The organism is uncultured Roseovarius sp., assembly GCF_913057115.1.
GTDB lineage: Bacteria > Pseudomonadota > Alphaproteobacteria > Rhodobacterales > Rhodobacteraceae > Roseovarius.
In genome coordinates this window covers 1-57,671 of the sequence record NZ_CAJXNN010000013.1, presented here as the reverse complement: position 1 = coordinate 57,671, position 57,671 = coordinate 1, and the positions used below count along the sequence as shown (strand labels likewise).

Annotated in this window: 50 protein-coding genes, 1 tRNA gene and 1 pseudogene (1 of these 52 running past the window's edge); 29 read left to right on the top strand and 23 right to left on the bottom strand. The window is 61.0% G+C overall.

Annotated elements, in window-relative coordinates; genetic code table 11:
- Positions 1 to 305 carry the 3' portion of an ABC transporter ATP-binding protein gene (locus QZ498_RS07670; protein ID WP_294621250.1) on the top strand. Its footprint begins 385 nt before the window's first position, so the window shows 305 of its 690 coding nt (coding positions 386–690); its start codon lies off the left edge, out of view; its stop codon occupies positions 303 to 305.
- Here QZ498_RS07670 and yghU read toward each other — a convergent pair.
- Both yghU and QZ498_RS07660 read right to left on the bottom strand, forming a co-directional pair.
- Entirely contained in the window at positions 302 to 1,171 is an 870-nt protein-coding gene (yghU, locus tag QZ498_RS07665; protein WP_294621249.1) for a glutathione-dependent disulfide-bond oxidoreductase, read from the bottom strand. The genes QZ498_RS07670 and yghU overlap by 4 nt on opposite strands.
- A gap of 148 nt (positions 1,172 to 1,319) precedes the next feature.
- Complete coding sequence (locus tag QZ498_RS07660) at positions 1,320 to 2,432, bottom strand: S-(hydroxymethyl)glutathione dehydrogenase/class III alcohol dehydrogenase (RefSeq protein ID WP_294621248.1); 1,113 nt, start codon at positions 2,430 to 2,432, stop codon at positions 1,320 to 1,322.
- Between the two features lie 138 nt (positions 2,433 to 2,570).
- Between QZ498_RS07660 and QZ498_RS07655 the strand changes: the two genes are divergently transcribed.
- The 4 genes from QZ498_RS07655 (at position 2,571) to QZ498_RS07640 (ending at position 5,542) form a co-directional block, all read left to right on the top strand.
- Positions 2,571 to 2,843 (top strand): I78 family peptidase inhibitor, encoded by a 273-nt coding sequence (locus QZ498_RS07655; RefSeq protein WP_294621247.1) that lies wholly within the window; start codon positions 2,571 to 2,573, stop codon positions 2,841 to 2,843.
- Between the two features lie 75 nt (positions 2,844 to 2,918).
- Positions 2,919 to 4,550, top strand: a complete 1,632-nt coding sequence (locus tag QZ498_RS07650) for a DNA polymerase Y family protein (RefSeq protein WP_294621246.1) — start codon at positions 2,919 to 2,921, stop codon at positions 4,548 to 4,550.
- 173 nt (positions 4,551 to 4,723) lie between these two features.
- Positions 4,724 to 5,068, top strand: a complete 345-nt coding sequence (locus QZ498_RS07645; RefSeq protein WP_294621280.1) for a DUF2794 domain-containing protein — start codon at positions 4,724 to 4,726, stop codon at positions 5,066 to 5,068.
- Positions 5,069 to 5,140: 72 nt separating this feature from the next.
- Positions 5,141 to 5,542, top strand: a complete 402-nt coding sequence (locus QZ498_RS07640) for a DUF4149 domain-containing protein (RefSeq protein WP_294621245.1) — start codon at positions 5,141 to 5,143, stop codon at positions 5,540 to 5,542.
- Here the strand turns inward: QZ498_RS07640 and speB are convergent.
- From speB to QZ498_RS07620, 4 genes are all read right to left on the bottom strand, one after another.
- Positions 5,539 to 6,495: an agmatinase gene (gene speB / locus QZ498_RS07635; protein ID WP_294621244.1), complete on the bottom strand. Its 957-nt coding sequence runs from the start codon at positions 6,493 to 6,495 to the stop codon at positions 5,539 to 5,541. The two genes, QZ498_RS07640 and speB, sit on opposite strands and share 4 nt — an antisense overlap.
- The gene (locus QZ498_RS07630; RefSeq protein ID WP_294621243.1) at positions 6,492 to 7,289 is read right to left on the bottom strand and encodes an NlpC/P60 family protein; all 798 of its coding nucleotides are present in this window, start codon (positions 7,287 to 7,289) and stop codon (positions 6,492 to 6,494) included. The genes speB and QZ498_RS07630 overlap by 4 nt, the downstream gene beginning before the upstream one ends.
- A complete protein-coding gene (locus QZ498_RS07625; RefSeq protein ID WP_294621241.1) occupies positions 7,286 to 8,671 on the bottom strand; it encodes a M17 family metallopeptidase in 1,386 nt (461 codons plus the stop codon). Before QZ498_RS07625 ends, QZ498_RS07630 begins: the two co-directional genes overlap by 4 nt.
- 64 nt (positions 8,672 to 8,735) lie before the next feature.
- Positions 8,736 to 9,116, bottom strand: coding sequence for a hypothetical protein (locus tag QZ498_RS07620; RefSeq protein WP_294621240.1), 381 nt, complete (start codon positions 9,114 to 9,116; stop codon positions 8,736 to 8,738).
- A 160-nt stretch (positions 9,117 to 9,276) separates the two neighbouring features.
- Here QZ498_RS07620 and QZ498_RS07615 point away from each other — a divergent pair, with 160 nt between their 5' ends.
- Complete coding sequence (locus QZ498_RS07615; protein WP_294621239.1) at positions 9,277 to 9,927, top strand: carbonic anhydrase; 651 nt, start codon at positions 9,277 to 9,279, stop codon at positions 9,925 to 9,927.
- Positions 9,928 to 10,012: 85 nt separating this feature from the next.
- Here the strand turns inward: QZ498_RS07615 and QZ498_RS07610 are convergent, their stop codons facing one another.
- The 5 genes from QZ498_RS07610 to QZ498_RS07590 form a co-directional block, all read right to left on the bottom strand.
- Positions 10,013 to 11,638: a DUF4139 domain-containing protein gene (locus QZ498_RS07610; RefSeq protein WP_294621238.1), complete on the bottom strand. Its 1,626-nt coding sequence runs from the start codon at positions 11,636 to 11,638 to the stop codon at positions 10,013 to 10,015.
- Between the two features lie 164 nt (positions 11,639 to 11,802).
- Positions 11,803 to 12,825: an aspartate-semialdehyde dehydrogenase gene (locus QZ498_RS07605; protein WP_294621237.1), complete on the bottom strand. Its 1,023-nt coding sequence runs from the start codon at positions 12,823 to 12,825 to the stop codon at positions 11,803 to 11,805.
- An 81-nt stretch (positions 12,826 to 12,906) separates the two neighbouring features.
- On the bottom strand, positions 12,907 to 13,377 hold the full coding sequence (gene rlmH, locus QZ498_RS07600) for a 23S rRNA (pseudouridine(1915)-N(3))-methyltransferase RlmH (protein ID WP_294621236.1): 471 nt from the start codon (positions 13,375 to 13,377) through the stop codon (positions 12,907 to 12,909).
- Positions 13,378 to 13,755: a ribosome silencing factor gene (rsfS, locus tag QZ498_RS07595; RefSeq protein WP_367117635.1), complete on the bottom strand. Its 378-nt coding sequence runs from the start codon at positions 13,753 to 13,755 to the stop codon at positions 13,378 to 13,380.
- A gap of 149 nt (positions 13,756 to 13,904) precedes the next feature.
- Positions 13,905 to 15,254 carry a mechanosensitive ion channel domain-containing protein gene (locus QZ498_RS07590; protein WP_294621235.1) on the bottom strand — a complete coding sequence of 450 codons (1,350 nt, stop codon included), beginning with the start codon at positions 15,252 to 15,254 and terminating at the stop codon, positions 13,905 to 13,907.
- Positions 15,255 to 15,357: 103 nt separating this feature from the next.
- Here QZ498_RS07590 and QZ498_RS07585 point away from each other — a divergent pair, with 103 nt between their 5' ends.
- Positions 15,358 to 16,287, top strand: coding sequence for a histone deacetylase family protein (locus tag QZ498_RS07585; RefSeq protein WP_294621233.1), 930 nt, complete (start codon positions 15,358 to 15,360; stop codon positions 16,285 to 16,287).
- A gap of 743 nt (positions 16,288 to 17,030) precedes the next feature.
- Here QZ498_RS07585 and QZ498_RS07580 read toward each other — a convergent pair.
- Positions 17,031 to 18,479, bottom strand: a complete 1,449-nt coding sequence (locus QZ498_RS07580) for a hypothetical protein (RefSeq protein WP_294621232.1) — start codon at positions 18,477 to 18,479, stop codon at positions 17,031 to 17,033.
- Positions 18,480 to 18,883: 404 nt separating this feature from the next.
- Between QZ498_RS07580 and gpmI the strand changes: the two genes are divergently transcribed.
- The 7 genes from gpmI to QZ498_RS07545 all read left to right on the top strand — a co-directional run bounded on the left by gpmI (position 18,884) and on the right by QZ498_RS07545 (position 27,328).
- Positions 18,884 to 20,401, top strand: a complete 1,518-nt coding sequence (gpmI, locus tag QZ498_RS07575) for a 2,3-bisphosphoglycerate-independent phosphoglycerate mutase (protein WP_294621231.1) — start codon at positions 18,884 to 18,886, stop codon at positions 20,399 to 20,401.
- Positions 20,398 to 21,540, top strand: a complete 1,143-nt coding sequence (locus tag QZ498_RS07570; protein ID WP_294621230.1) for a peptidoglycan DD-metalloendopeptidase family protein — start codon at positions 20,398 to 20,400, stop codon at positions 21,538 to 21,540. The genes gpmI and QZ498_RS07570 overlap by 4 nt, the downstream gene beginning before the upstream one ends.
- A 7-nt stretch (positions 21,541 to 21,547) precedes the next feature.
- A complete protein-coding gene (locus QZ498_RS07565) occupies positions 21,548 to 22,891 on the top strand; it encodes a S41 family peptidase (protein ID WP_294621229.1) in 1,344 nt (447 codons plus the stop codon).
- 231 nt (positions 22,892 to 23,122) lie between these two features.
- Positions 23,123 to 24,841, top strand: coding sequence for a chloride channel protein (locus QZ498_RS07560; RefSeq protein WP_294621228.1), 1,719 nt, complete (start codon positions 23,123 to 23,125; stop codon positions 24,839 to 24,841).
- Complete coding sequence (locus QZ498_RS07555) at positions 24,828 to 25,880, top strand: ABC transporter substrate-binding protein (RefSeq protein WP_294621226.1); 1,053 nt, start codon at positions 24,828 to 24,830, stop codon at positions 25,878 to 25,880. Before QZ498_RS07560 ends, QZ498_RS07555 begins: the two co-directional genes overlap by 14 nt.
- A gap of 53 nt (positions 25,881 to 25,933) precedes the next feature.
- The gene (locus tag QZ498_RS07550) at positions 25,934 to 26,416 is read left to right on the top strand and encodes an RNA pyrophosphohydrolase (RefSeq protein ID WP_294621225.1); all 483 of its coding nucleotides are present in this window, start codon (positions 25,934 to 25,936) and stop codon (positions 26,414 to 26,416) included.
- Between the two features lie 252 nt (positions 26,417 to 26,668).
- Positions 26,669 to 27,328 carry a hypothetical protein gene (locus QZ498_RS07545; RefSeq protein ID WP_294621224.1) on the top strand — a complete coding sequence of 220 codons (660 nt, stop codon included), beginning with the start codon at positions 26,669 to 26,671 and terminating at the stop codon, positions 27,326 to 27,328.
- Positions 27,329 to 27,542: 214 nt separating this feature from the next.
- On the opposite strand, the gene QZ498_RS07540 is transcribed toward QZ498_RS07545, so the two are convergent.
- The 5 genes from QZ498_RS07540 to QZ498_RS07520 form a co-directional block, all read right to left on the bottom strand.
- The gene (locus QZ498_RS07540) at positions 27,543 to 28,856 is read right to left on the bottom strand and encodes a lytic murein transglycosylase (RefSeq protein WP_294621223.1); all 1,314 of its coding nucleotides are present in this window, start codon (positions 28,854 to 28,856) and stop codon (positions 27,543 to 27,545) included.
- Between the two features lie 135 nt (positions 28,857 to 28,991).
- Positions 28,992 to 31,247 carry a ribonuclease R gene (rnr, locus tag QZ498_RS07535; protein WP_294621222.1) on the bottom strand — a complete coding sequence of 752 codons (2,256 nt, stop codon included), beginning with the start codon at positions 31,245 to 31,247 and terminating at the stop codon, positions 28,992 to 28,994.
- Between the two features lie 48 nt (positions 31,248 to 31,295).
- Positions 31,296 to 32,297: a YcjF family protein gene (locus QZ498_RS07530; RefSeq protein WP_294621220.1), complete on the bottom strand. Its 1,002-nt coding sequence runs from the start codon at positions 32,295 to 32,297 to the stop codon at positions 31,296 to 31,298.
- Position 32,298: 1 nt separating this feature from the next.
- Positions 32,299 to 32,742, bottom strand: coding sequence for a GNAT family N-acetyltransferase (locus tag QZ498_RS07525; protein ID WP_294621219.1), 444 nt, complete (start codon positions 32,740 to 32,742; stop codon positions 32,299 to 32,301).
- On the bottom strand, positions 32,739 to 34,154 hold the full coding sequence (locus QZ498_RS07520) for a YcjX family protein (protein WP_294621278.1): 1,416 nt from the start codon (positions 34,152 to 34,154) through the stop codon (positions 32,739 to 32,741). The genes QZ498_RS07525 and QZ498_RS07520 overlap by 4 nt, the downstream gene beginning before the upstream one ends.
- Before the next feature lie 113 nt (positions 34,155 to 34,267).
- Between QZ498_RS07520 and truA the strand changes: the two genes are divergently transcribed.
- Both truA and QZ498_RS07510 read left to right on the top strand, forming a co-directional pair.
- Entirely contained in the window at positions 34,268 to 35,035 is a 768-nt protein-coding gene (truA, locus tag QZ498_RS07515; RefSeq protein ID WP_294621218.1) for a tRNA pseudouridine(38-40) synthase TruA, read from the top strand.
- Between the two features lie 57 nt (positions 35,036 to 35,092).
- A tRNA-Arg gene (locus QZ498_RS07510) sits at positions 35,093 to 35,169 on the top strand.
- Positions 35,170 to 36,865: 1,696 nt separating this feature from the next.
- Here QZ498_RS07510 and QZ498_RS07505 read toward each other — a convergent pair.
- Positions 36,866 to 38,827, bottom strand: a complete 1,962-nt coding sequence (locus QZ498_RS07505; protein ID WP_294621217.1) for an acyltransferase family protein — start codon at positions 38,825 to 38,827, stop codon at positions 36,866 to 36,868.
- A gap of 247 nt (positions 38,828 to 39,074) precedes the next feature.
- Positions 39,075 to 39,260: pseudogene (locus tag QZ498_RS07500) on the bottom strand (transposase); the annotation flags it as partial.
- A 197-nt stretch (positions 39,261 to 39,457) separates the two neighbouring features.
- Between QZ498_RS07500 and QZ498_RS07495 the strand changes: the two are divergent.
- The gene (locus tag QZ498_RS07495) at positions 39,458 to 39,811 is read left to right on the top strand and encodes an HGGxSTG domain-containing protein (protein WP_294621216.1); all 354 of its coding nucleotides are present in this window, start codon (positions 39,458 to 39,460) and stop codon (positions 39,809 to 39,811) included.
- 214 nt (positions 39,812 to 40,025) lie between these two features.
- Here QZ498_RS07495 and QZ498_RS07490 read toward each other — a convergent pair whose 3' ends face one another.
- The 4 genes from QZ498_RS07490 to QZ498_RS07480 form a co-directional block, all read right to left on the bottom strand.
- Entirely contained in the window at positions 40,026 to 42,824 is a 2,799-nt protein-coding gene (locus tag QZ498_RS07490) for a hypothetical protein (protein ID WP_294621215.1), read from the bottom strand.
- Between the two features lie 98 nt (positions 42,825 to 42,922).
- A complete protein-coding gene (locus QZ498_RS17060; protein ID WP_367117634.1) occupies positions 42,923 to 43,111 on the bottom strand; it encodes a helix-turn-helix transcriptional regulator in 189 nt (62 codons plus the stop codon).
- A gap of 264 nt (positions 43,112 to 43,375) precedes the next feature.
- On the bottom strand, positions 43,376 to 44,536 hold the full coding sequence (locus tag QZ498_RS07485; RefSeq protein WP_294621213.1) for a site-specific integrase: 1,161 nt from the start codon (positions 44,534 to 44,536) through the stop codon (positions 43,376 to 43,378).
- Between the two features lie 280 nt (positions 44,537 to 44,816).
- The gene (locus QZ498_RS07480; protein WP_294621212.1) at positions 44,817 to 45,338 is read right to left on the bottom strand and encodes a winged helix DNA-binding protein; all 522 of its coding nucleotides are present in this window, start codon (positions 45,336 to 45,338) and stop codon (positions 44,817 to 44,819) included.
- A gap of 210 nt (positions 45,339 to 45,548) precedes the next feature.
- On the opposite strand from QZ498_RS07480, the gene QZ498_RS07475 reads away from it, so the two are divergent.
- From QZ498_RS07475 to QZ498_RS07420, 12 genes are all read left to right on the top strand, one after another.
- On the top strand, positions 45,549 to 46,520 hold the full coding sequence (locus QZ498_RS07475) for a TRAP transporter substrate-binding protein (protein WP_294621211.1): 972 nt from the start codon (positions 45,549 to 45,551) through the stop codon (positions 46,518 to 46,520).
- Between the two features lie 76 nt (positions 46,521 to 46,596).
- The gene (locus tag QZ498_RS07470; RefSeq protein WP_294621210.1) at positions 46,597 to 47,145 is read left to right on the top strand and encodes a TRAP transporter small permease; all 549 of its coding nucleotides are present in this window, start codon (positions 46,597 to 46,599) and stop codon (positions 47,143 to 47,145) included.
- Between the two features lie 9 nt (positions 47,146 to 47,154).
- Positions 47,155 to 48,450: a TRAP transporter large permease subunit gene (locus QZ498_RS07465; RefSeq protein WP_294621209.1), complete on the top strand. Its 1,296-nt coding sequence runs from the start codon at positions 47,155 to 47,157 to the stop codon at positions 48,448 to 48,450.
- Between the two features lie 80 nt (positions 48,451 to 48,530).
- Positions 48,531 to 49,298, top strand: coding sequence for a carboxyltransferase domain-containing protein (locus QZ498_RS07460; protein WP_294621208.1), 768 nt, complete (start codon positions 48,531 to 48,533; stop codon positions 49,296 to 49,298).
- Positions 49,295 to 50,308, top strand: coding sequence for an urea amidolyase (locus tag QZ498_RS07455; RefSeq protein ID WP_294621206.1), 1,014 nt, complete (start codon positions 49,295 to 49,297; stop codon positions 50,306 to 50,308). Before QZ498_RS07460 ends, QZ498_RS07455 begins: the two co-directional genes overlap by 4 nt.
- A gap of 214 nt (positions 50,309 to 50,522) precedes the next feature.
- A complete protein-coding gene (locus tag QZ498_RS07450; protein ID WP_294621205.1) occupies positions 50,523 to 51,479 on the top strand; it encodes a response regulator in 957 nt (318 codons plus the stop codon).
- A complete protein-coding gene (locus QZ498_RS07445; protein WP_294621204.1) occupies positions 51,476 to 51,856 on the top strand; it encodes an Hpt domain-containing protein in 381 nt (126 codons plus the stop codon). The genes QZ498_RS07450 and QZ498_RS07445 overlap by 4 nt, the downstream gene beginning before the upstream one ends.
- A gap of 71 nt (positions 51,857 to 51,927) precedes the next feature.
- Complete coding sequence (locus tag QZ498_RS07440; RefSeq protein ID WP_294621203.1) at positions 51,928 to 53,994, top strand: ATP-binding protein; 2,067 nt, start codon at positions 51,928 to 51,930, stop codon at positions 53,992 to 53,994.
- Between the two features lie 125 nt (positions 53,995 to 54,119).
- Positions 54,120 to 55,271 carry a PAS domain-containing sensor histidine kinase gene (locus QZ498_RS07435; protein ID WP_294621202.1) on the top strand — a complete coding sequence of 384 codons (1,152 nt, stop codon included), beginning with the start codon at positions 54,120 to 54,122 and terminating at the stop codon, positions 55,269 to 55,271.
- A complete protein-coding gene (locus tag QZ498_RS07430) occupies positions 55,268 to 55,717 on the top strand; it encodes a response regulator (protein WP_294621200.1) in 450 nt (149 codons plus the stop codon). The genes QZ498_RS07435 and QZ498_RS07430 overlap by 4 nt, the downstream gene beginning before the upstream one ends.
- Positions 55,718 to 55,968: 251 nt before the next feature.
- Positions 55,969 to 57,210, top strand: coding sequence for a site-specific integrase (locus QZ498_RS07425; protein WP_294621199.1), 1,242 nt, complete (start codon positions 55,969 to 55,971; stop codon positions 57,208 to 57,210).
- Positions 57,207 to 57,671 (top strand): hypothetical protein (locus tag QZ498_RS07420; protein ID WP_294621198.1); only part of this gene is annotated, 465 nt, incomplete at its 3' end. The genes QZ498_RS07425 and QZ498_RS07420, both read left to right, overlap by 4 nt.

The window sequence follows — 57,671 nt, the reverse complement described above, 5'->3', positions numbered from 1 at the left end:
CCACCCTTTCGGGCGGGGAGCAGCAAATGCTCGCCATTGGCCGCGCCCTGATGACCAACCCGCGCCTCCTGATCCTTGACGAGGCGACCGAGGGGCTGGCCCCCATTGTCCGGCAAGAGATTTGGGCGGCCATCGCCACTCTAAAACGCGACACAGGGCTGGCGATCCTTCTGATCGACAAATCCATCACCGAGCTGGCCCAAGTCGCCGACCGCGCCGTGATCCTTCAGCGCGGCGAAACCGTCTGGACCGGCGGGTTCGATGCCCTCACCGAAGACATCACAACCCGCTATATCGGCGTTTAGTTTTCGCCGATCTTGTCCTGCGTCTTGGTCTCGAAATCGCTCGCCGCGTGGCGCTCGTGCAGTTGCTCATGCGGCTCGCCCATGGTGCGGTTGACCATCCGGCCCCGCTTCACCGGCTCACGCGCGTCCAACCGCTCGGCCCATGCCTTGAGGTGGGTATAACTGTCGGCCTCAAGGAAGGTCGCCGCATCACCATATTGCCGGCCCAGCACAAGGTTCCCATACCACGGCCAGATCGCCATATCGGCAATCGAATAGTCATCCCCGGCAACAAACTCATGCTCGGCCAATTGCTTGTCCAGCACATCCATCTGCCGCTTCACCTCCATGGTGAAGCGATCAATCGGGTACTGCCACTTTTCCGGCGCGTAGTGATAGAAATGGCCAAAGCCGCCGCCAAGGTAAGGCGCGCTGCCCATCTGCCAGAACAGCCAATTCATCACTTCGGTCCGCGCCGCGCCACTTGCAGGCAGGAACGCCCCGAATTTTTCCGCCAGATGCAGCAGGATCGACCCGGATTCAAACACCCGTACCGGAGCATCCCCGCTGCGGTCCACCATGGCCGGGATCTTGGAGTTGGGGTTCACGTCCACGAACCCGCTGCCGAACTGATCGCCCTTGGTGATCCGGATCAGCCACGCATCATATTCCGCATCATACCCGGCCGCCAAAAGCTCTTCGAACATCACGGTCACTTTCACCCCGTTGGGCGTGCCCATGGAATAAAGCTGAAACGGATGCTCACCCACCGGCAAGTCTGCCTCATGGGTCGCCCCGGAAACCGGCCGGTTTATCGAGGCAAACTGCCCTCCCGAGGGCTCCTCCCATTGCCAGACTTTCGGCGGGGTATATGCATCATCACTCATCGCGCGCTCCTGTCATTCTTCAGTTGCCCAAGAGGTAACCAAAGCACGCCGATGCGCAAGGTGCAGGCCCGCACAATCCCATGTGCGGCACAAAAAAGGCGCGCCCAAGTTGCCCCGGACGCGCCCTGAATGATCCATTTGAAAGGCGTCAGTACACCACGACCGAGCGGATCGATTCACCGGCGTGCATCATGTCGAAGCCCTTGTTGATATCCTCAAGGCCCATGGTGTGGGTGATCATCGGGTCGATCTCGATCTTCCCGTCCATGTACCAATCGACGATCTTCGGCACATCCGTCCGGCCCCGCGCGCCGCCAAAGGCGGTGCCTTTCCAAACCCGGCCCGTGACCAGTTGGAAAGGCCGCGTCGAAATCTCGGCCCCCGCCGGGGCCACGCCGATGATCACGCTTTCGCCCCACCCCTTGTGCGCCGATTCCAGCGCCGCGCGCATGACACCCACATTGCCGGTGGCATCAAAGGTGTAATCGCCGCCACCACCGGTCAGCTCCACCAGATGCGCCACCAAATCGCCATCCACCTCTTCGGGGTTGACGAAGTGGGTCATACCGAATTTCTCGGCCATGGGCTTCTTGCCGGGGTTCAGGTCGACACCCACGATCTGATCGGCTCCCGCAAGGCGCAGGCCCTGAATGACATTGAGGCCAATACCGCCCAAACCAAAGACAATCGCGGTTGATCCGATTTCCACCTTGGCGGTGTTGATCACCGCGCCAATGCCGGTGGTCACGCCACAGCCGATATAGCAAATCTTGTCAAAGGGCGCGTCCTTGCGCACCTTGGCCAGCGCGATTTCCGGCAGAACCGTGTGGTTGGCGAAGGTCGAGCAGCCCATGTAATGCAGGATCGGCGTGCCATCCAGCATCGAAAACCGGCTGGTGCCATCGGGCATCAGGCCTTGCCCTTGGGTCGAGCGGATCGACTGGCACAGGTTTGTCTTGGGGTTGAGGCAGTATTCGCACTCCCGGCACTCCGGCGTGTAAAGCGGGATGACGTGATCGCCCACTTCCAGCGAGGTCACACCGGGGCCCACTTCCACAACAACGCCCGCGCCCTCATGGCCAAGGATCGCCGGGAAAAGCCCCTCGGGATCAGCCCCCGACAGGGTAAAGTCGTCGGTGTGGCACAGGCCCGTGGCCTTGACCTCGACCAGAACCTCACCGGCCTTGGGGCCGTCCAGGTTCACTTCCATGATCTCAAGCGGTTTGCCCGCTTCGACGGCAACGGCGGCTGTGGTGCGCATCAATCTGTCCTCCCGAATATGATTTGCCCTGACTTTGGGCGAAATGTCGCAGGGTTTCAATACAATGTGCGACACCTGCTTGTGCAGGGCCGACGAATAACCAACTCTGCAAGCGGGAACACACCGGAGGGTAACGCCATGTTGCGGCTTGTTTTTCTTGGGATTGGGGCATTCGCCCTCGCGGCCTGCCAACCTGAAGCCGAAACGCCACCCGATATGGCGGAAAGCTGCGGCGCCGATGCGCTGCAACACCTTTTGGGCGAACCACGAAGCGCATTCGATAGCATGAGCGTTGAGGCTCCCACCCGTATCTTGCCCCCCGGGTCGGCCATGACAATGGACCACCGTCCCGACCGCCTGAATGTCGATCTGGATGAGGACGGCCGCATTACCCGCATCTGGTGCGGCTGACCTGCATGTGAGGACTCGACTCCGCACAGATGCCAGTCTAATTTGAGAACAAAACATGAACTTAGTCTGCTGCCCATGCCCGCCCGCCGCATCCTTTCCGCGTGGTTCCCCCACCTCGGGGCCGAACGCCTGTTGCGCCATCGCCCCGATCTGGCCGAAGGGCCCTTTGCCGTGGCCGATGAACGGGGGCAGGCGCAAGTGCTCAGTTCGGTCTCCCCCCGCGCGGCACGGCTAGGGCTTTACCCCGGCCAGCCGCTGCGCGATGCACATGCCATCTCGGCGCAACTGGTCACGCACGCGCGGCAGCCGCGCGCCGAGGCCGGGTTTCTCACGGCGCTTGCCCGCTGGGCCGAAGGGTTCTCGCCTTGGGTGGCCCCACAGCCCCCCGATGCGCTCATGCTCGACATCACCGGTTGCGCGCATCTTTTCGGCGGCGAGGAGGCCATGGCCCAAACCCTCACCCAACAGGCCGCCGATCTGGGCCTCACCGCGCGCTGCGGGCTGGCCGATACACCCGGCGCGGCTTGGGCGCTGGCCCGCTACGGCGATGCCACGCCCCACGCGCAGCGCACAGGCGACGCAATAGATCAAGAGGCCCGCGCCACCCGCTCCCGCGCGGCCAAGCGGCGCGCGGCCCCCAGCCTGCCCAACGGGGCCGCCGCCCCGCGCATCGCCCCACCGGGACAAGCACACAGCGCGCTTGCCCCCCTACCCGTCGCCGCCCTGCGCCTGCCGCCCGAGATCACCCAAGGCCTCGCCCGCCTCGGCCTGCGCTGCATCGGCGACCTTCTGGGCCAGCCACGCGCGCCGCTGGCCCGCCGCTTCGGCCCGGACCTCACCCTGCGGCTCGATCAGGCCATGGGCGCCGTGCCCGAACCCATCTCGCCCGCCAAACCGCCGCCACGCTTTGCCGTCCGCCTCACCTTCCCCGATCCCATCGGGCTGCGCGATGATCTGCTGGCCGCGCTTGACCGCATGGTGCCCAGGCTCTGCCAAGGACTGCGCGACAAGGGCCAAGGCGCGCGCCACCTGCGGCTTGACCTCACCCGCTGCGACGGTACCGGCCAAAGCCTCACCGCGGGCCTTGCCAGCGCCAGCCACAGCCCCGATCAGATCACCCCGCTGCTCGCCATGAAGCTCGATCAAATCGACGCTGGCTTCGGCATCGACCTGCTCCGGCTTGAGGCCACGGGCGTGGAACCGATCCACGCCCGCCAAACCTCCGGCCATGCCGAAGCCGCCGCCCGCGCCCGCCAGCACGATAACGCCACCGCAATCGACGACCTGATGACGCGCATCGGCGCGCGTGTGGGCCTTGACCAGATCACCCGCCAACACCCCGCCGATAGCCACATTCCCGAGAAAACCACCAAAACCATGGCCGCCGCATGGTCCTCTCCCGCAGGGGATTGGCCAGCCCCACCCCGGCCCCGCCCGCTGCTGATCTGGCGGCCCGAACCGGTCTTGGCCCCCGACCGCCCCGCGCTGCCCGAACAGTTCCGCTGGCGCGGCCAAACCCACGCCCCGGCGCAGGCCACAGGCCCCGAACGCATCGCGCCCGAATGGTGGCTCGATGACCCAAACTGGCGCAGCGGCACGCGCGATTACTGGCATGTCATCACCACCACCGGCGCACGCCTGTGGCTCTTTTATGCCCACGGCGGTGCACTCAGTTCAGGCTGGTTCTGTCAGGGGCGCTTTGCCTGATAAAGCCTTCGACCCAAAACCTGAGTCACAGCTTTGGGGCGAAGGCCGCCCAACATATGACTGTTGCACGCGCCCTGCCTTTGTCTGATGTGTCAGGTTAAAGGCAGGACGCTTTAGGCAATGGGTGCATGAATTTCCTTGATTTGCCGCCCCAGAGGCGCAACTCTGACGCCATGACATTCCAATCGCCCAGCCCCTTCCCCGCCAAAGGCGGACAGGATCAAGTGGCCTTCCACCGCACCGAACTTGCGGTGATCCTGTCACTCTATGGCCGCATGGTCGCCGCCGGGGAATGGCGCGACTACGGTATTTCCTCGCTGCGTGACGTGGCCGTCTTCTCGGTCTTCCGGCGCACCGCCGAACACCCGCTCTACCGTATCGAAAAACGCCCCAAGCTGCGCAACAAGCAAGGGCAATACGCGGTGATCGGCATGGATGGCCAAATCCTCAAACGCGGCCACGACCTCAAAACCGTGCTGCGCGTGCTCGAACGCAAACTGATCCGTGCGGTCGACTGACACATCGTCTCATTTCTCACTGGTCACCGTGCTGTCCTGCCCTAGCTCTGAGGCAAAAGGGTATCGAAAGGCATGACGATGGACAGTCTTACACTTTTGGTCACCGCGCTGCTGTTCGGCGGAATGACGTTTTATTCCTTCGGGTTCGCGACCTTTGTGGTCAATGCCCTGCCCGCAAAGACTGCCGGGCCACTGATCCGACAGGCCTTTCCGATTTTCTACCTGTTCGTGCTGGCCTGCTCACTGACCGCCGCCTTCTTGTTGATCCCCCAAGACAGGCAAGCCGCCGGCATAATGATCGGGATCGCCCTCAGCACAGTCTATGCAAGGCAAAGCCTGATGCCCGCCATCAATACAGCCACTGAAAGCGGGCAAACCACCCGTTTCAAGTGGCTGCACGGGCTATCGGTCGCGATCACCTTGGCGCAAATCGTGGCGGCGGCGGTCGTCATACTTCGGCTGGCCGGGGGCTAACCCCGCGCCGCCATGACGCACAGGATCTCGAACATGATCGACACGCCAAGAAAGGCTGTGCCGCCCGATTGGTCAAAGGGCGGCGAAACCTCGACCATATCGGCGCCCACGATGTTCAGGCCCCGCAACTCGCGGCACACCTGCAAGGCCTGATAACTGTTCGGGCCACCCACCTCGGGCGTGCCAGTGCCGGGGGCGAAGGTCGGATCGACAAAATCAATGTCATAGCTCACATAGGTCGCCCCATCGCCCGCAATCTCGCGCGCCTCTCCCATCACGTCCTCGACGCCGCGGGCATGAAACTCCTCGATCTCGATGATCCGAATGCCCTCGGCCTTGGCAAAATCGCGGTCCTCGCTGTCGTACATCGTGCCACGGATACCGATCTGCACCACCCGCTTGGGGTCCAGCAGGCCCTCTTCCACCGCCCGGCGGAAGGGCGTGCCATGGGTGTACATCGTGCCGTTGAAATAGCTGTGAAACAGGTCCGTGTGACTGTCGAAATGCACCATGCCAAGGGCTGCGTCCTTGGCCAAGGCCCGCAAAACCGGAAGCGAGGTGAGGTGATCGCCCCCCGCCGTCAAAGGCCGGACTCCTGCCGTCTTCACCCTGTCGTAAAACGCGGTGATCCGCTCCATGCTGTCCATGATATCCGCCGGGTTCGGACCCACATCCCCCAAGTCGGCACAGTTCACCGCCTCGAAGGGGCGCATCCCGCTGGTGGCATGCTGCGCGCGGATCATGGTCGAGGCATCGCGCAACTGCCGCGGCCCGTGGCGCGGGCCGGGCCGGTTCGTCGTGCCGCTGTCCCACGGCACGCCGATCAACCCGATGTCCACCTCGCCCAAACGCTCATGCTCAAGCGGCACATGCGGCAACCGCATGAAGGTCGGCACCCCCGCAAACCGCGGCAATTCGAAGCCGCTCACCGGCTGAAAGAATCCATCGCTCATCCCTGTCCTCCCAATCGTTTGTGCGCCGTGACCGGCCCATCCCCCTGCGCCTCGATCCGCTGGATCGCCTCCGAGATCGGCTCATAGGCCGTGGCCATGTGATAGGCATTAGCATGCAAAAGCGTCGCGTCATCCACAACCCATGCAACATGCCCTTTCCAGAACAGCAAATCGCCGCGCCGGGGTGACGTGTCGGGCGACAGCTCTTCTCCCAGCGCCCGTTCCTGTATCCCGCTGTCGCTGGGGCACTCCATCCCGCAAGCCATCAGCGCGGCATGCACCAGACCGGAACAATCCAGCCCCCAAATGCTGTTGCCGCCCCAAAGATAAGGCACGCCAAGGTAAAGCTCAGCCACAGTCACCGGGTCCTTGGCATAGGCGTCACTCAGATGCACCGTGGGAATCCAGCCCAGTTCGGTTCGCGAAAACCGCCCGTCCTGCCCACTGACCACCAGTTTCGCCAAATGCGGCAAAGCGGCCACCTCGGGGGATTTGAAGTCCGGCTCGGAATAGGCATGGGTTTGCCGCACCCAGACCCGATGGGTTGGCGCCGAACGCGCGGACGCGGGCAGAACATCGCCTTCCGCGACCCATCCGCTGTGCTGCGTGTCCTCCGAGCGCCCGAAAATGAATCCATCCCTGCGGCTTTCCCCCAGCCCGAAATGCTCACCATAACGCAATTGCCTGTCGCGGCCCAAGTCTGGCCGCTGGCGCAGGTCCGCCACGGGTTTTGCCACGTAAAAATGATCCGCGCCGGCACCGAAAGTGCCGCCATCCTCAAGCGCCGAATTCATGCAGGTAGAACCTTGGAAATCGCCTGCAAGATCGCCCGCGACCCCATGCCGATACCGCCCTTGGGCCGGGCCGGTTTCGCCTCGGGGTTCCATCCGTAGATGTCGAAATGCGCATAGCGCCTGCCGCCCGCGAATCGGCGCAGGAACAAGGCGGCGGTGATCGCCCCGGCGAAACCACCCTTCGGGGCATTGTCCAGATCGGCGATGCCCGGCTCGATCATCGCTTCATACGGCAAGTGGAGCGGCAACCGCCACACCGGGTCGGCTACCTGTTCGGCCGCGGCCTCTATGGCATGCACGAAATCCACGTCATCGCTGAAATACGGGGCAAGGTCAGGGCCCACAGCCACCCGCGCCGCCCCCGTGAGGGTGGCCATGGACAGCATCAAGTCCGGCTCCGCCTCGGCCGCATAGGCCAAGGCATCGGCCAAGACCAAACGGCCCTCCGCATCGGTGTTGTTGATCTCCACGGTCAGGCCATTGCGGGCGGTCAGGATATCACCGGGCCGGAAGGCATTGCCGCTGACCGCATTCTCCACCGCCGGGATCAGCACCCGCAAGCGCAAGGGCAGGCCCAGCTCCATGATCATCTGCGCCAGCCCCAGAACCGTGGCCGCACCGCCCATGTCCTTCTTCATCAGGGCCATTGACCCGCCGGGCTTGAGGTTCAGCCCCCCGGTGTCAAAACACACGCCCTTGCCCACGAGGGTCAGCAACGGCCCCGCGACACCCCACTGCATGTCAATCAGGCGCGGTTCGGCCTCCGGGGCGGCGGCCCGGCCCACCGTGTGGATCAACGGAAAATTCCGCTCCAACAGGGCCTCGCCACGGATCACCTCGATCTCGGCCTCGTGCTGCGCCGCCATCGCGACACAGGCCGCTTCCAGTTCCGCCGGTCCCATTTCGCTGGTGGGGGTATTGATCAGATCACGGGTCAGGCATTCACCCGCCGCAATCGCCTCGATCCGGGCAGCATCCACACCCTCGGGCGCGACAAGCTGCGCACCCGGTACGGTCTGCGCGCGATAGCGGTCAAAGACATAGCCCGCCAAAAGCCAGCCCAGCGCTTCCTCGTCAGCGCGGTCTTCGTGCAAGCCCTCGAAACGATAGACGCCCTCCGGCAGGGCCACAGCCGCCGCAGCCAGATGGAACCGCCCAAGGGCGCGCGCCTCGGAGGTGCCATAGCCCACGACGGCCATCAAAAGGCGGCCATCCTCGCCAGGAACCATCAAAACCTTGCCCAGAGCCCCGGCAAACCCCGCCGCGCGCACCCACCGGGTCACGCGCTCGGGCTGTCCTGCAAGCCAGTCGTCAAGCCTGTCTTGCTCCACCACATGCAGTGGAATGGCCGCTTCGGCCGCTTTGGCAAACGTCAGTCCCATGGCGCGCTCCTGTCATCAAGGTCGTCGCGCACAGCCTAGCCCAGTCATTCGCGCCTGCAAGGCATCAAATCGAAAGGTCCTGCAATTCCCAAACTTCACTCAACGACCGCTCGCCGATCCGCAACAACCGCGCCAGCACCGCGCCCAGGGCCACAGGGTCGCCGGCGTCAATGCACTGGGTGACATCGCGGGCCACCCGGGCCAGCATCCACATGCCGATCTGCTCGGCGATGGCAATCAGGCCGCGGGCCGATTTGCGCATGTCTTCGATGCGCCGCTCACGATAGCACCGCTCGGTATGCGATAATCGCGCGGCCAATTCTTCAAGCGCGCGACACACCACGTTTTCCGCGCCCCTCTCGCCAAGTTGATCGTACAAATCCTCCAAGCGGTCAGGATCCAGATGCACAACCTCATCCTGAGTCAACAATGTAACCTGTTTCACAATCTCACCCCTTCGAACTGCCCCCACGGACAAAGGCCAATCTGGCCTGTCAAAGGTTCCCAAATCCTTTCCGGCAGGCAAAGTCGCTTGGAATTTGTCTCTCGAATTCTCTGCGAATACGCTCTATCAACCCAAGGAAAAGCCGTACCGAGGGACCATAATGAAACACGCGCGCCCGCTGCCCACCTATCTTGTGCATCGTTATCACGGGTGGAAAGCCACGGCCTATGCCGAGAACCAAGCCTGGTATCGCCGCTTGGCGGATGAGGGTCAGCGCCCCCGCGCGATGATGATCTCCTGCTGCGACAGCCGCGTGCACGTCACCTCGATCTTCGGGGCGGATCAGGGCGAGTTCTTCATTCACCGCAACATCGCCAACCTCGTCCCGCCGCATGAACCCGATGGCAACCAGCACGGCACATCGGCGGCAGTGGAATACGCGGTGACCGCGCTCAAGGTGGCGCATGTCATCATCATGGGGCACTCCAAGTGCGGCGGGGTGCAGGGCTGCCTTGACATGTGTTCCGGCAATGCCCCGCAACTGGAAGAAAAAAGCAGCTTCGTGGGCCGCTGGATGGACATCCTGCGCCCCGGCTACGAGCGGGTGAAAGACATCAGCGACCAAACGGCCCAAAGCCGCGCCTTGGAAAAAGAGGCGGTGATCGTGTCCTTGGAAAACCTGATGACCTTCCCCTTCGTGGCCAGCGCCGTCGAAGCGGGGGAGTTGAGCCTGCACGGCATCTGGCACGACATCGGCGAAGGCAGCGTCGAACAATACAATGCCGATAGCCGACAGTTCGTCCCGATCTGAACCGACCGCGCGCCCCGTTCTCTTGCAAAGAAAACGGACCGAAATCTTTCAAGGATTTCGGCCCCGGCACATCGCGTTGCCCCGCTTAACGCAGAACCTTGCCCTCGGGCCATTGCAGGTCATACTCCAACCCGATCTCGCGGGTCTCACCTGCGGTGATGTCAAAGGACCACGCCAGAACCCCGCGCTTGCCATCGACATCAACCTCGCTGGCCCGCGGCGAGGCGTTCCATTCCACCTCCAGCTCTTCCTGCTCGGAATGCGGCACCCGGTCGACGACCCGCACAGGCCACGCCTGCCCGGTCAGATTCTCCACCTCGATCTTCACCGCTTCGGTAAAATCGCTTGATCGGGTGATGACGCCCCGCTGCCCTTCCTCTCGGCCCAGAACCGTCCGGGTCAGGCGCAGCCCGTCGATGGGACCGAACGACAGGTCCGCTTCTCCGCCCGCCGGGATCATCTCAAGGAACTGCTTGCCGATGAACCGCCCATCCAGATAGAACATCGCCTCACCGGTGGGCAGGATCAATTCGCCCGTGTCGTTCTCAATCCGCGCCATCAGGAAGGCACTGGGGTCAAACAAGGGTACCGCCCGCGCCTCGACCTGCGCCTGCGTTTCAAGCGTGCCCAGCGCCAGCCGAACACGGTCCGCCCCCGTCGCAATCGAAACATCGCCGGGGTAATCATAGGTCACGGCCAGCCCATCGAAATTCGCCTGCGCGGTCTCCACCGCCATCGGCTCGGCCCGTGGTGCGGCCATCTCGGCCATACCATCGGCCTGACTGCGTTGCAGCGTCTTGGGCCGGATCGCCTCGGGGTCGAAGACACGCCGCAGCCACGGGAACACCTCGCTGGGCGAAACCTGCTCGGACGGGCGCACCGTCGACAGGGTCATCGCCACATCACGCCAGTTTTCGCCCGTGGATTGTCGCACGAAAGCGCCGCGCTCAATCCGCAGATCGCCCGAATCCCGTGCAAGGTGCAGATCGTAGACCGGCGTCCATCCAGCCTCGCGGATGGTGTAACTCACCCGCACCGTGCCTTGCGTCGCCTCCTGTGCGGTGACCGCCACGGCCAGCATCGCCCGTTCCTCCTTCTCGGGGACAAGCGCGCGCAGGGCGGCGCGCGCCGCCTCCAACTCCTTGCGCAGGTCGGTCAGGGCGCGGTCCGCCTCCCCGGCCCGGCGCTCGGCCTCATGGGCGGCGCGCATGGCCGAAAGGCTCTCCTCGCCGATCATCCCGACCAGATCGCGCAGGTCGTTGGTATTCATGCCAGCAACGGCCTCGCCTTGGCCCAGCCGTTCCAAGAAGGCCACCCGCGCCTTGGCTGCCTGCACCTCGAGCGTGATCGCCCGCACATCAGCCTCGCCATCGCGCAGCGCGGCTTCCAGCCGCTCCACCTCGGCACGCGCAGCCTCGCGTGCGGCGCTCATGTCAGGGTCACGCGGCGGAACGAAGTCATCGCGTGCCGTGACGCTCCCCATCACCGCCCCATCCACGGAAACGCGCACCGCGGCCAAGGGCGTATTTTTCGGCAAATCCGTCAGGATCAAGTCATGCTGCCCGGCGGGGACGCTGAACTCCACCTCGCGTACCACCGTGGCCCCTTGCGGATAAAGCGTGACCTCGCTCACCTCGCTTGTCAGCGGGATATCCTCGGCCCATGCCGCCACCGGCAATGCCATGAAAACAAGGGGATAGATGATACGCATGCCGGACCTCCTGACAAAAACCTCACGTCGCTACTTGGGCAGAGCATCCACCGCTTGGCAAGCCGCATGTCGCGGCTCACGGCAAAACCCCGCCCATGCGAAACGCAAAACGGCCGGCGCGGTTCCCCGCACCGGCCGGTCAAATTGTTCACCGCGAAAGGCCCTCAGCCCTTCTTCAAAACCCGCTTGCCCAGCGTTTCGGCAATCTGCACCGCGTTCAACGCCGCGCCCTTGCGCAGGTTGTCCGACACGCACCACAGGTTCAGACCATTATCAATCGTGCTGTCCTGACGGATCCGGCTGATGAAGGTGGCGAAATCACCCACGCATTCCACCGGCGTCACGTAGCCACCGTCCTCGCGCTTGTCGATCACCATGATACCGGGGGCCTCACGCAGGATGTCGCGCGCTTCTTCCTCGTCCAGATGATCCTCGAACTCAAGGTTGATCGCTTCCGAGTGCCCCACGAAGACCGGCACCCGCACACAGGTCGCCGTGACCTTGATCTTGGGGTCGACGATCTTTTTGGTCTCGGCGACCATCTTCCATTCTTCCTTGGTCGATCCGTCCTCAAGGAAGACGTCGATATGCGGGATCACGTTGAAGGCGATCTGCTTGGGATAAACCTTGGCCTCGTAATCATCGGTCGGATTGTACACCGCCTTGGTCTGGTCCCAGAGCTCGTCAATCGCGTCCTTGCCCGAGCCCGAGACCGACTGATAGGTGCTCACCACAACCCGCTTGATCGTCGCGCGATCATGCAAAGGCTTCAGCGCCACAACCATCTGCGCCGTCGAGCAGTTGGGGTTGGCGATGATGTTCTTCTTGGCATAGCCATCCACCGCTTCGGGGTTGCACTCGGGCACCACCAGCGGCACGTCCGGGTCATAGCGGTAAAGCGAGCTGTTATCGATCACGACACAGCCTTGGCTTGCCGCCTTGGGTGCATATTTCTTGGTGGCGTCAGAGCCAATGGCGAAAAGCGCCATGTCCCAGCCGGTGAAATCGAATGTATCCAGATCTTCGGTTTTCAGGGTCTTGTCACCAAAGCTCACCTCGGTCCCGAGGCTGCGGCGGCTTGCCAGCACGGCAATCTCGTCCACAGGGAACTGGCGCTCGGCCAGAATGTTCAGCATTTCGCGGCCCACGTTGCCCGTGGCGCCCACGACGACGACCTTGTAACCCATCTGAGTTCTCCGTTTCCAAAAGTGGGCGGGTCATACCGCAGCGCAGCATTGATTTAAAGCGGATTCGGGTGATGGGGTCCATTACACCCTGTGATACGGGCTTCCCGCCAAAATCGACGCCGCCCGATAAAGCTGCTCCGACAGCATCACCCGCGCCAACATATGCGGCCAGACCATCGCGCCAAAGGACAGCTTGAAATCTGCCTTGGCACGCAAGGATGGGTCCACCCCGTCCGCACCACCAATGACAAAGGCGACATCGCCGCGCCCCTCGTCGCGCCACGCACCCAGCTTCCCGGCAAACTCCGGCGACGGGATGACGCGGCCGCGCTCATCCATCACCACCAGAACCGCGCCCTTGGGAATAACCCGCTCCAACAGAGCGGCCTCGGCGACCATGCCGCCTCCTTTCTTGTCCTCGACCTCGTGCACAGAAACAGGGCCAAGCCCCAAGGCTCGGCCCGTCTTGTCAAATCGGGTCAGGTAATCGTCAAGCAAAGCACGCTCCGGGCCGGCCCGCAACCGGCCCACCGCGCAGATATGCACCTTCATTCAGCTCTCGGTGGCTGGCACCGGGGCAGCCGCGCCGCCGGAAAGCCACATCTTCTCAAGCTGATAGAAGTCACGCACTTCGGGGCGGAAGACATGGACAATCACATCGCCCGTGTCGATCAGCACCCAATCGCCCGTTTCCTTGCCCTCGATCTTCGACAGGATGCCATACTCCTGCTTCAGACGATCGGCCAGCTTCTCGGCAATCGCCGTGACCTGCCGTGCCGATCTCCCTGAGCAGATCACCATGTAATCGCCCATCGCCGATTTGCCGCGCAGGTCAACCTGCACGATGTCTTCGGCCTTGTCGTCATCAAGGGATTTCAGGATGCGCGCAAGCTGTGCTTCGCTATTTGCGCCAGTGCCGGGCGCCATCATGGGCGCCCCCTGTTCAGCGGCCTGTGCCGCGTCAGCCGTAAAAGACAGGACATCGTCCTCCTTCTCAAAAGCGCCGCTCAGCCCCGGCGCCGGGCATATGTCCAAGGTAGCAACAGAAACGGGCCATTTCAATAAAACCCTGCGCAGGCTCAGGTGCCCTGTGCCCCATCTGCCGCATCCCCCAACATCCGAACCTCGCGCTGCGGGAAGGGAATGGAAATACCGTTTTCCTGAAAACTGTCCCACAAAGCCAGATAGACATTGCCGCGAATATTGGTCAGCCCGCCGGTCGGGTCCCTGATCCAGAACCGCAGGATGTAATCCACGCTGCTGTCCCCAAACCCCACGATATGGCACACCGGCGGCTTGAACTCCAACACCCGGTCCACCCCCTTGGCCGCCTCTATGGCCAAGGCACGCACCTTGTGCGGATCGTCGCCATAGGCGGTGCCGAAATAGATATCCAACCGCACGTAGTCGTTGGAATGGGACCAGTTGACCACCTGACCGGTGATCAAATCCTCGTTCGGAATAAGATATTCCCGCCCGTCGCGCGTGGTGATCGACACGTAGCGCGCCCCAAGGCTGTTGATCCAGCCAAAAGTCTCACCAAGGCTGATCACATCGCCCGGCTTGATCGACCGATCCAACAGCAGGATGACACCGGACACAAGGTTCGAAACCACCTTTTGCAGGCCAAACCCAAGGCCCACACCAATCGCCCCCGACAGCACCGCAAGCCCCGTCAGGTCCACGCCCACAGCACGCAACCCAATAAAAAACGCAGCCCCATACAGCAAAAGCTGCACGAATTTCACGGCCAAAACCTGCATGGAAGGCGAGATTTCATCGTTGCTGCGGATCCGCGAAGCGGTGGTTTTCGACACGAAACGCGCCGCGAACATCAGGGCAGCGACAATCACAACCGCCTGCAACACCATCCAGACCGACAGGCGCAGATCCCCCACACTTATCGCCGCACTGTCCAGAAGCTGCTCAACCTCCTCGGTCAACCCCAGAATGCTCAACGTCACCCAAGTCCAGGCCGCATAGCGCACCAGACTGCGCAAAAAGCCGTTGACGATAAACCGTGTGATCACCGTGATCAGAAGCCACGCCAGGGCAAGGCTGGCGAAGATGCCAAGCAGGTAAGAATGCGACGGCCATGTCACCGCCTGCATCACCCAAACCACCGGCCAGATCATCATGACAAACAGGATCAACCGCATGCGGCGATGAATCATCACCAGAAAACGCATCCGCCACTTGGGCCAGCCCTCGCGCCTGCGCATCCAGTCGTGAAACCACGGCGCAACAACTCTGGCCAAAACCGCCGCCAAAATGAAAACGCCAATGGCGATTCCCACCTGATAGGCGTTCCACGGCCGCAAGAGCGTCATGGCAAAATCCTGCGCCTGCGCCCACAGCCCAAGGGCGATTTCCTGGGTGTCCTGCGGAATGGCCTGCGAAAGGCCATCCGTGATGATTTCCTCTTCCATGGCCTCAGATTACACGCCCCGCGCGTCTCAACAAGCACCGACTGGACAATCGCGTCCTCACGCGGTCATGCTGTGCCCCGACACGAGGACGCGGAGACAGCCGATGACAACCACAATACTGACCCATGCCGATGGCCTTAAGCACGTCACCCCCCCCGGCCACCCCGAACAGGTCGCCCGACTGGAACGGGTCTGGGCGGCTCTCGCCAGCAAGGATCTTGCCCGTGAAGAGGCCCCGCTGGCCAGCAACGACGATCTGCGCCTCTGCCATCCACAGGCCCATATCGACCATATAAAAGCCTCCGAGCCTGCCGAAGGCATCATCCAACTGGACGCCGACACATGGATGTCCCCCGGTTCGGTCAATGCCGCCCTGCGCGGCGTGGGCGCGGCCCTGCGCGCCACCGATCTGGTTCTTGCCGGAAAGACGCAAAACGCCTTTTGCGCCATGCGCCCGCCCGGCCACCACGCCGAAACCCGGAAAACCATGGGGTTTTGCCTTTTCGGCACGGCGGCCATCGCGGCCAAGCACGCGCTCGATCGCCATGGCCTGTCGCGGGTGGCGGTGGTGGATTTCGACGTCCACCACGGCAACGGTACGCAGGATTTGCTCTGGGACGAGGCGCGCACGCTCTTTGTCTCCTCGCACCAGTTCCCGCTTTGGCCCGGCACCGGCCGCGCCGATGAAACCGGCGCGCATAACAACGTGCTCAACGTGCCGCTTGACCCGATGACAGATGGCGCAACCTTCCGCGCCACCTACGAGGAAGGCGTCTTCCCCCGCCTCGACGCCTTCGCCCCCGAACTGGTGATCATCTCCGCCGGGTTCGACGCCCACCGCGACGACCCGCTGGCACAACTCGAACTCACCGAGCCCGATTTCGCATGGGTCACCGAGCGCCTCTGCGATATCGCCGACAAACACTGTCAGGGGCGCGTGGTCTCGGTCCTCGAAGGCGGCTACAACCTCGACGCTCTGGCCGCCAGCGCGGGGGCCCATGTGGATGTGCTGATCGAGCGAGGGAAAGGCTGAGGCCCAAAGCGCCGGGTTTTGAGCCTTCCCTAAAGCGTCCTGCCTTTAACCTGACACATCAGATAAAGGCAGGGCGCGTGCAACAGTCATATGTTGCGCGGCCTTCGCCGCAAAGCTGTGACCCAGGGTTTGGGGCGAAGGCTTTAGGGTGCGCAATCTCTACGCATCTTTTCACCGGCCGCGCATCGCAGGGCCGCGGCGCGGCGATCAAACGACTGAGCTGAAGCGCTTTATCCCAGCCACTGGCGCGAAACCTCCAATCCAAGCGTCAAACCTAACCCAATCGCCGTGCCGTCACGCCAAAGGCATGCTTCCAGCATGACGATGCGCGGCGGGCCGGCGGCCCTTGATTCGGCGCGAGGCAACCTCCGCTCTGTCCCGCTCTGCCGACCTTCGCCCCATCGACCGGCCACTCCTCGCGAAGAAGCCCGTCAGGGCTGATGAGCCGTGACGGCTTGCACGATGTCCGCTCAGGGCTGAAATCCACCGTTCACACCCAAAAACCCGAACCATACGAAACGCCCGTACATTTCGTACAAAACCCACCGCGCGCCCTGTTAACTCGCCGTGACACCGCGAAAGATACCGACGCGATACCGACGCTTTACCGACGCGTTACAGCCTGGCCTTTTTCTTGTTAACCAAGGGTTTGCTGCCGATTCGCCCAAATCTTAACGCCGCGCCCTGCGGCACCGCGTCCGCCCCGTCGCAATCCCGCCGCCAAGCCCCCGGATGCTTTGCCGCTAGTTGAAGGGAATATTCATCAAGTCCGGTGCCCGCCGCAGGATGATTTCCTCGTATAGATTCTTCCGGTACCGTATGTCGGGCGGGATCGAAATCGCCAATTGAATGAGCCTGCGATCATTGAACGGGTTAATGAACGGCCCGCGATGCATGGCGGTGAAATACGAGGCTTGGGTGTTGGGCAGCAAATGCTCGATGAAGCCGAAGTCATAGGGTCGGGCCTGCGCCGCGCTTGGCAAGGTATCATACCATGCCATGTATAAATCCTGCCACTTGCCAATCTCTCGATGAACTTCCCCCTCCGGCGCTCCGGTACGCCGAATGCCATGCGCAATATGAACCTCGCCATGCAACCGATCACCCCGATACTGATTGGCGCGGATCAATTCCATGATATTACCGCGCAGGATGATGTAATCCTCGGGATAGCTTTCAAGCGCATGCAATGCGCCCAGCTCTCCCCGGTAACCCGACCACCCCATCTTCAACCGCATGTCGGCCCTTTGCCGCAAACTGGCATCTCGCCGGAAATAATGCTCAAAGGGATAGCCAAGCTCGGCCATGATCTGCTGGCCGGTGATGGCGTCCCGGCGCGTGTTGTTGTTGAACCGATGCGCAAAAAACTGGGTGATTTCGCCCAGATGCTCCTGCGAACAGGCTAATAGCGCCCGCGAATCTTTTCCGCCGGTCACCGGCATGGCGCATTTGAATTCCGAAATCCAACTCGCCATATGCGCGCTGAGGCGCTCAGTGATTTCGACGATGTTTCGCCTCACCCGTCGTGGTGCGACCGTTAAAACCGTATCCTCTCGCGGCCAGAACCGGTGGCTCGAAAAATCCGACAAATCCAGAAAATGGTTCGGAAGGCACCGGAAAACCTCGTTGTCCAGCGTTTGCCCAAAGCTCAAGGTCTGCTTTCCGGTCAGCACATTGCGCGGATCAAACAGCGGGTTCCTGCGGATCGGCCGTGTCAAGACAAGCCCCAGACTGCTGCCCACCCGTGACATCTCGGGGTTGTAAATGACCGGGATATCGCTCACCGGGTCGGGCAGGATACGCTGAAACCGCGGCGTCACGATGATCGCCAGATACCGCCCCGACAATTCTGAAATCTGCGCCTCAACCGATGGCCAGAACCCGGCATCTTCGATCCCGGAGGTTATCGTCAGGCAATCGCGCACCAAGCCGCTGTCAGCATAAAGCGCGTGCCCCAGCAGGAACCCGACCTGCGTCTTGTTCTTGTCCAGTATCTCCAAAACGCGCAACGCAAAACCGTGATGCAGCGTCCAGCCGTTCAAAGACTTGCTGGACCACCCCGGAAAGCGGACATTGGAATGCGGATCAAGGACATATTGATTGCGGAAGAGTTCCGCGAAATCCCGATCACTCGCTTGTGCCTTGATCTGTGCCAGGCACGGAATGGAATAGGACGGGCTTTGACTGTTCACAGTATCCAACCTTGCAAAGTTAGATGTCTGAGTATCAGCAGGCACCTAATTCAGGCAAGTTAAAGCATGACGCGCCAGGCCAGTTTCCAATGCCTGACAAAACCACGCCGACAGCAGGTGGTCGGTGCGACCGCGACTTGAAGAAAAACACTCGTAGCGCCTTTCGCACTCCAAGCCTGAAGACGACCGCCTTCCGACTGCCCTCGTGGCGTTGCCGAGCATTGCGAAGAAGCCCGTCAGGGCTGATAAGCAGACTGGCCCTCCCCGGAACGGTTGCGCCTGCGGCCCGACGCCCCGGCCCGGTTCCAAAGCTGCGCATTTGCCCCTACATAACCTTGCGGCAAGGGGTTCACCCCGCCGCCGCGAGGCGCTAGAACCTCCGCAACCCGAGGCAGGAGCAGATCATGACCCCCCCGAAACCCGTTGTCCTGTGCATTCTTGATGGCTGGGGCCTCTCGGACGCGTCCGAGGCCAACGCCCCCGTACTTGCGCAGACACCGAACTTCGACCGGATCATGCAGACCTGCCCCAACGCCACCCTGATCACCCACGGCCCGGACGTGGGCCTGCCCCGCGGGCAGATGGGCAACTCCGAGGTAGGCCATACCAATATCGGCGCGGGCCGGGTCGTGGCGATGGACTTGGGGCAAATTGATCTCGCAATCGAAGACGGGTCGTTCTTCAAAAACGAAGCCCTGCAAGCCTTTGTTTCGAAATTGAAAAAAACAGGCGGCACCGCGCACTTGATGGGGCTGGTCTCGGACGGTGGCGTGCATGGGCACCTCAACCACATCCTCGCCGCCGCCAAGGCCATCACGGAGGCGGGCGTGCCCGTGGCCCTGCATGCCATCACCGATGGCCGCGATGTGCTGCCGCGTTCCGCTCGTCCCTTCTTGGAGGCATTGGAAGACGGTCTGCCCAATGGCGCCTGCGTCGCCACCGTCACAGGCCGCTATTTCGCCATGGACCGCGACAATCGCTGGGACCGCGTGCAGGAAGCCTATGAGGCAATGATACACGGCGAGGGCATCCGCGCCAAAGACGCCCGCACCGCCGTCACCAACGCCTATGCGCGCTCCGAATCCGATGAATTCATCGCCGCCACAGTTGTGGGCGATTATACCGGGGCCAAGGATGGCGACGGGTTTTTCTGCCTCAACTTCCGCGCCGACCGCGCCCGCGAGATCCTAAGCGCCATGGGCGAGCCGGGATTTGACGCCTTCGATGCAGGCCAACGCCCTGATTGGGCTGCACTTTTGGGCATGGTGGAATACTCCGACATGCATAACCATTTCATGGAAACGGTCTTCCCCGCCCGCGACATCGTCAACACGCTGGGTGAATGGGTGGCCAAACAGGGCAAAACACAATTCCACCTCGCCGAAACCGAGAAATACCCCCATGTCACCTTCTTTCTGAACGGCGGCAAGGAAGACCCCGAACCGGGTGAGGAACGCTACATGGCCGCCTCCCCCAAGGTTGCCACCTACGACCTGCAACCGGAAATGAGCGCGCCCGAAGTGACCGAACACTTCGTCAGCGCCATCGAAGACGGCTATGACTTGATCGTCGTCAACTACGCCAACCCCGACATGGTTGGCCACACCGGCGACCTGAAGGCCGCCATGGCCGCCTGCGAGGCGGTGGACGAAGGGCTTGGCAAGGTGCTTGAGGCCCTTCAGAAAGCGGGGGGTGCCATGATCGTCACCGCCGACCACGGCAATTGCGAAACCATGATCGACCCCGAAACCGGCGGGCCGCACACCGCCCATACCCTCAACCCCGTACCGGTGATCCTCGTGGGCGGGCCTGCGGGCGCATCGCTCAATCCAGGCCGTCTGGCCGACCTCGCCCCAACCCTGTTGCACCTCATGGGGCTGCCGCAACCGCCCGAGATGACCGGGGAGTGCCTGATCGCATGAAGCCACTGGCCGCATTCGCAGGGATCCTCATGGCCGGTGCCGTCGCCGCACAGGAACCCGCGGCCACGCCTGACCCTGCCGCAAATGCCCGCGCCGCCGCCGAACGACTGTCGCGCGCAGGCCAGATGCTGGACGATGCGCAAAGCGCACGCAATCGCGTCAAGGCCCTGTCGGAAACCGTCCGCGCCTATGAGGACGGGCTCGAAGCCATGCGCGAGGGCCTGCGCCGCGCCGCCATCCGCGAAGAAACCCTGACGCGCGACTTGCAATCGCGCGAGGATGACATCGCCCGCCTGCTCGGCGTCCTCATGGCCATGGGAGAAACCCCCGCCCCGGTGCTGCTTTTGCACCCCTCCGGCCCCGTTGGCACCGCCCGTTCGGGCATGATCGTGGCCGAGGTGACCCCGGCGCTCAACGCCCGCGCCACGGATTTGCGCGAAAGGCTGAACGAGGTCGCCATCCTGCGCAGCCTGCAAGAAACCGCCGCCGACACGCTGGCCAATGGCCTGCAAGGCGCACAAAAGGCCCGCACCGCCCTCAGCCAAGCCATCGCCGACCGTACCGACCTGCCGCGCCGCTTTACCGAAGACCCGGTGAAAACCGCGCTTCTGATCGCCTCGACCGAAACGCTTGAGGGGTTCGCAAGTGGGCTCAGCGAAATCGCGGTGGACGAAGCGCCCGGCAGCCTGCCGGGCATTGCCGACCGCAAGGGTGAGCTTCCCCTTCCCGTAGAAGGCCGCATCCTGCGCCGCGCGGGGGAACAGGACGCCGCGGGCATCGCCCGGCCCGGCATCGTCATGGCCACGCGGCCGCGCGCCCTTGTCACAACGCCTGCGCCTGCTACCGTTCGCTATCGTGGGCCGCTTCTGGATTACGGAAACGTGATCATCCTCGAACCGCAGGCCGGAATTCTGCTGGTGCTTGCAGGGCTCGACGTGGTCTATGGTGACACCGGCCAAGTGCTTCCCGGGGGAAGCCCGGTGGGCCTCATGGGGGGAACCACCCCCGCAGCAGATCTTGTATCCTCCGGCTCTGCACAAGAGACGGATGCCGAACGCAGCGAAACCCTCTATATAGAGGTCCGAGAAGACAACTCACCCGTGGACCCCGCCCAGTGGTTCCAGACAGACGAAGGATAATCGACCCATGAAGAAATTCCTGATGGCCGCAGTCGCCGGAACACTGGCTGGCATCGTCGTGACCACACAGGTCGCCGCACCCCTGCTGGCGCAGGAAGCCGAGAAGCAAACCAATGTCTATGAACAACTCGACCTGTTCGGCGATATCTTCGAGCGAATCCGCTCGCAATACGTCGAGGAAGTGGACGAGGCCGACCTCATTGAGGCGGCGATCAACGGTATGCTGACCTCGCTCGACCCGCACTCCAGCTACCTCAGCCCACAAGACGCCGCCGACATGCGCGTACAGACGCGCGGCGAATTCGGCGGTCTGGGCATCGAGGTCACGCAGGAAGACGGGTTCGTCAAGGTGGTCTCGCCCATCGACGGCACCCCGGCCGATAACGCAGGCGTCGAAGCGGGCGATTTCATCACCCATGTCGATGGCGAAAGCGTACTGGGCCTGACCCTCGACGAAGCCGTCGACAAGATGCGCGGCCCGGTGGGTAGCGAGATCGTCATCACCGTCGTCCGTGAAGGCGAAGCCGAACCCTTTGAGTTGTCGATCATCCGCGACACCATCAAACTGACGGCGGTGCGCGCACGCACCGAACAACAAACCGTGGTGCTGCGCGTGACCACCTTCAACGATCAAACCTACGACAACCTTGCCGATGGTCTGGCCGAGGAAATCGAAGCGGCTGGAGGAGCGGAAAACGTCAATGGCGTCGTGCTTGACCTGCGCAACAACCCCGGTGGCCTGCTGACTCAGGCGATCAAGGTTTCCGACGCCTTCCTTGAAGAAGGTGAAATCGTCTCGACCCGAGGGCGCAACCCGCAGGATGGCGAGCGCTTCAATGCCACCGAAGGCGACCTGATCGACGGCAAGCCGATGGTCGTGCTGATCAACGGCGGCTCGGCCTCGGCCTCGGAAATCGTCGCCGGCGCGCTTCAGGATCACCGCCGTGCGGTGGTCGTGGGCACCAAGAGCTTCGGCAAGGGCTCGGTCCAGACGGTCATGCCGCTGCGCGGTGATGGCGCGATGCGCCTGACCACATCGCGGTATTACACACCGTCGGGCCGGTCGATCCAGGCCTTGGGCGTTTCACCCGACATCGTGGTCGAACAACCCCGCCGCGCGCCGGAAAGCGAAGAGGATGAGGAAGGCACCACACCGCGTGCGCGCTTCGAAGCGGACCTGCGCGGCAGCCTCGACAACGACAGCCTGAGCGAGGACGAGGTCCGCCAGATCGAGGAGGAACAGGCCCGCGCAGAAGAGATCGCCAAACTGCGCGAAGAGGATTATCAACTGGCCTATGCCATCGACATCCTCAAGGGCCTCACCACCTTGAACGGCAACTCCAAGCAATAGCACCCGGAAAACCAGACAGGCGGCCCGCCCTCACCGGCGGGCCGCTCGTGTTTTCGGCACCGGGATCTCGGGTCCGCCTTCAGCGGGCCCCTCGGCGCCTGCGGCGGGCGGGGCGCGCTGCGCGAGCCTTGGTGTGGTGGCCTGCGTTGGGAGGCCTCCGGCGGGGATATTTGTGAACAGAAGAAGACCGGCGGCATTGCAAGGCTGCTGGACTTACGGAAGAGTGGCCAAATGGTGGCCGACGAACTTGACCACGCGCCCGAGGTGGCCCCGCCCGCGCAGCGTATGCTGATCCTGACGCTTTGTGCGCTCGGGATCGGAGGTGCGGCCTCCTTGGCGGCGATCGCGCTGATCGAGGCGGTGGAGTGGCTCAATCGGGTTTTGCTGATCGCGCCGCGCGCCCGGGTGCAATACGAGGACGCCGGGATAATCGTGCCGCTGGCGACCGTCTGCGTGCCAGCGATTGGCGGGCTGATCGTGGCGCTGATGCTGCGGTACCTGTCACCCCTAGGGCGGCCATTGGGGCCACCGGCGGTGATCCAGTCGGTGCAGTTCGAGACCCCGTTGCCGGACCTGCGCAGCGGTGTGACCTCCACGCTGGCGGCCATGGTGTCTATGGGGTTCGGTGCGTCGGTGGGGCAATACGGCCCGATGGTGTATCTCGGGGCGATGCTGGGCGGCGTGGTGCGGCGATTGCGCCTTGGGGTTCCGAACCTGCCCGCGATCGCCGTGGCATGCGGCGTCGCGGCGGCGATTTCCACCGCCTTCAACGCGCCGATCGCGGGTCTGGTCTTTGCCCATGAGGTAGTGTTGCGGCACTATTCGACACAGGCCTTCGCCCCCACCACCATTTCCGCCGTCACCGGCTATGTTCTGGCCAATGTCATATTCGAGCGGCCGGCGCTCTTTCTGGTGCAGTTCGAAGGCGTCCAGCACGGGCACGAGTTCCTTTTGTTCGGCGCACTGGGCGTGCTCTGTGCCGGGCTGGCGATTTTGTTCATGCGGCTGGTGCTGCGGATCACTGCCATGGCCGCTCAATCAGGAATTCCACAGGTATTGCGGCCCGCCGCGGCCGGGCTGGCGCTTGGGCTCACGGCGCTATGGCTGCCCGATGTGCTGGGCGTCGGCAAGGAGGCGCTGCGTTTTGCCACCATCGAAGGCGCCTTCGGGGCGGGCGAACTGGCGGTGCTCGTGGCGGCCAAGATCGCGCTGACCGCCCTATGCATCGGCTTTGGCTTCGCCGGGGGCGTCTTCAGCCCCGCACTCTTGATCGGCATCCTCTTCGGCGCGCTGTTCTGGACGGCGATCGACGGCACCGGCGCCCTGTCCACCTCGGGCATCGCGGTCTACGCGATCTGCGGGATGATGGCACTGACCAGCCCGGTCATCGGCGCGCCCCTCACAACCATCCTCATCGTCTTCGAGTTGACCCGCAACTACGACATCACGATTGCCGCCATGGTCTCGGTAGTGGTGTCGAACCTTATCGCGCACCGCGTCTTTGGCCGGTCTCTCTTTGATGTGCAACTGGCCCGCGCCGGGGCCGACCTCTCGGCCGGACGCGACCGCGCCCGCCTTCAGGCCATGCCCGTGTCGACCTGCCTGACCGGCGATATCATCGTCGCAACCCAAGACACGCCGGTCGACGAGATCCACGCCCGACTCGACAGCTCCCCTTGGTCCGAGGCCTACCTGACCGATAGCGACGGTCGCTTTACCGGGGTCTTGTCCCGAAGCGCCAGAAAACCGCACGTTCCAAACCTGCAATTTCATGACGGCACGACGGTACTTGAGGCCATGCAGGCCCTGCGCGGTTTTATCGGCGACGCCATCCCGGTTGTGCATCGCGATACCGGCACTCTCATCGGCGTGGTCTCCGAAGCCTCGGTCATCGAAGCCTATCTCGACATCTCCCAATCCCTGAGGCGCGAAGAAAATGCGGTTCTTTAGCGCCCTCGTCGCCGTCCTCGCCGCCCCCGTTCAGGCCGAAGACTTGACCGTCGTGACATGGGGCGGGGCCTATGAAGCCGCCCAGCAACAGGCCATCTTCGCCCCATTCACCGAAGCCACGGGCATCGACGTCACCACGGCCCGGTACGACGGTAGCCTGACGGCGCTCAAGGCCCGCGCCGCATCGGAAGGCTGGGACGTGATCGACATGCTGGAACCCACGGCCATTTCCGCCTGCGACGCGGGGCTTCTGGCGCGGCTTGACCACGCCGCGCTGACAGAAGGGCCCGCCGATTTCGCCCCGGCCAAACTCCGCGAATGTTCAATGCCGCAAAACGTCTTCGCCACGGTCATGGCCTATGACCCCGATGCCTATCCCGGCATCAAACCCACCAGCATCGCGGATTTCTTCGATACCACCCGCTTCCCGGGCAAACGCGCCATCCGCAAAAGCCCGGATGACATTCTCGAATGGGCGCTCCTGTCCGAAGGCGTGCCGCCGGCGCAGGTCTATGACCTTCTCAGCACCGACAGGGGCCTCCGGCTTGCCTTTCGCAAGCTCGATCAAATCCGCGAGCACATCATTTGGTGGCAGGATGCCGCCGACCCGCCTCGCCTTTTGACCGAAGGGCGCGCCAGCATGGCCAGTGGCTACAACGGGCGCTTTTTCGCCGCTCAGCAATCCGGCAAAGCGCTCAGCGTGGTCTGGGATGGGCGCATCATCGGGCATGAGGTCTGGAGCATAGCGAAAGGCACCGACGCGCCCGAGTCCGCCCGCGCCTTCATACGCTTTGCCACAAGGCCCGACAGCATGGCACGCCTCTCCGAGCGCATTCCCTATGGCCCCGCCCGGCAAAGCGCGCTGCCCCGCATCGGCTTGCAACCCGGCACCGGCATTCCGATGCGCGATCACCTTCCAAACGCGCCGCAACACGGGCCCAACTACCTCGTGCGCGACAGCCTTTGGCACAGCCACACCGCCGACCTGCGTAAACGACGGTTCGAGGCTTGGCTCGCGCGTGGCGGCGATGGCGGTTGACCCCGCGCGCGTCACACCGCATGAAAAGGCCAAAGCAACCCATGAGGCCGCCCATGACCCCGGAAGAAATCGCCAAACTGCCCTATCGGCCCTGTGTCGGGGTCATGCTGGTGAATGACCGCAATGAGGTCTTCGCCGGTCAACGTATCGACAGCGAAGCCCCCGCCTGGCAAATGCCCCAAGGCGGGATCGATCCCGGTGAAGAGCCTCGCGACGCTGCCCTGCGCGAGCTGTGGGAGGAAACCGGCGTGCCTTCAAACTTGGTGACGGTCGAGGCCGAAACCACCGAATGGGTGCCCTACGATCTACCGCATGACATCGTACCACGCATCTGGAAGGGCCGGTACAAGGGGCAGGAACAAAAATGGTTCCTGCTGCGCTTCCATGGATCCGACAGCGATATCAATATCGAAACCGAGCATCCCGAGTTTTCAGAATGGCACTGGATTGCGCCCAAGGATCTTCTGGATCAGATCGTACCCTTTAAACGCGTCGTCTATGAGCATGTTCTGTCCGAGTTCAAAGCGCGGCTCTAAGGCGTTTGCGCCCTTCGCCGGGGTCTCCCGCTACGGGCAAGAACCGCTTGGCCTTCTACTGGCAAGCCCTTGCCACCCGGCTTTCCCCGCCTGCCGCGCCGTGGCATGCTGACCGTGTCGATTGTTAAAGCGTTTCGCGAAAAACCTGAATCGCAGATTTTCGCGAAATGCAGCGCAACGCTCAATCGTTGCACGCGTTCCGCCTTCCGCTGATCCCTCAGGTCAAAGGCGGAACGCTTTAGAGGGCCTGTCATGAGTGATACCGCCACGTCTCGCCATCCGCTTTCCCCGAAAGCCGGTACTCACCATCAGATTCACAACGCAATGCTCGCAGTTGCCCGGTGGGGCCTGCGCGGGGTGATATCAAAACGCCCATTGCGGCCAGCCACCGGTCTTGCTGTCCTGTCGCTATGCAGCCTGGCCTTCGCCCCGGCCCATGCGCTCAGTTGCCTGCCCCATGATGTCGCCCGGACCTACGAACAGGCCGCCCAATCCGACAAGACCTATATCGTCGTTCATGGCACCCTGACCTTCGATGAGTCGCGCCTGCCGAAAACCGATTGGCAAAACCAGCAAAAGACACCGCCCGACACCCTGATCCCGGCACGGCTTGAGGGTAAATCGCTGACGCGGAAAGGGTTTGTCGCGCGTTTCAGCCGGCCGATCATGTTCAATGTCCAGTGTCTTGGCCCTTGGTGCGCCAGTGCCAAATCCGGAACAGACTACCTTGCCTTTTTGCGCAGAACCGGCGCGCCATCGGGCTTGGGTGCAACAGGCCAATCCGCGTCCGGCGTCAGCTATCAACTCGACATCAACGCCTGCGGCGGCATGGGGTTTGCGGCTCCGTCCAAAGAGGTGCTGGAAACGGTGGTTGACTGTTTCCGGGGTGGCCCCTGCAAGCCACAACGTTGACCCCTCCTGATCGGTCTTGCCGTTGCCCGATATCCATGCCCTTCGCCTCCGTGGTTCCGAACCTGCGCAGGATCAGGCTGGCACGATCATCTTGCCAAAGGGTGAATCCGGGCGCGCGGTGGCCCGTTTCCCCGCGTTTCGTACGAAACTTTTCCGGCACACCCTTGTTTTCGTACGAAATCAGAGGGGAAAGCGTACGACTCGTACAAAATCCTTAGCGGCGGCGCAGGTGTCCCAGAACCGTCTGACTGGGGTGCCCGTCGGCCTTTACACCGATTGAGCGTTGGAAGGCCTGAATCGCGCCCACCGTGTTCGGCCCGATCAAACCGTCGATCTTTTCGACGGCAAAGCCCTTTCGTTTCAACCGGCGCTGAAGTTCCTTTTTCTCGTTGAAGCTCAGGGGCTTATACCCACGCGGCCAACTTGCCTGAATCGGCGGGCCACCCTTGATCCGGTCCGAAAGATGCCCCACCCCGATCACATAGGCATCGGCGTTGTTGTACCGTTCAATGACCCGGAAGTTGTCGAACACCATGAAGGCCGGTCCCCCCGTCCCCGCCGGAAGCATGATCGAGGCCTGCCCAAAATCTCGTATGGGTTCCCCATCCATCCCCACAACACCTTGTGTCGCCCAATAAGACGGCATCGCCGTGTTGCTGCGTTTCGCACGCCCCGGGCTAAACCCGCGCGGCACCCGCACTTCAACGCCCCAAGGTTGCCCCTTGGTCCAGCCAAAGCGTTTCAGGTAAGCCGCCGTCGAGGCCAAGGCATCCGTCGGATCATCCGACCAGATGTCGCGTTTGCCATCCCCGGTGAAATCCACGGCATAGGCTTCGTAGGAAGTCGGGATAAACTGCGTATGGCCCATGGCCCCGGCCCATGACCCCTTCATATTGCCCGGCGTCACATCCCCGGACTGCAGGATTTTCAAAGCCGCAACCAGTTGAGATTCAAAGAATTTTCCACGCCGCCCATCAAAGGCCAAGGTCGCGAGGGACTCGATCACGGGCAATGTTCCACGCCTGTCTCCATAGGAGCTTTCCATCCCCCAGACGGCCACGACAACCTCTTTCTCGACACCATAGCGCCGCTCGATCGCATTGAGCGTCCGGCTATGACGACGCAGCATTTGCTGCCCGTCGCGCACACGCACAGGGTTGGTTGCGCTATCGAGGTAATCCCAAATCTTCTTGGTGAATTCCGATTGGTTGCGGTCTTTCTGGATCACGCTGGTGTTGTAGCGGACGTCACGAAAGGCTTGGTCGAACACCCGCGAACTGATGCCTTGCGCCCGCGCGCGGCCCCGGAACCCATCAATCCACCGCTGGAACGCCCGGTTCGAGGTCGATACCTGAAGCACATTTGCATCGGCGCCCAAATCCGAGGGGCGCGCCACCGGGCGCAGACTGCTGACAGGTGTATCGATCACCATGATCGCCGCTTCGCTGATCAGCCCCGATCCCGGTCTCGCCTGTGGTCGCAAAGAGGTTTCGACCGGCGCGGCATGCGCCATTGTTACAGCAGACATGGCCACAAGTGCGGACCAAACACCACCATTTGGCATTGCTCGACCCCTTTGTTTCTGGGTTTTAGGCCATGGTAGCGCGAATATTCTCGAATCGAAAGAAAACTTACCAACCGCCGCGAAACATCGCCGACTTGCCTAGCGGCGGCTTCGCTTCACCTTGCGTTTGGTCTTATCAGCCTTCCTTTTGGCCTTGGCCTGCTTGCGTCGGGGCGGCTTGCCCCGCCCCTTGGCTGGGCCGCGCGGCATCTTCTCGCCTTCGATGCTGATCAGCTCAAGCGCGATCCCGCCCGTCACCGGTGCCGCCTCCGATAGTTTCACCGTCACCCGCTGGCCCAACTGGATGGTCAGGCCCGTATCGTCCCCCATCAGCGTGCCGGCATCCCGGTCAAAATGGAAAAACTCCCGCCCCAAGGACCGCACCGGGATCAACCCGTCGGCCCCGGTTTCATCCAGCTTCACGAAGGCCCCAAACTTGGCGATGCCATTGATCCGCCCGGTAAATTCCTCGCCCACCCGTTCCGACAGGAAGGCAGCAAGATAGCGGTCGGTTGTATCCCGCTCGGCGGTCATCGACCGTCGCTCGGTGTCGGAAATATGCTGTGCCGTTGTCTCCAGTTTGTCGATATCCTGCGGGCGCAACCCGTCGTCGCCCCAGCCATGCGCCAGAATCAACGCCCTATGCACCACCAGATCCGCATAGCGCCGGATGGGTGAGGTGAAATGCGCATAGGCCTGCAATGCAAGGCCGAAGTGCCCGAAATTGCTGGGCGCATAATACGCCTGCGTCATCGACCGCAGGGTGGACATGTTGATCACTTCGGAATGATCGGTGTCCTCGGCGGCCTCTAGCAACGCATTGAGATGCGCGGTTTTCAGCACCTGCCCCTTGGCCAGCGTCAGGCCCGCCGCATCGGCCACATCGCGCAGGGTGTCCAGCTTCTCGGGCGAGGGTTCTTCATGCACCCGGAACAGCAGCGGCGATTTCTTGGCGATCAAGGTTTCGGCGGCGGCCACATTGGCCAGCACCATGAATTCCTCGATCAGCTTATGGGCATCCAGACGGTCGGCGAAATTCACCGACAGAACTTTGCCCTCCTCGCTCAGGATCACCTTGCGCTCCGGCAGGTCCAGATTGAGCGGCTGCCGCCGCGCGCGGGCCTTTTCAAGCGCCCCGTAGGCACCGTAAAGCGGGCGGATCACATCCTCCATCAGCGGGCCGCATTGCTCATCCGGCTCCCCGTCCATGGCGGCCTGTACCTGTTGGTAATTAAGGGACGCCGCCGAGCGCATGAGCCCGCGCACAAACCTGTGCCCCACCTTTTCGCCATTCGCGGCAATCTGCATCCGCACGGCGATACAGGCACGCGGCACCCCTTCGTGCAGCGAACACAGGTCACCCGACAGCCGATCCGGCAACATCGGCACCACGCGGTCGGGGAAGTAACTGGAATTTCCGCGCTTGCGGGCCTCACCATCCAATGCACTACCGGGCGTGACGTAATGCGCCACATCGGCAATCGCGACCCAGATCACATAGCCGCCTTCGTTCTTGGGGTCGTCATCGTCATGCGCCCAAACCGCATCATCGTGGTCGCGGGCATCGCTTGGGTCGATGGTGACAAGCGGCATATCCCGCATATCCTCGCGCCCCTTGAGGCCCGCGGGTTTCATGCGGTCGGCCTCGGCGATCACCTCGTCTGGGAAATCATCGGGAATCCCGTGCTGATGAATGGCAATGAGCGACACCGCCTTGGGCTCTGACGGGTCGCCCAACCGCTCCACCACCCGCGCGCGCGGCAGGCCCATCCGGCCCTTGGGGCCGGATTGTTCGGCCTCGACCAACTCGCCATCCTTGGCGCCGCCTGTGGCATCCTCGGGCACCTGCCATTCCTTGCCGTCGCCCTTGTCGATGGGCACGATCCGCCCGCCTTCCGAGCGCTTGCGGAATATCCCCAGCACCTTGCGCGGGTTGGCCCCGATCCGGCGAATAAGCCGCGCCTCGTAATGGTGATCCTCGCCCTTCACCTCTTGCAGCCGGGCCAAGATACGGTCGCCCTCGCCAAGTGCCGGATCACTGGCACGCGGGATCAACAGTACAACAGGCTCTACGCCCTCGCCCTGCCATTCCAAGGGCTTGGCCAGAAGCTCCCCGTCATTTGTCATGCCCGAAACCTGCAACACGCTCACCGGCGGCAGTTTGTCCGGGTCGCGATAGGTCTTCTTGCGCTTCTCAAGATGGCCACCTTCCTCAAGCTCCTTGAGGATACGCTTGAGGTCGATCCGCGCAGCGCCCTTGATGCCAAAGGCCTTGGCGATATCGCGTTTCGAGGTGAGGGTCGGGTTATCCGAAATCCATTGCAGGATTTCGTCTTTGGAGGGCATTTGGCTCATAGCTTTGGCCTAACACGAATGATGAACGGGGGCCATTGCCGAAACGCATCATGCGGCCCGGCCAAACAACCCGGTCAGCGCGCGTTTGACCAAGCCGGTGACCGAGGGCCGCTTGCCCCGCGTGAACGGCAAGGGGCGGCAGACCTCCATCGCGGCCACGCCAACGCGGGCGGTCAGCGCACCGTTCACCACCCCCTCACCAAAGCGGCGCGAGATTTTCGACAAAACCCCGCCCCCCGCGACCGAACCGATCAGGTCATCGCCCACGGCGACGGCCCCGGTGGCCACCAAATGGGTCATCACCGCCCGCGCCAAGCGCCAACTGCCAAGAGTACCGGACCGCCCGCCGTAGATCTCGGCAATCCGCCGGATCATCCGCAGGTTTGACGTTAATGCGGCCACCACATCGGCCAAGGCCAGTGGCACAACAGCGGTCACCGTTGCCACTTGGCGGGCGGCGGCTTCGATCTCACGCGCGGCGGCGGCATCCAAGGGGGCCAGAACCTCCGCCTCGGCCAAACCCAGAAGGCCAGAGGCATCGAATTGATCGCCCTGCAACTCGGCCAGTTTATCGCGGCCCCAACGGGTATCCTCCCGCCCCTTGTAAAGCGCGTTGAGGTCGCGGACCACGGCGCGCGCCTTGGCCAAATCCTCTTCGCCAAGCGCCTCCTCGGCCTGCCGGTGCAAACGGTCCATCCGCGACAGCCGCGAGAACGCCGCCAACTCCTTTAGCGCGATGACCAGCAAGACCACGACGAAGGCCGCGATCAGGCCGGTTATGGCATAGCCCAAAACAGGCGAGCGCGCGATCAACCCGGTGACGAAATCCCACGCGGCCACCGAAATAACCGCGCCCAAAATGGTCAGCAAAAGCCCCCAAAACAGCCTCGCCAAACGCGACGGGCGGCGCGCCGCCAAGGTCGCCACCGTCTGCATCGCACGCCCCTCGGGCGGCACCGGCATTTCGGGGTCGGGCACGGGCGGCGCGCTATCCGGCCTCGCTGCGGCCTCCTTGCCTTCCAAATCAATCAGGATCGGCCCCTTGGTCATGTCAAAGCGCCTCCTGCGCGTGCCAGATCATCCGCAAATCCGGCAAGTTCTCATCATTGCCCGCACCGATACCGCGCCCGGCCTCGGCAAAGCCTTCGCGCGCATAAAACGCCCAAGCGCCCCGGTTTTGCTGCAAAACGTATAAATCCAGATGCCCCACCTCGGCCTTGGCTTCCTGCAAAAGCGCATGTCCCACACCGCGCCCCTGCGCCTTTGGGTGGACATAAAGCGCATGGATCCGGCTGTCTTCGCGCACGATAAACCCAACGGGGCGCGCGCCCTCATAGGCCACCCGCACCCAGCCCCGCCGAAGGACCGTGCAGATCATCCGCAGATCGGTGAAACGCGAGCGAACTTTCGGCAACCACGCCGTGCCGCGCGTGAAGGCCCACAAGATCGCCAAAAGCCGCGGCACATGGCCGATATGCCCCTGCCCCAACCTCATAGCTTGTCCCCGATCAGGAACTGCGCCGCCCGATCCAGCCGGATATGCGGCGGCCCTTCCCCGGGCCTGAGCGACAGCTTGGCAGGCGCGAAATTCATCACCTCGTAATCCGCATCCAGCCATTTTTCCGCCCCCTCCCGCGCTGGCCCCAAAAGGCGCGCGGGGTCTTGCGGCAGATCACCGGGATAAAAGGCCGCTTGTTTGCCGCTGCTCAACAGCCGCCCGCGCACGCAGTCCAAGGGCGTGCCATCATGGTCGATGGTTTCCTCGACCGTGGCGCGCAGCGCGGCCAATGCCATGGCCTGTGTCTCGGCCCCGGCAAAATCCGCCCGGTCGCGGGCATCGCGGGTCAGGGCCGCCATGATGTTGGTCAGGCGGGCGTGTTGGCTGTGATGCAGATGGTCGGCCTTGGTGGCGGCAAACAGGATTTTTTCCACCCGCTGCCCCAGCAAAAGCCGCGACAGAAAGGCGTTCTTGCCGGGCCGGAATGCGCCCAGAATCTCCGCCATGGCGCGGCGCATGTCCTCCACCGCCTGCGGGCCACTGTGAATGGCCCCCAAAGCATCGACCAGAACAACCTGCCGGTCGATCCGCGCGAAATGATCGCGAAAGAAGGGTTTGACCACCTGCGCCTTATAGGCCTCGAACCGACGCTCCATCTCCCGCCACAGGGACTTGCGCGGCGGGCTGTCGGGCGCGGGAAGTGGTGCAAAGGTGATCGCGGGAGAGCCCGCCAAATCCCCGGGAAGCAAAAAGCGCCCCGGCGTGCAGTCATAAAATCCGGCCAGCCGCGCCTCCTGCAAGTATTCGGTAAACCCCCGCGCCAACCCCTGCGCCACGGGTTCCTCCAACTTGCTGGCCGCATCGGCGGCCTTGGCCTGCGCCAAATAGTCCTCCGACTGAGGGCGCGCCTCGATCCGGGTCAAAACTTCCTCGGACCACTGGGCATAGGTCTTGTCCAAGAGCGCCAGATCAAGCAGCCACTCGCCGGGGTAATCCACGATATCCAGATGCACGGTGCGCGGCCCCGAAAGCCCGCCCAAAAGCCCCGTGGCCTGCACCCGAAGCGACAAACGCAGCTCCGACACCGCCCGCGTGCTTTCGGGCCAACGGGGGTCTTGCCCGGTCACGGCAGCCAAATGCGCCTCGTAATCGAAACGCGGTACCGTATCGTCGGGCTGTGGCTGCAAGAAGGCCGCGCTAATCCGGCCATCGGCGGCGGCGACAAGCCCCGGCATCCGCCCCCTGTTCATCAAATTCGCAACAAGCGAGGTGATGAAAACGGTTTTTCCCGCACGGCTGAGCCCCGTGACACCCAGCCGGACAACCGGCTCAAAGAATGTCTCCGACAGGGTGTCGGTCACATTCTCGACCCCGCGTGTCAGGCCATCGGCGATATCGGTGATGATCAAAAGACCTGCCCCCTTGCCCGTCTTGCCTTGAAGATAGCCACGCAACCCGCGCGATACCAGAGGGGAGCTTTGGGGGATTGTTCCCCCATCCGCGCCACGCTAAATGCCCCGCTATGCCCAGATACGCGCTCAAAGTCGAATACCACGGCGGCCCCTTCGCAGGCTGGCAGCGGCAGGCCGACCAGCCTTCAGTGCAAGGCGCGATCGAGGCCGCCTTGGCCAAGCTGGAACCGCGCGATCATACCATCGCCGCCGCAGGGCGCACTGATGCCGGCGTCCATGCCTTGGCGCAGGTGGCGCATTGCGATTTGGAGAAAGACTGGACACCTTTCAGGCTGTCCGAGGCGCTCAACTACCACCTCAAACCCGATCCCGTGGCGATCATCGATTGCGCACAGGTAGACGAGGATTGGCACGCCCGGTTTTCCGCCCTCGAACGGCGCTATTTCTTCCGCTTGCTGATGCGCCGCGCGCCAGCCACCCACGACAAAGGGCTGGTCTGGCAAGTGTCACAGCCTTTGGACGCCGACGCCATGCGCGCAGGGGCGGCCCACCTTATCGGGCACCATGATTTCACCACCTTCCGCTCAACCATCTGTCAGGCGAAAAGCCCGGTCAAAACCCTCGACGCGCTTGAGATTTCCGAGGCGCAAGGCCTCGCAGGCCCGGAAATCCATTTCCATCTGCGCGCCCGCTCCTTCCTGCACAACCAAGTGCGCAGTTTCGTGGGCACCTTGGAGCGGGTCGGGGCAGGCGCATGGGCACCCGAGGATGTGAAATGCGCGCTTGAGGCCCGCAACCGCGCCGCATGCGGCCCGGTCTGCCCGCCGTACGGCCTTTATCTGGCTGGCGTCGGCTACCCGGATGATCCCTTCGCCTGATGCCCGGCGATTTGCCTTTGATCTCAGCCCCAGACCCCGCTAAACGAAAACTCAAGCGGTCCCGTAGCTCAACTGGATAGAGCAGCTGACTTCTAATCAGCAGGTTCGGGGTTCGAGTCCTCGCGGGATCGCCATATAAATCAATGACTTAGGTCGGAATTTAGCGGCTCATCTGTTTGCGCGGGTGCCATATGGGTGCCAAAAATAATTATTCCAAGCCCGGAAAGCAGCAAAAGAATCTCGCATTCTCAAGCAGCTTACTCCCTTGGTTAGGCTCCACCGAGCTTGGTATTTTCGAAAGCCCATCGGGGTTACTTCAGCCCCTCAACACTTTGACCACGGACCAACCGCCACCCCCATCCCCCCGAAAACCGCCCCCTGCGGCTTGCTCAGACCCCTTGGTTGATCGAACGGCAGATTTTACGATGGATAGTTCTGTTTGGGTCTTGCGTGGCGGAGGCTGCGCTGTCTCTCTAGCCCAGCTTCCAAGGTCCGCGTAACAAATACCATGATCCACGGTCCGTGGCCCAAGGGCCTGACGTCATACACCAATGCCCAAGAACTGCTATCCGTGGCCCGAGGCGCGTGCAGCAAGTTCCTCGGACCTTGGAGCTGGGTGCTGCTGTAGCATGTGTTGCCTGTTGAGGGGTTACTTGGGCCGTTTGCCACCCAGCCACGGACCAATGGGCGCCCCCCCCCATCCCCCCCTAAAGCGGCGCCCCTGCGTCTGGAGAACGCCCTTGGTTGATACGAGCGCAGGTACAGCTATCGGTAATTTCATTTGGTGTTTGGAAGAATCCTCGACCAAGGTCCTTGGCCCGTGGTCCGTGGGACGATGTGTTTGGGCCGAGGTGCGGGGATAGAGGTCGGAGAGGCTTGGTTGTGGGTTGAGGTCCAAGATGAAGGCTAGCAGCTCTGAGGTCCAGAGAAGACGCCGCAAGGTCCGTGATACGTGGTCCGCGCAGCTTGGTCCACAGGGCTGGGGCCTTGCGCCTTGGCATAATAATCTTCCATATGCCGCGGCGGAGTGCGTATATGACGACAACAAGTCGGTACACTCAAGGTGCCACAAGATTTTAACCATTTGGTAAATCTGCGCCCCTATAGTCTTTTTTTGTTAGGTTAGGTGAAACTTTGAGTTGAGAAAAAGTAAATACCCGCAGTTGCGAGATGTATTTTCTACGTTTTAGGTGTAGAACGATACACCTGAAGTAGAAAAAGTGTAGAACAGTTAAGTCATTGTACAGAAATGACAAAAAAGGGATTAAAAGGGATTTTCTACGTTTCTACGGCAAAATTGCCGATTGAGTGGTGGGACGAGTCGACACAACGAAAAACCCTACAGGCCGTTTTTTAGAATGAACCAAGAACAACTATCCGTGGACTGACACGCAAAGACCGCGGGGCCCTGACGGGTGGGGAAAGGGGGGTTGCGTTACCGCTTCGAGGCCCCAGCCGCAAGTTACTGCTTTTGCTTACCAGCGACCAATTGGTGCAGTGAACGAGTTGCGGGCAGCTGAAGCCTTGGCTTTTGGTACGTGGACCTGAATTGGCGGACACTCCAAACCGCCCGTTGGAAGTTGCTCGGTTGTTGAACGAAAAGAACCGGATAGTTAAGGTATTGCAGCATTATTCCGTTCCAGAACTCAATCAAGAAAGTTAGTGCGTGTATTTTATGGAATAGCCCGCCCCTCCCGTTGGTACCAGAGTATGGTGCTGTTGTTTCAGAGAGGAAGGTGTAGCGCGCGCCCTGCCCGATCATATCCGCGCGGTCTGGCCCAGGCGGATCAAGATCGACCCCACAGGTAGGCGCCGCACCCATTCGGGCCTTCAATCACGCCGTGGCAGGTCCTTGAGCAACACGTCAAGCAGCAAGACGTTCCCGCGTGCCGACAAATGCGTGTGATCGGCATAAAGCGGATCGCCGTCGATCTCCTGCAGACAGGTCTCATAGGGGCAGAACACCCGGTCCGGCTCCACCAGCCGCGTGCCCATGTCCCGCGCAACGCGCTGCATCACGGCAATCGTGCGCCCGGCCTCGGCCTCGAAGGTCAGGCGCGTCGCCGGTGGACGTACCCGGCCAAAACGCATGTCCTTCAACATCGCATCCGGCACGGAATAAGGGTAATCGGGCACAGTGCCGATGATCGTCACGCTGTGCTTTTCGGGAATGCGGCGCAGCGTCTCGCGCAGGGCCAGGGCGAATCCGTCGAACGGATGAGCGCCGGTGCGCGCCCCGCTGTCATCCAGAAGTCCGACCGGGGCGGAATGCGTTCTTGTGACATTGCCATAGCCTTCGGCATAGAAGGGCCAGCGCGCAAACAGGATCACCTGCATCGGCGGCGCCTGGTCCAGATAGGCCAGGATGGCGCGATTGACGTTGCGACAACCCTCGGCCCCGGAATGATCGCGCACAACGCCAAACAGCGGCGCACATCCCGGCGTCGGCAAGACGTACCCGCCTTGATTGCTGCCATGCGCATAGGCATCGAAGGCCGGAACCGCGCTGTTGACCATGCTGTCGCCCCAGACTACGAAATCCGGCACCTCCGCGAGATTTCCGACGGGGCAGAAATCCGCGGGTTCGGTCTTTCCCCAGCAGTTCTGCCAGCGTGCATGATGCGCATCCCTCGCCGCCTTGATCCGAGCGACGGCCGCATCCTCGTCAAGATCGACCCGGTTCGCCTGCTGGTAAATATACCCTGTCAGCACCAGCAGGATCGCTGTCTGCACAGCAAACAACCGGTAAAGCCGCCCCTTGTGGTGGGCGGTGTCCCAACGCCGGACGGGCGCTTCGATCAGGTGGTGGGACAGCGCGCCCAGCCCAAGTGCCGCAAAGAACAGGCCGGTGCGGATCACATCCGTCATGTAGACGTCAACGTACTGCGCGAAAACGATCAGCGGCCAATGCCAGATATACGTGCCATAGGAAATCCGCCCGACATAGACCATCGGCCGCGTGCCCAGCACCCGCGCGGTGCGCGAGCTGGCAGGGTGCGCCGCATAAAGCAACAACGCCGTGCCCATGGCCGGCATCAGCGTGGCCCAGCCGGGATAGAGATAACTTTCGTCAATCAGACCCACAGGCGCGATCACCAGCACCAGCCCGACCAGCGCCAGCACAGGCCAGCGAGGCAGATGCGCAAATCGCTGCATTGCGATAAAGACCAGCGCACCAGCCGCCAGTTCCCACGCGCGGAAGAGAGAGGAAAAGAACCGTTCCTCGCGGTCATGGATCAAGTCGCCCGAAAACAGCGTCAGTGCAAGCGTCAGCACGAAAATCAACCCCAAGACCCGGGCGAACGCGGTCTGGCTGCGCTGAAGCAACAGCACGATCAAGGGCAGCACGATGTAGAACTGCTCTTCAATCGACAGCGACCAGGTGTGCAGGAATGGATTCTCGTGCGCCGAATAGTTGAAATAGCCTTGGCTGTGCAAGAGGTTGAAATTGTTGGTAAAGGTGATAGAGCCCAGAAAGTTGCGGAACAGCATGTCCAGTTCCGAGTGCAGGAATAGGGCCTGTGCTATCAAAGCCGTTACAAAAAAACACACGAAATAGGCCGTCGACAGGCGCCGAATGCGCCGGGCAAAGAACTCGGTCGCACTGTAGCTGCCGTCGCCGAGCTGCAGGTAAATCTGCCCGCAGATCAGGTAGCCCGACAACACGAAGAACACGTCGACCCCGACAAAGCCCCCCGCCATCGCCGGAAAACCCAGATGGAAAAGCAGCACGCTCGTCACCGCGACAGCGCGTATTCCATCCAGCTCTCTACGATAGCCAATCTGGCTCATCGGGTGCGCACCATCCGCTTGTCTGTGAAACCGACATCCCACAAGTGGCCTGCCGACTGCGGTTTCGCCTGAATCTGGTCGATTAGCAAGCCTTTTTCACGCCAAGTGGCCTCTGCGGTTGGTCCAACTGCTGGGACGTGGCAGATCAGACCGGGAAACCGTCGGCTCCTAACCCATAGGCGGAATTTTTCAGCGCATCGGGCAGACTTGTTCTGCCGCTTTCATTCAGTTTTGGCTTGGATCGCGGTCATGGGCATAGCGCTGGCGCTCGCAATCGGCGGATGGCGACGAGGATGGCGCGCACCATCGGACCGGTGAAGGCCACCTCGGCCAGTTGGAAGGTGATGGCGCGGGCGTGGCGCACGACGCGTGCCCCGATCTTAATCAGCTTCAGTTGCAGGCTGATCAACGACCCGCCGGCCATCGCCTCAGGACCCTTGCAAAGCGCAAGAAAGAGGCCACGGAACGTGAAGTCTGTTCCTTAGCTGTCGGCCACGTGCCGCGGACCGAGGAATTTGCCGTGCGTCCCGTGGTCCGGGGTACAAGGTTCTTGGAACTCGGCCTCTGCACTCAAATAAATATGTGTTATAGAGTAACACTCCGTAGAAGGGACCATGTCGAGGAGCTTTCATGTTCACCAAAGGCAATCAGATCGGCAAACCCACGCGCTTTGGGCCTGATTGGCCGGGCCGCCGCTGCGGGGCCAAAACACGGGCAGGCACACCGTGCAAAAAGGCCGCCATGAAAGGCCGGTCGCGCTGCCGCAATCATGGTGGATCGAGCACCGGACCACGGACCGAGGCCGGACGCGCGAGGATCGCAACGGCGCAGCTGAAGCACGGGCGGCTGACGAAAGAGGCGCGCGCTGAGGCAAAGCGGCGGGCTCAGGTCGGGCGGGAGATCCGGGCGGAGCTGCGCGACATTGAAGGTCTGGCCTTGGCTCGCGGTTGGTTGAAGCCGGGGTGGCGGGATCAATTTGATTAGACGTTAAGGCGCCGTTCCAACGGTCTTGTCAGCATGTTTTACCGGGAATGCCGGGTTTGTCGGGTTTATATCCAACTCTGCCCGTGGCTATATGCGCATCCGTTTAAAATTGATTTCCGTGTGACTGGAAATAAACCCGGTAAATCCAGTACTCCCGGCAGCGCCGCGCCACGCGGCCGGACATCTCCGATCCTCCGAACATACCAGCACCCTCTCATTCGAGCCCCTCAAACATATTCCACTGCCGCACGCCGGTTTTTTCGTTCTGCTGCTCAATCTCACAGCCATCATCATGCATGCACGCTCGCTCAGCATCCAAATCAGGGCGATCACTGATGACCCGATAAACACGGGTGTTGGTACGGGGATCGTGGCGTCCGGTCAGGCGAAGACCGTGAATGATACGGCCCTCGCGATATTTTAGAATTTTCCCAATACTTTTCACCGACACGCTCGCCCGATCACCACCAATATCTCGCAACGCAGAAGCAAGTGGAGTCTCAAAACCCTGAAACTCTGATGCGGCCTGAACTTCCTTCGCGTTGAATTCACTGTCATTAAACTTGGCCTTCAAAGCGTCCAGTAACGCAAACAAAGCATCTGCTACTGGATCTTCTGCCTGCGCAGCACGGATCAGGTCCATCGGATCTCCGAAAGCCATAGGCTCAAGCGTAGTATCCACCCACACGACGGTCTGCCGAACCAGATCATCCCAACCCTCAAAGGATGCAAGCCGTCCGGGTGCGCGCTCTTTTGCGTTTGCGTATCTTGCCCGGATCAGGGTACATGCCGCCGCCAACATCTTCACCCGGTTTTGGAGGACGTACTCCAATGGATCACACGCGAATTCACGGGCGAACGGTTGATCTGTCTCGGGATCAATCCGCGAAATGATGACGCGGCGCGGCAGGTCGCCAGCCAGACATAAATTGTTTCCAGTGAGGATAAGCATAGCTCTGTTCGGGATGCGAATACTCTCCGACTTCCCCAACACTCGATCCGCCATCGCTTCGCTGGTAATGAACGATGCCATACTGGCACTATCCAGTGTGCCCACGACATTGTTCCAGACAAGAGCACGTTTGCCACCCCGCAGGGCTGTGAATAAACGTTTCCGGGTTTCTTCGTCGTCACGGCCCTGCGTATGCGGCCATACTTCGGGGCTCCTGCCTTCGGTCAGCGCACCGATGCAAGACGCAAGCAAAGTCTTCCCACTGCCTTGAATTGGCGCATCAAACCCAAATGCCGGGGAAGTCGGGAGTACAGGCCGCACCGCTGCGGTTAGGAGCGCTGCGAGCAACGCGCCTTTTGCCTGCGGCGTTACAAATGGAAATTCCTTGAACGGCTCCAGCAGTATGGCAAGTGCCTCGTGCGCATCCGCGATAGTGGGAGCGACTGGAATCTTGGGCCCGTCGTCCTCTCCCGGATCATAGAGAAGCTTTGTTTTGCTGTCGTAGCCGGGTGTATCCAAGACGCTACCGTCCAGCCGGATCGTTGGAGCAGAAATTACGCCCTCAAGCTGTTTGAGGCCGCGGCGCTCGCCTAAAGAGATAATCATCTTCAATAGCGTAGCAGGTGGGTCCACATCGTTCTGACGCTCGCCATCACCCTTTTTTGTGGCGCGCCAGTACTGCGCTACACTGCCCAAATGGTGAGCTAACGTGTGTTCACACAAGGGGTGGGGGCGCCCTTTATCGACCAAGACGAGCTGGCCGCCGAAATCAAAGACAACGGGATCATTGCGTAAAAGATCCAATGTCTCTGTTGCAGCCTCGGCAGTGCGGCCCTTCACCAGTTGAACCCGCACGCGGGCGCGTTGCAGGTTGAAGGTCCTCCCCCCGCGCGCAAACGAATACAGAACGGGGCGTGCTTGCTTCAGATAAAGCCGACCTACGAGCCGGCCGCCATCATACTCAGGCTCCAAAGGATCCAAGGTCAAAGCGCCGTGATAGCGATCGCGATGCTTCAGCAGCATAGCAACCGAGACCATTTCAATCTTTGAGTTGACTTCGACCGGTACCACGAAATCACCCGCCAACACACTTGCTTCAAGAGCGTGACGTGCGATGCGCTCGGCTTCTGCAAATTTTTCAGGGTCTTCACGGTCCACACTTGTGAGCATCTCGTGCACACGCGCCGAGACCCACGCGTCTCGGACACTAGCAGCCTCATGTTCTACCACACTCTTCGCTGCTACCTGAAGTGCTGAAAGCTTTTTCCGTTCATCTGGTGTCAGCTCTGGCAAGGCGATTACTGTATCGATGATCTGCGCCGCGCCGGGAATGATGACAGGGGCGCCTCGCCGTTGATCAAGCCCTGCAGCACATGCCGCACCGCCCGCGAAATCGAAGCGGGAAGGCTGCCACACTGCTGCATCTACGTCCGTACGCGGCAAAAGCGAGCCGCATTTGCTAATCTTGATATATCCCCGGCCCGCCAACCAAAGACGGTCAAAAAGCGCTTTGCCTGCGCGAGGAATATCCTTCGCATCCTTCACCAGTATGTAGAGACGCTGACCCCGGACGCCGCGCAACTCTTTGTCATCAGCCCATATGCATGACGAAGCGGAAGACCACCACAGCATAGCAGCATCAGCCAAACCGGGTGCGGCAGCCTTTATCTCCCAAACGAGTTCATCACGGGTCAGCGGGTCACCCTCGTCGTCGGGATCATAATCCAACATCAAAACACCGAGACCATTCGGCCACTGGAAAGCATCGTTGGTACGTGTAGTCACCCCAGTGGGACTTCCAGCATCAGCGAACATTTTGCGGGTCACAACCCGCTCGGCCTCATTGATTGGCACCCCATAAATCAGGGCGTTCGCTGACGTAAGCGGTTTTAGGATCGCCGCCAAGTCTTCCAGAGATGCGATTTCTTTCACCTCGGCAGCACCCGTGATAAGGTTGCCTCCGGGTAGCGTTTTTAGATGACCATTGTCATCAAGCTCAAAGCCTTTTGATAGACGCGTAGGCTTGGTCGCGGTTACTATCGTTATGTTAGCCATTTTCATTCCTCAGGTGTTTGCCCAAGGCGCGCAGCGACGTCTCTGTAAATCGTCCATTCGGTGAACTCACGTTTTACCCGTCCGCGCAGCCCGGCGAATGGGATTTACGTGTTCGGAGAATTCCGCAGCCACGCGTCGACTTCTTGAAGGTCATAAATCGGCATCTTTCCTGACGCAGGTAGCGCCGCAGGAAAGCCACGTTTTTTAGACCAGCGCAAAAGCGTAGCCTTGGAAATACCAAGCTGTTTGAGCAACTCGGGACGGCCAATGTACCGGGGTACAAACGGGGGCATCGGTCACCTCCAAAATTCAGTTTTCATGGAGACGCTGAGATTGGGAGGAGGGGTGTGCGTCAGACCTCCGCGTGCCCGTTACCGGCGGTACGTTCCCGGAACGCCATTTGAACGGCTGGCGTTAAGACCTGTGCATGCTGTTGGCCGGCAACATGTCCCGGGCGCGGTGCGCTATTTCCATTCATAAGGTAGCACAAAGGTGCGTACCGTCACAAGGGGCTAAAAAGAACCAAGTATCTGCTTTTATTGTATAATTATTGTTTTCTAGTTGTGTGCAGAAACCAGTTTCTGCACAAACTCGCTCCAACAGCCCAAGGCATGCTCGCGTTCTTTCAAATATTCACCGCGTAAATAAACTGCGGCAACGCCACGAATCGCGCCACTGCGGTGGTTCAAGATTCGGTCGACGATCACATGGCTGAGCTCCAGTTGCTCGGCCATCATCGTCGCAGCTGTGCGCCGCAGATCATGCAGCCGCCATTCGTTTACAGCGGAGAGTTTGTCCAGCCGCGCTTTCGCTTTCGAAAAGCCTGAGACAGCGCTCTTTCCCGTTGTCGTAAAAACAAAATCGCTGTCCAAACGCTGCGGTATCTGTTCCAAGATGGCCTGCGCCGCAGGTGATAGATGAACGGTGTGCGCCTGACCGTTCTTTGCGCGTTCTGCTCCGATGGTCCAAGTTGCCCGATCCAAGTCCAGCTCGCTCCACGTCATCCCAGCCACCTCGTCACGCCTCTGCGCTGTGAGGATCAGAAGCTTCACGATCGGCCCGAACGGGTAGCCGATAGCGTCAGCCGCATGCCACACCGACCGTAGCTCAGACTCGGTCAACACACGGTCGCGAGACCTTTCTCCTTGGACCTTGGGCAGTGATGCAGCAGGAGAGTGCTCGATCAGGTCCCGTTCGGCTGCCCAATTGAAGAAACGCGTCACAAACGCCCGCACTCGATTGGCTTGTGTTCGTGCGCCACTGTCTGCCACGCGATCGATGATACGGACCAGATCAGATTTGCGAATATCCTGAATTTCTCGGCCTTTTAGATGTGGCAGCACGTGAAGTTTTATTGCAGTCTCAACTTGCTTAAAGCTTCTGCGTTGCCGTTGTTCGCGGTCGTACCAATCCAAGAGGACGTCCTCAAACAGTCGGGATGATTTATCGCTCGAGAAAACACCGTCACGCATCGCCTTAAGGGCCTCGGTAGCGGCCAATCGGGCCTCGGCCAAAGACATCGCTGGGTATGTACCAAGCGTCGCTCGAGCACGCCGCCCATGCTGGCGCCCAAAGGCAATCCACGTTATGCGTCCGCTAGGCGCTACGCGGACCCCGAAGCCCGGAACTTGGGCATCGAATACTTCAAACCTTCTACCCTGCGGTTTCAGGTTTTTGACAGAAGTGTCGGTGAGTCTAACTGAGGATGTCTTGGGCATGTTTGGGTGCCATATGGGTGCCAAAATTGGCGTAATGGAGTGATATCAAGTGCAACGCTATGCGACGCTTGACGGCTAATATTACAATAAAATATAGGGATATGTGACCCGACATGCAACGCAGTGCTACAATATAGCAGATAACTTCTAATCAGCAGGTTCGGGGTTCGAGTCCTCGCGGGATCGCCAGTCATCCTGAACCTTTCGACGGTAACGCAAATGACCTGCCTGCCGCTACGAATCGGCGTAGATCAACGGGAAATCCGTTGATCGAGTCGCTCTACAGCGATGCCGCGGCGCGGCTTGCCTGATCGTATTGCCCCGAGAGGCCGCGCAGGATGCGCGCGAACTCACGAAGCTCCTCACCCGATAGACCCGCACCGCCCGAGACATCCAGCAGGCACTGCCGCCGAACATCGCGATAAGCCTCGCAAAGCGCCTCGCCCTCTTCGGAGGTGCGGTAAAAAACCTCTTTGCCGCGTTTTTCCGAGACAATCAGCCCCGCCCTCGAAAGCTTCCGAAGCGCATAGTTGACGGTGTGCGTATCCTCGATGTTGAGCAAAAAACAGATATCCGACAATCGCTTGTCGCGGTTTCGGTGGTTCGTGTTGTGCAAGATCAGGATGTCCAGCGGGTTCAAATCCCCCTGACCAGCCGCCGCCATGCACCGCACCGTCCAACGGGAGAAGGCATTGAAGGCGATAATCAGGCCGAATTCGAACTCCGACATTTCCCAGCCTTCGCCTTCCGCCAAATGCCGCGAAGAAACGATGCGACGGCTTTCAGATTGGGATTGCGCCATGATTTCAGCCTCTATCGTTGTTAAAACACCTGCGTTTCGCTGACTTTTTCATATTTTAGTTTGCAAGACAATCGCCCGCACCTTGCGCCAGCCCAACCGCCGACCCAGCGGGATGCGCGGTAGCACAGAAGAACAAATTGACAAAACGTTGACAATTTGCCAACGTTACGTCAGTGTTCCGCTACTATAAAACAACAGGGAGCAAGACTGATGAACATGACGAACCTTCTGAGCGGCGCAGCCTTAGCCTTGGCTGGCTTGGCCATTCCGGCAACCGCCGAAACATGGGATATGCCAACCCCCTATCCCGACGCGACCTTCCACACCAAGAACATCCACGAATTCGCCAAGGACATCGAAGACGCCACCGGCGGCGATCTGGCGATCAAGGTCCACTCGGCCGGCTCCCTATTCAAACACCCCGAAATCAGCAAAGCGGTTCGCAGCGGTCAGGTTCCAGCCGGGGAGTTCTTCCTGTCGTTGCTGGCCAACGACAACCCGGCCTTCGGCGCGGATTCCCTGCCCTTCCTCGCCACCAGCTATGATGAGGCGATGAAGCTGTGGGAGGCACAGGAAAGCGTCATCACCGAGCTTCTGGATGAGCAAGGCCTGATGCCGCTCTACGCTGTGCCGTGGCCGCCGCAGGGGCTTTACACAACCAAGGAAATCACCTCGGTCGATGACCTCGCGGGCCTCAAATTCCGCACCTACAACGCCACGCTCGAACAGTTCGCCAACCTTGCTGGCGCGGCCCCCACACAGGTGGAAGTCCCCGATATCCCGCAGGCCTTCAGCACCGGGCGCGTCGAGGCGATGATCACCTCGCCCTCCACCGGTGTGAACTCCAAGGCTTGGGATTTCCTGTCGCATTACACCGACATTCAGGCTTGGATTCCCAAGAACATCGTCGTGGTGAACAAGCGTGCGTTCCGTCGGCTTGACGAGGAAACCCGGAGCGCTGTCCTCGAAGCTGCTGCCGCCGCCGAAGCCCGCGGCTGGGAGATGAGCAAGGCGGAATCCGCTGAAATGGTCGAGGTCCTCAAAGAAAACGGCATCACCGTGGTCGAGCCTTCGGATCAGTTGATGAACGGTCTGCGTGACATCGGCGCACAGATGCTCGAAAGCTGGAAAGAAGACGCCGGCGAGACCGGACAGCAGCTTCTCGACGCCTACCAAGGCTAAGGCAAGCTGACCAAAAGCCCGAGGCGCGCACCAAGACGCGCCCGGGCGCCCCTCCACCCACAGGGAGACGACAATCATGCGGCGCGTTCTCGACATGCTCTATCGCGCGGCCGGTGGCCTTGCGGCACTTTTCATCGTGGCGATCGTGGCGCTGGTTTTCGCGCAGGTCGGCCTCAACTTCGCTGACAAGATCACCGCCGCAATCACCGGCTCAGGCCTCGGCGTAACGATTCCCTCTTATGCTGACTTCACCGGGTTTTTCCTTGCCGCGTCCAGCTTCCTGGCTCTGGCCTACACGCTTCGGGCGGGCGGGCATATCCGGGTCACGCTCGTCACGCGGACACTTAGCAGCAAAACCCGTCGCGTGACCGAGATCATCGTGACCCTTGTGGCCCTCGCCATGTCCGCCTTCGGCACCTACTACATGATCCTGCTGGTCATGGAATCGCATGAGTTCGGCGACAAAAGCGCGGGCATGGTCTCGGTCCCGCTTTGGATTCCACAGGTGCCGGTCGCATTGGGCCTTCTCGTCCTTACCCTCGCGCTGGCCGACGAACTCGTCAGCCTCCTGCGCGGTCACCCGGCCAGTTGGACTGGCAAGGGCGAAAACCTTTTGAACGAGTGAGGCCCAGCCATGTCCATCGCACTTCTCTCCGTCATCCTCCTCGTCCTGCTGTTCTCTTTCCTCGGGGCGGGGCTTTGGGTGGCCTTTGCCCTTCTGGGCGTCGGTATTGCCGCCATGGCACTCTACAGCGGTGCGCCCATCGGGCTGGTGATGGCCACCACGCTTTGGGGTCACGGCAACTCTTGGGCGCTGGCCGCCCTGCCACTCTTTATCTGGATGGGGGAAATCCTGTTCCGTTCGCGGCTGTCGGATGACATGTTCGCAGGCCTCTCACCGTGGCTGACGCGCCTGCCCGGGCAACTGCTGCATGTCAATATCTTCGCCTGCGGGATATTCGCCGCCGTCTCCGGATCGTCAGCGGCCACCGCCGCCACCATCGGCAAGCTCTCCATCCCGGAGCTTTCGCAACGCGGCTACCCGGAAAAAATGGTGATCGGCACCTTGGCGGGCTCCGCCACACTGGGCCTGCTGATCCCACCGTCGATCATTCTGATCGTCTATGGCGTGGCCACCGAACAATCCATTGCACGGCTTTTCGTGGCTGGCGTCCTGCCCGGTATTCTGCTTGTCGGGCTGTTTGTTGGATTTGTCGTCCTATGGGCCTTTCTGAACCGCAAAAGCCTGCCCGACGAAACCCTGAACGTGACCTTCGCCGAAAGGCTGCGCCGCTCACGTCGCCTGATCCCCGTGGTGCTATTGATCCTTGGTGTCATCGGCTCGATCTACGCAGGGCTCGCCTCACCCACCGATGCCGCCGCCGTGGGCGTCGTCCTTGCGCTGATCCTGTCCTGGAGTTCCGGATCACTCACCAAGCAAAGCTTTCTCGACGGACTGATGGGGGCCACCGTCACCTCCTGCATGATCGCCTTCATCCTCGCCGGGGCCTCGTTCCTGACAGTGGCGATGGGCTTTACAGGCATCCCGCGCATACTCGCCGAATGGATCGGGTCACTTGGCCTTTCAACCTTCACGCTGCTTGCCGCCCTCACGGTATTTTTCGTCATCATGGGGTGTTTTCTGGACGGCATCTCGGTCGTCGTGCTGACCGCCTCGGTCATCATGCCCATGGTCACGCAGGCCGGGATTGATCCGATGTGGTTCGGCATCTTCCTCGTGATCGTTGTCGAGATGTCGCAGATCACACCGCCGGTGGGCTTCAACCTGTTCGTGCTGCAATCATTGACCGGCCGCGACATCCTGTTCGTGGCCATGGCGGCCCTGCCCTTCTTTTGCCTGATGGTTCTTGCCCTGATCCTGATCTCGGTTTTCCCCGGGATCGTCACCTACTTGCCGGGGCAGATGTAGCATGCGCGGGCCAAGGACGAGACGGCAACCAACGCATCCGGCGCGATATTCCCAACCAAGGCGTTGAGAGACCCAAAGTGATGTCTAACCAAACACAGAATGCCCCCCGGCGCAGCGCACCCGGCGACTGGCCGCAGGTCCGCACCGTCGGGGTGGACGGCCTGCTCGTCAGCTTCGGCAACAGCCTGAGCGAACCGGCCAATCGCGCCGCGCTGGCCTTCCGCGCGGCACTCGACACCTCCACGCCAGACGGGATCGAGGAAACCTCGACCTCGCTGGTTTCGACCTACCTGCGCTTCGATCCTCTTCATACCGATCACAAGGAGCTGCGCGGCAAAGTCCAAGCCATGCTCGACCGGCAGGATTGGTACAAGGCCAGCCTCCCATCGGGGCGGCGCGCGTGGCGTATCCCGACCGTTTTCGGCACCGACCTCGCCCCGCAACTCGACGAAGCCGCCGCCGCCGCGGGCCTTACCCGGGACGAGGCGATCACCTCGATCTCCGAATCCCGCGTCAGGGTTCAAACCATCGGCTTCGCCGCCGGGCAACCCTACCTCGGTGAACTGGACCCGGCGTGGGACATACCCCGCCAAAAGGCCCTGACGGATCGGGTGCCGGAAGGGGCGCTCACCGTCGCCATAAGACAGTTGGTGCTTTTCTCGGTCAGCACCCCCACAGGATGGCGGCATATCGGGCAAACCGCGTTCCGCCTGTTTCGCCCGGAAAGCGACACCCCCTTCGTTCTGCGGCCCGGCGACGAGGTTCGCTTCGATCCGGTCTCGCGCGAACGCCTCGCGGCCATGCAAGACGATCCCGACGGCGGGGCGACCTCCAAGGTGCTGACATGAGCGGCGGCCTCATCGTTCACCGTGCCGGGCCAAGCCTGACCCTGCAAGATCTTGGTCGCCCTGGATACTTGGGCTTTGGCTTGTCACGTGGTGGCGCGGCGGACCGCTTGGCGCTTGCCGAAGGTGCGGCGCTATTGGGCCAAGGCGACGACCTCGCCGCGCTTGAAATGGCAGGTATGGGCGGTGACTTCGAGGCGGCGCAAGACCTGCGCATCGCCCTCACCGGCGCACCGATGCGCGCGGCGATCGACGGCACCCGCATTGCATGGAACGCCAGCCATGCATTGCCACAGGGGGCCAAGCTGACAATCGGCGGCGCCGAAACGGGCTCATATGGCTACCTGCACGTCGGCGGCGGATTCACCGCCCCGCAACAGCTTGGCTCCTGCAGCGCGCATTTGGCCAGCGGCCTCGGCACGCTGGTTCAAGCCGGAACACAACTTGACATCGCCCAGGATCACGCGCCCGGCATGGTCAATCGGCTGCTGCCCGTGAATTCAAGGTTCGAGGGCGGCGAGGTGCGCGTTGTACCAAGCCTTCAGACCGATTTCTTCCCCGAGTCCGAGGTCGCCCGCTTCGAGGAAACCGATTTCAAGCGCGACGCGAAGGGCAGCCGCATGGGCGTGCGCCTGACCTCGGACGATATAGGCTTTCACAGTGACGCCGGCCTCAGCGTTCTGTCCGAAGTGGTCGTCCCAGGTGATATCCAGATCACCGGCGACGGTACCCCGTTCGTCTTGCTCAGCGAATGCCAAACCACCGGCGGTTACCCGCGGATTGCCTCGGTGCTGCCATGCGACCTTCCCAAGGTCGTACAGGCCAGCCCGGGCGCATCGCTGCGCTTTCGTTTCATTTCGCTGGATGAGGCGATCACCGCCGAACGCCACGCCACCGCACATCGCAAAGCCCTGCGGGGGATGCTTGCCCCTCTGGTTCGCTCCCCCCATGACATCCGTGATTTGCTGGCTTACCAACTCATCAGCGGCGTGACCGCCGGGGATGAACTCTGACCCTGCACAGAACACCAAGCGCGCCGCCCGGAAAACCAGAGGCACTTGACGCAACGTAAGGTCAATTCTTAGCCTCCTCAATGGCCAAACTCCTCGCCTCAAAGGTGATTTACCCGGATATTTTCTCCCTTTTGCGGTCTCACGCCACATTTTCGCCCGATTTAGCCGTGAACAATCAGAGCGAGAACTTTGAATTACCCGGGGCTGGGAAACGATGCGCATACTGGCGATAGACGATGAACCTCTCTTCTGTAACCTGCTGAAGACACGGCTTGCTGATCTTGGCTTCACTGATTTGGCAACCGCCCACAGCGGCCCCGAAGCCCTCGACCGCGTGGCGACTGAAGATCGCCCGTTCGAATGCTTTCTTGTCGACATTCGAATGGCGCCAATGGACGGAATAGAAGTCGTGCGCAAGCTGCGCGCCATTCCGCATCACCAGGCCACCCCGATCATCATGATCTCGGCTCTGACCGACAAGGCGTCGGTGGACTCGGCCTTTATCGCCGGGGCCAACGACTTCATCACCAAACCGCTGGACAGCGTGGAATTGAAACTGCGGCTCGAAATGGCGAAATCCATTCTGGCCGAGCGCGCACAGGCCCGGTTGCTCCACGACCGGCTGCTCAAGCAGGAAGCGACGCGATATGCCTCCCCGGGCTTCGACAGCGAGGTTTTCCTCGACGACGTGGAAAGCGCCATTCGCATGGTTTCGATGGAAAACTTCCTGCTGAAGGAAGGCAACATGCGCCTGCGCCAAAGCTGTGCCATCGGCTTCCATATCCCCATGGCCGAAAGCTACTATCGCATGTTGGACCCGGCCTATTATGCCGATTTGCTCAGCGATCTGGCGCTTGCCATCTCCAAGGCGCTTTCGGGAACGCCTCATATGCTCGTCTGTCCCGGGAAGGGCGACATCGTAGCGCTTCTTCTCAATCAGACCCACACAGACCAAACGCGTCTCGAACAGGCTCTCGATGCCGAGCTTGCCAAACTCCGCACGCGGTATGACGCCATCGGCATGACGCTTCCCAGCCTGCGCATCGGCGAACCGGTCCGCGCGCGCTTTATCCCGTTGCAGTGCCCGACCACCCTCATCAGCCGCGCGCGCCGCGCCGCAAGGGGCCTGGATCACCGTGACGACGACTTCATTCAAAAGGCCATCGCATGACCCAAGACAGCCATACCATGGCGACGCCACAAAACCAGACCAACGCCAGCCTCGCCAATACGCTTCACGCCTTGCGGGAATCCTTCTGCGCCGGACTGGATGAACGCATTTGCCGGATGGAAACCGCCTGGGCCAATGCGCGCGCCGGTCACAGCAGTACAAGCGACGCGCTCGCCGTGATCGAAGCCGACGCGCACCGCATCAGCGGCATCGCCGGTAGCCTCGGTCTGCCTGACATCGGACAACGGGCCTATGCGCTGGAAATGCGCATATTGCAGGCTCCGAAAGGCGCTTTGCCAGCCGAAGAGATCAGCCAACTCGATGAGGAGATCAACAGTTTCCTCGACCTTCTGGAACAAGAACTCTCGGACATCTGAGTAATGCCGGCGGTGCGGCTATCAGCGGCACCAATGACGAAACAGGACAGGATGCAAGAAAGGGCGCAATAGTGGTTGGACGAACGGACAGTCTTATCAGGGTGTTGAAGCCACGCGACTTTCCAATAGCGCTCGTCGTCACGATTGCGCTCACGCTTCTACTGACCACCTTCATGGCGGAGAGGGTCAACTCCTATCTGCTGAACAATTCACGACAAGAGGCACTCCAAGACACAACCAACCACGCCGAAGCGATTAGACACGCCCTACAACACGAACTGATCAAGTTTGAGGTCATCGCTCAAGCAATCCGGTCCGTCATCGAGCGGCAACCAAACCTGAGCCAATCGGAATATCAAGACCTTGTGGCACCGTTGGTCGAAACCTCTCCTTCGGTGATCAATGTGGGGCTTTCCAGTGGGTACGTCGTTGACCGGGTATTTCCCTTTGAGGGTAACGAATCCGTGCTCGGCGTGGATTACCGCACGCTGCCTACCCAGATTGAAGGCATCGACCACGTCCTGAACAGCGGCGAAACCACGCTCCTCGGCCCGGTCGATCTGATACAAGGCGGAACCGCGTTTGTTCAACGGTCTCCATACTTCATCGAGGGTGACGGCAGCGGTTCATCCCCCTCGTCCGGCGTGATTTCGGTGATCATCGACCGCGAAACTCTCTTGTCCCGGATCGTCGAAGGCCACGGCATCGGCGATCATGACGTCGCCATACGCAAGCTGGATCCAAACTCCAATCCCTCCGGGATTCTCTACGGAAACGACGATGTCTTCAAACAAAGCCCCGTGCTGAACAGTCTGCCGATCGGCTCCAAAGCCTGGCAAATCGGCCTTGTGCCAAGCGACGGTTGGCCAAAAGACGTCAGCGCCTCCGCTTTGGTCTGGGCGCTATCCGCCGTAACCTGCGGCGTGATCGGCTTTCTCTTGCTGGCGCTTTGGACGATTTACAAGTCCAAAAGGACGGTCGAAAATCAACTGCGCTCAGCGATCAATTCCATCGAAGACGGCTTCGCCCTTTATGACCAAGACGATCGCCTCGTCTTCGCCAACGACAAATACGCAAACTATTACAATCTGACCCACGATGCGATCTTTCCCGGCAATACCTTCGAAAACATCCTGCGCGCCGGCCTGAAAGCCGGCCAATACTCCGAAGCCATCGGCCGAGAAGAAGAGTGGCTCAAGGAACGCCTCGCGGCCCACAGAAACCCCACCGAACCGGTCGAGCAGAAATTGGCAGACGGACGTTGGCTGAAGGTCGCGGAAACACGGTCACCGGAAGGCAACACCGTGGGTTTCCGGGTTGATGTCACCGAACTCAAACAAGCCCAGCAGCGGGCCGAGGCCGCCAACCAGGCCAAGAACAACTTCCTCAACATCATCAGCCACGAACTGCGCACGCCGCTGACCTCTGTCATCGGCTATGCCCGTTTCCTTGAAAACCTATCGGTCCTGCGCAGTTACAAGGCCCTCGAACAGGCCATGACCACCAGCTGCGATATCGAGACCCGCAAACGCGCCCTCGCCGAATTGCACTCCGAGGTCGCATCCATGTCGAACCGTATCACGACGTCCAGCGATCACTTGTTGAATCTCATCAACGACATTCTGGATCGCGCCCAGCTCGAAGCCGAGAAGATAAAACTGCACCCCGAGCCCCTCGATCTCAAAGACCTGGTGAAAACCGTCACCACAGGGCTTGAAATCAAGGCCGCGGAAAAAGGCCTCACTCTGCAAACCGACGTCGCCGCGGTGCCCATGGTCGCAGACCCCAAGCGCCTCAGACAAGCCTTGATCAACGTGGTGGGCAACGCGATCAAATTCACCGAGAGCGGCGGCATCCACATCTCGTCCGAACACGACGAAAGCCATGTCCGCATCATGGTACGCGACACAGGCTGCGGTATCTCTGCCGAGGACTTCGAACAGATCTTCGACCAATTCGTACAGGTCGACGCCACCGTGACCCGACGCAATTCCGGCACGGGACTTGGGCTCGCCATCACACGGGAAATCATCGCATTGCACGGCGGCAAGATCGACGTCGAAAGCAACCTGGGTCGCGGCAGCACCTTCACCATCTCCATTCCGATTAATGCAAATGAACTGGAGATAGCGGCATGACGACCGCGTACAATGTTATGAGCAAAGGGAGCTTGCCCCAAGAATTCCATTATCCAGCCCAATGACCATCATATGGTTTTTTTATTGAACAGTCCGGATTAAATCCGAGGTTCGGAAAGGTAACGATGCAACAGAAAGTTAAGAGTCCAAACCACTTGGATGTAGTGACAACTCCGCCGTCAAAACAAACCGCAGATCCTTCATTTCTCGAAGCTGTACTCGAAGATTTGCAGCACGAGGTCTACGTTTACTGCTGCGAAACGCTGCGCATCCGCTACGTGAACCAAGCCGCCCGTCACCGCGTCGGCTGGAGCCTGCAAGACGCATCAAGCAAAACCATCTGCGATACCGTCGCCACTTTCGATATCGACGCCTTTCACCGAAAAACCGCCGCGCTCTTGGACGGCAGCCAAGCCGAACTGACTGTTGAGCTCACCTTCCCCACCGGGCCAATCGAGGTGACCACGAAGCTCGTCACCATCGCAGGCGAAGGCAGCTTCTTCGTCTCCACTGTCCGAGACCTGGCCGACCGGAAATCCCTGGAAAATGCCAAACTTCAAACGGTCTCCACCGTTAGCCATGAATTGCGCACACCGCTTACCTCCATCCACGGCGCCCTGCGGTTGCTGAAGGCCGGCGTTATCGCCAAACTTGACGATCAGACCCATAGCGTGGTCGATATCGCATCGCGCAACACCGACCGCCTCCTGTCGATCGTGAACGACATTCTCGATTTCGAAAAAATCAAATGCAACAAGATGGACTTCTCGATCAACGAGATGGACCTCGTTCAGTGCCTTCGCGACACGGTGGAGCTTGTCTCGGGGGTTGCAGCCGAACATGAGGTCACCCTTGAAATCGACAATTGCTTGACCAGCGCCACAGTGCTTGGCAATGCTGATCGTATGGGGCAGGTCATCACCAATTTCGCCTCGAACGCCATAAAGTACTCGCCAAAAGGCGGCACCGTGAAGTTCAGCATAGCCCAAGAAGACCGCAGCATCATCTTTTCCGTCACGGATCAGGGCCCGGGCATTGCCCCGGAGGAGCAAAGAGCGTTGTTCAAACCCTTTTCGCAAGCCCGCGCCAGCGATGGCAGCAATCGTCCCGGCACCGGTCTTGGCCTCGCCATCGTCGCCGCGATTCTGCAACGCCTCGAATACCCGGTCGCGGTGATTTCCGACGTTGGGAGAGGCAGCACTTTCTCGTTCCGGGTTCCGGCGCACCTCGTCATTGAAACCCAAACATCGTGCAAAACAAGGGCGGGGACGATATGACCTCTACCAATATCCTAGACTTCCCCATCGCTCCCAATCAGGAGGCTGTCGTGCCCAGCGAGCCATTGAAAACAATCCTTCACGTTGATGACGATGCCGATATCCGCACGATCATCAAAATGGCCCTCGAAACGGTTGGGTCCTTCGACGTACACCAATTCGCCAGCGGGCAAGAGGCCGTGGACGCCGTGGAGTCCGTCCAGCCACAGCTATTGCTGCTGGACGTCATGATGCCCGATATGTCGGGCGAAGACGTCTGGCGCAAACTGACAGCAAAGCCCGAAACCGCCAGCCTGCCCGCCGTCTTCCTGACCGCCAAGGCCGAGGATTCCTTTTCCCAGGAACTCCTGCAAAAAGGCGCGCTCGCGGTCATCACCAAACCGGTCGACCCCATGCTGCTATCCTCGCAAATCGAAGATATCTGGCAACAAGCCAAAGCAACCTAAAGCCGAGGCAAAAGCCGCCAACGTCCCGGCAAAAGCAATGACCCTCGTCACGGTTTGAATTGATGGCGGAGACGAAGTCCCCCTGCATATAACTTACCTACACCTATGTGACACTGTACGAACATCTACGCACGCATTTCGCTGTTGCTTAAATTATTGATTCAAATGCACTTTAGTGGTTGCCGCTGTCTCACAGCGTAACATATAGTATTTCTCAATCGCATATTCATAAATGGGTAGGAAAATGGGTTATGCCGAGAAAGGCAAAAGAGCTATCAGCGCTTGAGGTCACCCGACTAACAAGCAACGGACTACACTTTGTCGGGGTGATTCCAGGTCTCGCTCTGCAGGTGCGGGGAAATGCTCGCTCTTGGATACTACGCTGTAAAGTTGGCGACATTGTTCGAGACATTGGGCTAGGAGGATATCCCGGCGTCACACTCGCAATGGCACGCGAAGCTGCACGCCAAATGCGGATGCAGATTGCTAACGGCATTGATCCAATACAGGAACGCCAAGAGCGACAGGACGCCCTGAAGGCGGCTCAAGGCATGCGTTTGACCTTCGCAGAAGCCGTTCGTCGGTTTCTCGCTGATAAGAGCTCAGAATGGCGGAACCCCAAGCATCGTCAGCAGTGGGAGAACACGCTAGAAACCTACGCGGTACCAGTAATAGGACAGTTGGCTGTGAAGGACATTCAACTTGCGCACGTGAAGGACGTGCTAGCTCCTATTTGGAAGACCAAGACCGAGACTGCATCACGACTGCGGGGGCGGATCGAAAACGTTTTGGATTGGGCCAAGGTGCACGGCTACCGTGACGGAGAAAACCCCGCACGTTGGAAGGGAAACCTAGATAAGGTTCTACCTGCGCCGAGCAAGACCAGGAAGGTGAAGCACCACAGTGCCCTGCCTTACCATGAAGTTGGGGCTATTATGGCAGCTTTGCGCGAGAGATCAGGCACAGCCGCACTTGCATTAGAATTTTGCATACTGACCGCGGCACGGTCAGGTGAGGTTAGAGGTGCGACCTGGGCAGAGGTTGACTTGAGCAAAGGCGAATGGACCGTCCCATCCCATCGCATGAAAGCAGGGAAAGAGCACTGCGTGCCGCTGCCACCTAGGGCGCTGGAGATTTTGCGACTACTTCCAGCCGAGGGAAATGATGAAATCATCTTCAAGGCCCCGCGTGGTGGGATGCTGTCAGACATGACTTTGGGGGCAGTACTTAAGCGCATGGGCGTTCCGGTGACAGTTCACGGCTTCAGAAGCACGTTCCGAGACTGGGCTGGTGAAACCACCAATTTTCCTCGTGAGGTAATCGAACATGCGCTCGCGCATCAGCTCAAGGATAAGGCTGAAGCCGCGTACGCGCGTGGGACACTCTTCGAGAAGCGCCGCAGGCTGATGAACGCTTGGGACACATACTGCTCTATGGGGCACGCGAAAGGTGTCGACGGCGCAGATGTGGTGCGAATTGGAGCTGAGGTATGACGACACTGTCTGCTTCGGTGGCAGCCCTTTGTGTTCCGAATAAGCACGAGGATCAGGTCCCTGCCTCGGGCATTTACGACGACATTAGCCGCCGTGATTTGACGGAGCGGATAAGTCACAAGCTCCTTCTTTACCTAGCCGACAAATCTGCCGGCCACTCTCCTATCGCGAAAAGACTTCAATCTATCCGCGCAACCAGCAAGTACCATCAACTCCTGGAGGCTCTGGCGGAAGCTGCGATCTACTACTCGACAGTATACCTAGAGGAAGACGGTCCCAAGGCTTGGGTGTTCCCCGGCAACGGCAAACGTGGCAGACCGAAACAGCTAGAGGTCTCGATATTATTTCACGATGTGGGAGAAGCAATAAGTACAGCGCTAGTTGCAAACGTCGGGATCTGGCAGAGGGATCATGATCAGGGTTGCGTAGTTCTTATCGCTCGGATGGTTGCCGCTAGCGTC

Bases quoted from the DNA above. Each gene is read 5' to 3' on its own strand.
- yghU (WP_294621249.1), bottom strand. From the start codon at position 1,171: ATGAGTGATGATGCATATACCCCGCCGAAAGTCTGGCAATGGGAGGAG.
- QZ498_RS07660 (WP_294621248.1), bottom strand. From the start codon at position 2,432: ATGCGCACCACAGCCGCCGTTGCCGTCGAAGCGGGCAAACCGCTTGAG.
- QZ498_RS07655 (WP_294621247.1), top strand. From the start codon at position 2,571: ATGTTGCGGCTTGTTTTTCTTGGGATTGGGGCATTCGCCCTCGCGGCC.
- QZ498_RS07650 (WP_294621246.1), top strand. From the start codon at position 2,919: ATGCCCGCCCGCCGCATCCTTTCCGCGTGGTTCCCCCACCTCGGGGCC.
- QZ498_RS07645 (WP_294621280.1), top strand. From the start codon at position 4,724: ATGACATTCCAATCGCCCAGCCCCTTCCCCGCCAAAGGCGGACAGGAT.
- QZ498_RS07640 (WP_294621245.1), top strand. From the start codon at position 5,141: ATGACGATGGACAGTCTTACACTTTTGGTCACCGCGCTGCTGTTCGGC.
- speB (WP_294621244.1), bottom strand. From the start codon at position 6,495: ATGAGCGATGGATTCTTTCAGCCGGTGAGCGGCTTCGAATTGCCGCGG.
- QZ498_RS07630 (WP_294621243.1), bottom strand. From the start codon at position 7,289: ATGAATTCGGCGCTTGAGGATGGCGGCACTTTCGGTGCCGGCGCGGAT.
- QZ498_RS07625 (WP_294621241.1), bottom strand. From the start codon at position 8,671: ATGGGACTGACGTTTGCCAAAGCGGCCGAAGCGGCCATTCCACTGCAT.
- QZ498_RS07615 (WP_294621239.1), top strand. From the start codon at position 9,277: ATGAAACACGCGCGCCCGCTGCCCACCTATCTTGTGCATCGTTATCAC.
- QZ498_RS07610 (WP_294621238.1), bottom strand. From the start codon at position 11,638: ATGCGTATCATCTATCCCCTTGTTTTCATGGCATTGCCGGTGGCGGCA.
- QZ498_RS07605 (WP_294621237.1), bottom strand. From the start codon at position 12,825: ATGGGTTACAAGGTCGTCGTCGTGGGCGCCACGGGCAACGTGGGCCGC.
- rlmH (WP_294621236.1), bottom strand. From the start codon at position 13,377: ATGAAGGTGCATATCTGCGCGGTGGGCCGGTTGCGGGCCGGCCCGGAG.
- rsfS (WP_367117635.1), bottom strand. From the start codon at position 13,755: ATGATGGCGCCCGGCACTGGCGCAAATAGCGAAGCACAGCTTGCGCGC.
- QZ498_RS07590 (WP_294621235.1), bottom strand. From the start codon at position 15,254: ATGGAAGAGGAAATCATCACGGATGGCCTTTCGCAGGCCATTCCGCAG.
- QZ498_RS07585 (WP_294621233.1), top strand. From the start codon at position 15,358: ATGACAACCACAATACTGACCCATGCCGATGGCCTTAAGCACGTCACC.
- gpmI (WP_294621231.1), top strand. From the start codon at position 18,884: ATGACCCCCCCGAAACCCGTTGTCCTGTGCATTCTTGATGGCTGGGGC.
- QZ498_RS07570 (WP_294621230.1), top strand. From the start codon at position 20,398: ATGAAGCCACTGGCCGCATTCGCAGGGATCCTCATGGCCGGTGCCGTC.
- QZ498_RS07565 (WP_294621229.1), top strand. From the start codon at position 21,548: ATGAAGAAATTCCTGATGGCCGCAGTCGCCGGAACACTGGCTGGCATC.
- QZ498_RS07560 (WP_294621228.1), top strand. From the start codon at position 23,123: ATGGTGGCCGACGAACTTGACCACGCGCCCGAGGTGGCCCCGCCCGCG.
- QZ498_RS07555 (WP_294621226.1), top strand. From the start codon at position 24,828: ATGCGGTTCTTTAGCGCCCTCGTCGCCGTCCTCGCCGCCCCCGTTCAG.
- QZ498_RS07550 (WP_294621225.1), top strand. From the start codon at position 25,934: ATGACCCCGGAAGAAATCGCCAAACTGCCCTATCGGCCCTGTGTCGGG.
- QZ498_RS07545 (WP_294621224.1), top strand. From the start codon at position 26,669: ATGAGTGATACCGCCACGTCTCGCCATCCGCTTTCCCCGAAAGCCGGT.
- QZ498_RS07540 (WP_294621223.1), bottom strand. From the start codon at position 28,856: ATGTCTGCTGTAACAATGGCGCATGCCGCGCCGGTCGAAACCTCTTTG.
- rnr (WP_294621222.1), bottom strand. From the start codon at position 31,247: ATGAGCCAAATGCCCTCCAAAGACGAAATCCTGCAATGGATTTCGGAT.
- QZ498_RS07530 (WP_294621220.1), bottom strand. From the start codon at position 32,297: ATGACCAAGGGGCCGATCCTGATTGATTTGGAAGGCAAGGAGGCCGCA.
- QZ498_RS07525 (WP_294621219.1), bottom strand. From the start codon at position 32,742: ATGAGGTTGGGGCAGGGGCATATCGGCCATGTGCCGCGGCTTTTGGCG.
- truA (WP_294621218.1), top strand. From the start codon at position 34,268: ATGCCCAGATACGCGCTCAAAGTCGAATACCACGGCGGCCCCTTCGCA.
- QZ498_RS07505 (WP_294621217.1), bottom strand. From the start codon at position 38,827: ATGAGCCAGATTGGCTATCGTAGAGAGCTGGATGGAATACGCGCTGTC.
- QZ498_RS07495 (WP_294621216.1), top strand. From the start codon at position 39,458: ATGTTCACCAAAGGCAATCAGATCGGCAAACCCACGCGCTTTGGGCCT.
- QZ498_RS07490 (WP_294621215.1), bottom strand. From the start codon at position 42,824: ATGAAAATGGCTAACATAACGATAGTAACCGCGACCAAGCCTACGCGT.
- QZ498_RS17060 (WP_367117634.1), bottom strand. From the start codon at position 43,111: ATGCCCCCGTTTGTACCCCGGTACATTGGCCGTCCCGAGTTGCTCAAA.
- QZ498_RS07485 (WP_294621213.1), bottom strand. From the start codon at position 44,536: ATGCCCAAGACATCCTCAGTTAGACTCACCGACACTTCTGTCAAAAAC.
- QZ498_RS07480 (WP_294621212.1), bottom strand. From the start codon at position 45,338: ATGGCGCAATCCCAATCTGAAAGCCGTCGCATCGTTTCTTCGCGGCAT.
- QZ498_RS07475 (WP_294621211.1), top strand. From the start codon at position 45,549: ATGAACATGACGAACCTTCTGAGCGGCGCAGCCTTAGCCTTGGCTGGC.
- QZ498_RS07470 (WP_294621210.1), top strand. From the start codon at position 46,597: ATGCGGCGCGTTCTCGACATGCTCTATCGCGCGGCCGGTGGCCTTGCG.
- QZ498_RS07465 (WP_294621209.1), top strand. From the start codon at position 47,155: ATGTCCATCGCACTTCTCTCCGTCATCCTCCTCGTCCTGCTGTTCTCT.
- QZ498_RS07460 (WP_294621208.1), top strand. From the start codon at position 48,531: ATGTCTAACCAAACACAGAATGCCCCCCGGCGCAGCGCACCCGGCGAC.
- QZ498_RS07455 (WP_294621206.1), top strand. From the start codon at position 49,295: ATGAGCGGCGGCCTCATCGTTCACCGTGCCGGGCCAAGCCTGACCCTG.
- QZ498_RS07450 (WP_294621205.1), top strand. From the start codon at position 50,523: ATGCGCATACTGGCGATAGACGATGAACCTCTCTTCTGTAACCTGCTG.
- QZ498_RS07445 (WP_294621204.1), top strand. From the start codon at position 51,476: ATGACCCAAGACAGCCATACCATGGCGACGCCACAAAACCAGACCAAC.
- QZ498_RS07435 (WP_294621202.1), top strand. From the start codon at position 54,120: ATGCAACAGAAAGTTAAGAGTCCAAACCACTTGGATGTAGTGACAACT.
- QZ498_RS07430 (WP_294621200.1), top strand. From the start codon at position 55,268: ATGACCTCTACCAATATCCTAGACTTCCCCATCGCTCCCAATCAGGAG.
- QZ498_RS07425 (WP_294621199.1), top strand. From the start codon at position 55,969: ATGCCGAGAAAGGCAAAAGAGCTATCAGCGCTTGAGGTCACCCGACTA.